Origin of the sequence: Viridibacillus arenosi, assembly GCF_001955655.1 — a bacterium.
Classification (GTDB): Bacteria; Bacillota; Bacilli; order Bacillales_A; family Planococcaceae; genus Viridibacillus; species Viridibacillus arenosi.
The window spans coordinates 576,714-634,384 of the sequence record NZ_MSPW01000001.1; the positions used below are offsets into that span (position 1 = coordinate 576,714).

Sequence of the window (57,671 nt, forward strand, 5' to 3'; positions counted from 1 at the left end):
CAACACGGTCTCCCCAAACTTGAAGTTGATCAATCGCACCTGCACGGAATGTATCACCTGCTGCAAGTATTACTGATTTCCCTTCTTGTTTTAGACGATGCGCCAATTTCCCAATTGTTGTTGTTTTACCAACACCGTTCACACCAACAAAAAGAATAACTGTTAACTCATCATCTTGTATATTTAACTCAATTGACTCTTCATCACTTGATTCGTAAATTTCAACAAGCTTTTCTGAAATAATTGATTGGATACCGCTCGTATCTTTAATATTTTGACGTTGAACTTCAAAGCGTAATTTATCCATTAGCTCCATTACAGTCTCAAAACCAACGTCCGCTTGTAGTAATAAGTCTTCAAGTTCTTCAAAGAAATCTTCATCTACTGTACGGTAACGAGCTACTAAATCATTCACTTTTGATGTAAATGAATCACGTGTTTTCTCTAAGCCCGCTTTGAATTTTTCTGTAATCGAAAATGCTGAGAAGCCCCATTTTGATTTTTTCTCTTCTTGGGGTTCTTCCACTTTTACAACTTCTGTTGTTGATTCTTCAACGACGATTACTTCATTAGTTTGTGATTCTCCTTCTTGAGGAGCTTGATCAGATGCAATAGATTCTTGCTCAATTTCCGGAGTAACTACAGTTGGGACAGCTACTTCTCGGTCTGGAGGGGCTACCACATCGTCAAATGGTTTTTCAACGCTTGTCTCTACCGATTGTACATCAAGTTCTTCAGGCTTCGCGCCCATTAGTTTTTCTTTCATACGCTTTAAAAAGCTCATTGTTATTCGCTCCTTTGTCCTACAAGAACCGGTTCTTCTTGTTCTAATTTCACAGATACTAGTTTCGATACACCTGATTCTTGCATCGTAATACCGTACAATACATCCGCACCTTCCATCGTACCTTTGCGATGCGTGATAACGATGAATTGTGTTTCTTGGCTAAACTTTTTCAAATACTGACTATAGCGAGTAACATTCGATTCATCAAGTGCAGCTTCTACTTCATCTAGTATACAGAACGGTACAGGACGCGTTTTTAAAATAGAAAACAGTAGTGCAATTGCCGTTAAAGCACGTTCTCCACCCGATAGTAAGCTTAAACTTTGCAACTTTTTCCCTGGTGGTTGAGCGACAATTTCAATTCCTGTTTCGAGTATATCGTCAGGCTTAACTAGCTGTAAATCTGCATGACCGCCACCAAATAATTCACGGAAAACAACTTGGAAGTGTTCACGGATTTTCAAGAATGTTTCGTTAAAGCGTGTTGACATTTCTTCATCCATTTCACGAATCGCTTCATGCAATGTTTCTTTCGCTTCCATGAGATCTGATCTTTGATCTGTTAAAAAAGTATGTCGTTCTGAAACGGTTTCGAATTCTTCTATTGCATTTAAGTTTACGGGACCTAGTTCTATAATAGATTGCTTTAATAATTTTACTTTTCTTCTTGATATCTCAACATCTATATCTTCATTTACTTCCCGTCTGGCTTCGTCTAAAGAAAGCTCATAATCTTCAGCAAGTTGGTCTAATAAAGCTTGCTTAGAAAACTCCAGTTGAGAAAGTTTTACATCATAATTACGCAAGCCATCTAATAAGCCTTTATGCACTCGTTGTAATTCCTTCAGTTCCACTTCACAGCTATCCAAAGTAACTTGTAGCTGAGTTCTTTCTTCCTTACTTGTAGCAATGGTCGATATTAAATCAGTTTTTTTCAACTGCCAAGTAGTAATATTTGCTGTTATTTCTTCATCAGACGGTCCATTTTGACTTTCGTCATTCGTCAACCATTTGATTTCTTGACTAATATTATTGACTTCCAACTTCGCCTTGTCATATTGAACGGTTACTTCCTCAGAAGCTTGTTTTAGTTGCGTTACTTGTTCTTGTAGTACGGCAAGCTCTGAGCGCTTTTCTGCATACTGTTCTTTCAATGCATCTTGAGCTGTTTCACTTTGTACTTTAAGAATATTTAATTGTTCTATTGTCGTATTTATCTCAGCAAGCTCTTCCGTTAATTCTTTCAAACGCTTTTTAGCAGAAATTTGACTTTCTTGTAAATTTGAAGAGCGATCGGTAGCATCTTCTTTTTCAGTAGCTACTAAAGTAACACGTAATGCAAGTCGTTTTGTCGTTGCTTCTAATTCACGGTAATGTCCACTCAGTTCAAATTCTTCATCACGTAACACTTCACCTTGCTTACGTAAGTCCTCTAGAAGAACCGTTTTAACAGATACAAAGTTTTTTTGCTCTGCAACAACTTTTTCAGCTTGTTCTATTTTTGTTTGCATTTGCACAAGCTGACCAGTTAAGTCTTCCAGTTCTGCTTTACGAGTAAATAACGATGTTTGTTGTTTTGTAGAACCACCTGTAAGTGAACCGCCGGCATTTACTATGTCACCATCTAACGTTACTACGCGATAACGATAATTGCATGATTTGGCTATTTGTGTTGCACTCTGTAAATCTTTTGCAACTAATACATTACCCAATAAATTTTCTGCAATCGTTTTGAATGTTGGGTCAAATGTTGCTAGCTCATCTGCAGTATTAATAAACGACGGATGAGTTGCAGCCGCTCCAAGTGCATCACGTGATATTTTTCGAGATTTCATAACATTTTTCGGTAAAAACGTTGCACGACCTGCTCGTTTTTCTTTTAGCCATGCAATAGCTTTTTGAGCATCCTGTTGAGTTTCAGTCACAATATGTTGAGAAGCTGCGCCTAATGCTGTTTCAAGTGCTTTTGTATATTCTCCACTAACTTGAATTAACTCTGCAACAGCGCCGTGAATACCAGAGAGTTTTTTATTTTCTCTAGCCACTAAAATTTCTTTTACACCATGGAAAAAGCCTGAGAAGTCCGCTTCAAGTTCCGCTAAAGTTTCTTTCCGAGACTTTAACTGTTGTAAATGTTGATAGCCTTTAAAAAGCATATCTTGTTTGCTTTCAAATTGTTTTGTCGCACTCGCTAGCTCCAATTGACAAGCTGAATAAGCAGCCAATTTTTCTTCTAGCTGTTGCTTCACATCGTTTAATTTACTTTCAACAACCTGCTGTTCTTTCGTCAACTGAGTTAATTCCTCTGCCATTTCTGACGATTGGTTAGTGATTTTGAACGAAGCTTGTTCTTGTTGTTCTAGCTGTTGTGTTATATTTTTGTATTCATTTTTAACTGTTGCTTCTTCATTGAGGCGATCAATATATGTGTTTTTCCAGTTTTCGATATCTTTTTCAATGTCCGTTGATGAACGATTTAAGTTATCTTCTAGCTGTTTCACACTTTTTTTCAATGATTGAAACGTTTTTTGTCTTATTGTTAATTGTTCTTGTTTGTCTACTTGTTGTACGTGCCACTCTCGCTCAGCGATTTGAGCTTTTTCAAGTGATTGCTGTAATTTTTCTAGTTGCGCACTGGCATTATGACGTTTTTCAGCCATTAATACTTTACGACCTTCCCATCGCTCTACTTCTGAACTTGCTTCCACAAGCTGATGTTGCGATAGGTCTAGTAAATTATCTAGTTTAGTAATTTGTTTTCGAATAGAAGCCACTTGTGACTCTTTATTCTCCATATTGTGTATATGTTCTTGCTCAGTCACCGTAAATTGCTTTTTATCACGCATAATTGTTTCAAGTGTTTGTTGCAACACACGTAAATCATGAACGATAACCGCTATATCAATGTCCTTTAATTCTTTGGACATCTTTAAATAATCCGCAGCAGCTGACGCTTGTATTTTCAAAGGCTCGATACGATTGTCTAATTCGTGCAATATATCAAGGACTCGATGCAAATTATCCTCTGTTTCAAATAATTTATGCTCGGCTTTTTTCTTACGTTGCTTATATTTCAATACACCGGCAGCCTCTTCGAAAATAGAGCGTCTATCATCCGGACGACTGTTTAAAATTTCATCTACTCGACCTTGTGAAATAATCGAGAAAGCTTCTTTTCCTAGACCAGAGTCTAAGAACAAATCCGTTATATCTTTTAATCTACATTGTTGTTTATTTAATAGATATTCGCTATCGCCCGAGCGGTATACTCGACGAGTGACACTTACTTCGTTATACGGGATTGGTAATCGTTCATCCTCGTTGTCTAATATCAATGATACTTCTGCAAAGTTAAGCGGTTTGCGCGAGTCACTTCCAGCAAAAATGACATCTTCCATTTTTGCACCACGAAGAGACTTTGCGGATTGTTCTCCGAGTACCCATCGAATTGCATCCGTTACGTTACTTTTTCCACTGCCATTTGGTCCAACGACAGCAGTAACTCCCGGTACAAAGTCAATTCCAATACGATCGGCGAAAGATTTAAAACCAATCACTTCAAGCCGTTTAAGAAACAAAATTATACCTCCTGATTGTCAGCTGACTGTTTTTGCAATTCAATCATTGCACTTTGAGCAGCTCTTTGTTCAGCTTCTTTCTTCGATTTTCCGTGACCAACACCTAATTCGCGCTCATTCAATAAAACATGTGACACGAATGTACGATTATGTGCTGGTCCGTTTTCATTAATAATCTCATATTGAAGCGCACCAGAATTGGCTTGTTGCACCATTTCTTGTAGCTGACTTTTAAAATCCATCACATGCGAAAAAGCACCGATTTCTACTTTTGGATAAACGACACGTTCTAAAAATCCAACGACTGTTTCTAATCCTTGGTCTAAATATAGTGCACCAACAAATGCTTCAAAACAATCTGCAAGAAGAGCTGGGCGTTCTCGACCACCTGTTAATTCTTCACCTTTTCCTAGTAAAACGTATTTCCCAAAGTTTAATTCATTTGCAAAAATGACTAATGACGGTTCGCATACTATTGCTGCACGCAATTTTGTAAGCTCACCTTCACTCATTTTAGGGAATTTAAGGAAAAGAAATTTAGAGACAGATAGTTCTAACACTGCATCTCCTAAAAATTCTAGGCGTTCGTTATCTTCAAATAGTTTACGACGATGCTCATTCACATATGATGAATGCGTAAATGCATTGTAAAGTAAACTTGCATTATCAAAATGCAATCCTAAATTATTTAATAATTCCTCAAATTGGAGGCGTGCTTTCTCGGAAATTGCACCATTTTTTTGTGAGAGTCCCTTTTTTTTCATCATCGTCATCAACCTTCTTATCTTCCTTTTGATACTCCTGTTTAGTTTACCTTTTTCTCTTACAATGTGCAAAAACAAAAAGAGACACTTCCTTCAAAATTATGAAAGAAGTGCCCCTAGCAATGTATAATTAGCCAATTTTGCTTTCGATGAATGATACCGCGTTTCCAACAGTTGCAATTTTCTCTGCATCCTCGTCGTCAATTTGCATATCGAATTCTTCTTCAAGTTCCATTACTAGTTCTACTACATCTAGTGAATCCGCACCTAAATCATCACGGAAAGAAGCTTCTAATTTCACTTCGCTCTCGTCGACACCTAAACGGTCAACAACAACTTTAGTTACACGTTCTATAACAGTTGCCAAATCTGTCACCTCCCCTCAATGATTATACATAAAAAGCCCGTTTGTTCATAGGCATAAATTACATGACCATTCCACCATCTACATGGATTGTTTGTCCTGTAATATAACTTGCATCATCTGACGCTAAAAATAGTACGACTTTTGCAACGTCTTTTGGATCTCCTAGCTTCGCTAATGGAATTTGTCCAAGCATTTGATCTTTTACTTCAGCAGGCAGTTCATCTGTCATTTCTGTCGCAATAAAACCAGGTGCTACAGCATTAACATAAATATTACGCGCTGCTAATTCTTTTGCAGTTGTTTTCGTTAAACCAATAACACCTGCTTTTGCCGCAACATAGTTTGCTTGACCTGCATTACCAGAAACACCAACAATCGATGCAACATTAATAATACGACCAGCACGTTGTTTCATCATTTGGCGTGAGACAGCCTTCGTACATAGGAATACACCTTTTAGGTTAGTATTCATTACGTCATCCCAGTCCTGTTCTTTCATACGCATTAATAGATTATCACGTGTTATCCCAGCATTATTTACAAGAATATCAAGACTACCAAATGTATCTGTTGCAGCCTTCATTAAAGCTGTTACTTCGTCAGCATCAGCTACATTTGCTTGGACTGCGATTGCTTCGCCGCCATTCCCAGTAATTTCTGCTACTACTTCTTCAGCTTTAGATTGGCTACCGCTATAATTGACAACAACCCGCGCACCTTGTTCTGCTAATTCTAATGCAATGGCACGGCCGATACCTCTTGAAGCACCAGTTACAACAGCTGTTTTACCCTCTAGCTTCTTCATGAGACCACTCCTTCGACGCTTCTACAACTTGTTCAAACGTTGCTTCATCATATACACAATACGTTTTCACTTGACGATCTACTTTTTTTACAAGTCCGCTTAATACTTTTCCAGGACCACATTCGATAAATACGTCCACACCCAGGTCGATCATTTTTCGAACAGAATCTTCCCATAATACAGGTGAGTACAATTGTTCTACTAATAGTTGCTGGATTTCATTTTGTTCTGTTACTGGTTTAGCCGTAACATTTGAGATTACTGGAATTTTAGCATCTTGCATTGCTTTTTGCTTTAAATTCTCTTGTAACTTGCCAGCAGCTGGACGCATTAATTCAGAATGGAATGGCCCGCTCACTACTAAAGGAAGTGCACGTTTTGCTCCTGCTTCCTTCGCCTTAACACTCGCCTTGTCTACTCCAGTCTTTGTACCAGAAATCACAATTTGACCTGGGCAATTTAAGTTAGCAAGCTGTACAACTTCTCCTGATGCTGAAACTTCGTCCGTCACAGCTTTCAACGCATCTCGGTCCAAGCCTAAAATAGCAGCCATAGCGCCTTCACCTGCAGGTACTGCTTCGTTCATAAACATTCCTCGACTATGTACGGCTTGTACGCCATCTTGAAATGACATTACCCCTGAAGCCACTAACGCTGTATATTCACCTAAGCTATGTCCCGCAGTGTAATCTGGTGTAATACCTACTTTTGTCAGTTTATCAGCAATCATTGCACTTGTCGTTAACAATGCAGGTTGCGCGTTGTAAGTCAATGTCAAATCTTCAGCTGGACCTTCAAGCATTAACTTTGATAATGAATAACCTAATAATTCATCTGCCTTATTATAGTAGGCTTTGCACTCTTGGTGCTCAGCCACAAATTCGGCTCCCATACCAACTGATTGTGAGCCCTGTCCTGGAAAGATAAAAGCGATTTTCGTCATGATTAGTTCTCCTTTGAAATTGTAGAATCAATCGTTGCACATACGTTGTGTTTAACCATAATATTTGCTTGGCGAATAGCACTAGCAAAAGCATTTGCATTTGATGAGCCATGCGCTTTTACTACCGGTGCTTTTAAACCGAATAAAGCGGCTCCACCATACTCTGTGTAGTCCATTTTAGTTTTAATTTCTTTTAAATTACTCTTCATCATTAACGCTGCAACTTTTGTTTTCCCTGAAGCCATAAATGCTCCTTTTAACATAGAAAAGATGCTATCAGCTGTACCTTCGATTGTTTTTAACACCATATTACCTGTAAACCCATCAGTCACGACAACATCTGCAGCACTATTTAATAATTCACGTGCTTCAACATTACCGATAAAGTTAATTGGTGCTTCTTGCAATAAACCAAAAGCAGCTTTAGTAAGCTCATTTCCTTTTTTATCTTCTGTCCCGATATTCAATAATCCGACTGTTGGATTTTGAATATCTCGTACTTGTTGTGCATAAATGCTAGCCATAATTGCAAATTGAGCCAAGTTTTCTGGTTTTGCATCGGCATTTGATCCAAGATCTAACATATCAAAACCTTTACCATCTAAAGTTGGTAAGGTAGTTGATAATGCAGGACGATCAATACCTTTAATACGACCTACTACAAATAATCCAGCGGCCATTAATGCACCTGTATTCCCTGCTGATACGCAAGCGTCTGCTTCACCATTCTTAACTGCCTCTGCCATTTTCACCATTGATGCATCTTTCTTACGACGTACTGCACGAACTGGTTCGTCGTCACCTTCAATTACTTCTTCACAATTAATCACAGTTAAGCGCTCATGATCTTTTAAATAAGGCTGCATTGCCTGTTTTTGACCAAATAATTGGATTTCGATGTCTGCAGAAGCTTCTAACGCTTTATATACGCCTTCGATAATGGCTTGTGGTGCATTGTCTCCACCCATGCCGTCTATTGCTATTTTCATTTATTTTTCACCTTTTCCTTTCGTACGGTACATTTCGAATTTACCAGCGAAAACAACTTCATTTTCAACAGTAGAGGTTAACTCGATAAATGTTCGACTTTTGCTGTCATCCTTGCCTGTGACAAGTGCTTTTGAAATTACTCTGTCACCTGCTCGTACTGGTTTAACAAAGTGGATTTCTGAATGCACAGTTAGGGCTAAGTCATCATCAATCACTGCTACAGCGAGTGAATTTGCTTGAGCAAATAGATGATGTCCCCTCGCAATGCCATTACGCTGGAAGACATGCTCTTCTTTCACGTCAAAAATGGAAAGGGCTCTTTCGTCTAATTCAATATCTATAATGTCACCAATCACTTCATCAATTGGTAAAGATTTTACATCATTTTCAAAATTATGAGCAGCCACACCTTTAATTCGTTCACGTAATTCTGGTATCGATAACTCCATTCGATCTAATCGAATCGTTTGTACGCTCACATTAAATTGACTGGCTAGCTGTTCATCGGTGACGAATGGATTATCGATTATTGTTTGCTGCAATAATTTTTGTCGTTCTTTTTTAGAGTACTTCATTTTTTTCGCCACCTTTCAAAAATTAGCACTTGGTACTAATATCAGTATATAAATTAAAAAAAGAGAATGCAAGAGTTGTTTTAAACTCTTTTTCGCATTCTCTCCCTTTTCAACAAAAATAATTCATATCAATCGATACGATCACCATTTAATACACCAGACTCCGCTAGCATATTACGTAGCTGCTCACAGTCATCTGCTTGCCAAAATTCTTCAGTTGATAGGAGCTTCTCTGCATCTTGTCTCGCCACTTCTAATGCTCTGTAATCATGGACGAGATCAGCCATTTTAAATTCAGGCAAACCACTTTGTTTTTTACCAAAGAAATCACCTGGACCACGTAATTCTAAATCTTTTTCCGCTAAACGAAAACCGTCATTGGTTTCCGTCATTGAAATCATTCGCTCTTTGCCATCTTCTGATTTTGGATCTGCCAATAATACGCAATAGGATTGATGTTCGCCACGACCCACACGACCTCGCAATTGATGGAGCTGAGCCAAACCAAAACGCTCTGCATCATAGACGATCATAAATGTTGCATTTGGTACATTCACTCCAACTTCTACAACCGTTGTTGAAACAAGCACATGCAACTGCCCTTCACTAAACTCACGCATCACCGCATCTTTTTCTTCTGCAGGTAATCGACCATGCATGAGCCCGACTTTATATTTCTCACCGAATAATGTAGTCAGTTGTGTGTAAACATCTACTGCATTCTGCACATCTAGTTTATCTGATTCTTCTATTAAGGGACAAATAACATATGCTTGTCGGCCCATTGCCAGTTCCTTTGTCATTTGGGATAACACTTGATTAAATTGTTCCTTTTTAGCCCAATTTGTCTGAATTTCTTTTCGTCCAGCAGGTAATTCGTCAATAATTGACACATCCATTTCTCCGAAAGCGGTAATCGACAAAGTTCGAGGGATTGGTGTCGCTGTCATGAATAGTACATCTGGATTTTCCCCTTTATCACGTAAAATACGACGTTGTTCTACACCAAATCGATGTTGTTCATCTGTAATCACTAGACCAAGTTTATAAAATTCCACATCCGGCTGAATTAATGCATGTGTTCCAATTAAAATATCTATCTCACCGTTTTTTAATTGTTCCAGAAGTATACGACGAGCCTTTGTTTTGGTTGAACCCGATAGAAGAGCCACTTCTACTCCTAGTGGCCTTAACCATTCATCAAGTGACTCTCCGTGCTGCTCAGCTAAAATCTCAGTTGGAGCCATTAGAGCACCTTGAAAACCCGCTGTCACAGCAGCGTATAATGCAATGGCCGCTACAACAGTTTTCCCAGAACCAACATCCCCTTGTAACAGGCGATTCATACGATGAGGCTCTAGTAAATCTCGACATATTTCATTGACAACACGTTTTTGCGCATTCGTTAATTCATATGGCAAAGTTAGAAAAAACTTTTTTAGTTTCTCTAAATCATAGTGAATAGATAAACCCTGCTCTTGTTCTTTACGAATTTTACGTAAGGCTTGTATTCGTAATTGAAATCGCAACAACTCTTCGTAAACAAAACGCCTTCTTGCTTGCTTGGCATGATTCGCATCTATCGGAAAATGAACACCTTCTAGCGCATCTGCGACAGGTAACAATTTATAGGCCGTTCTTAAATGACTAGGCAAAGATTCTACAATTGCTGATTTCGATTCATCTAGTACTTGACGCATATAATTACGGAATTTTTTTTGATGCATACCGCTTTTCAAGCTATAAACTGGCTCAAAGTCAGCATGATCTACTTTCGGGCCAAATGTAATTTGGGTGCCATTAATAACTTGACGACCGCGATCCCACTTCCCCGTTACAGTCGCTATAGAACTAGGTATCATTTTATTCTTTAAGTATAATTGGTTGAAGAAAACGACTTTTATTAAATGGCGTCCTACAAGCATTTGCACTTGTAGACGCGATTTATTTTTCCCTAAAAACAGGGCAACTGGTTCACTTTCAATACGCCCTTCAACCGTAACACGTTCATTATGTGGCGTTTCTGCTAAATCCTTTAATCTAAAATCTTCATGTCGATAAGGAAAGGTCCAAAGTAAGTCATTGAAAGTTTCAATGCCCATGCTATGAAGTGCTTCTCCCATCCCTTTTCCGACACCTTTTAAATTCGTGACAGGCTGGAGCAAAAGATCATTCACTTTGCAGCACTGCCCCTCCGAAGATTTTAGCCTCCAATGCTCTACCTGTCGGTGTAGCTGCTAGGCCACCTTGTCCAGTTTCTCTTAGTGCAGAAGGCATTGTACGTCCAATACGATACATAGCATCAATGACTTCATCTGTGGGAATTCTACTCGTCACACCTGCTAAAGCCATATCAGCAGCAACAATTGCATTCGCTGCTCCCATAGCGTTACGTTTTACACATGGCACTTCTACTAATCCAGCTACAGGATCACAAACGAGTCCAAGCATGTTTTTCAATGAAATCGAAAAAGCGTGCGCACTTTGTTGAGGGGTACCTCCTGCCATTTCAACAATTGCAGCAGCAGCCATTGCTGCAGCAGAACCTACTTCAGCTTGACATCCACCTGCTGCACCTGAGATGGATGCATTATTTGCTACAACAAAACCGAATGCCCCTGAAGTGAATAAATAACGAATCATTTGTTCCTTCGTTGGATTTAATTTATTTTTCACCGCAAAAAGTGTACCCGGTACAACACCCGCCGAACCTGCTGTTGGCGTTGCACAGATGGTACCCATCGCTGCATTCACTTCGTTCGTTGCAACAGCTTTACTTACTGCGTCTAATAAAAGGTCTCCTGCTAAAGATTTTCCTGTCGCAATGTAATTCTGAAGTAAGACTGCATCTCCTCCAGTTAAGCCAGTTACAGAATGCACACCTTTTAAACCGCGTTCAACAGCTTCTTCCATAACAGTTAAATTGCGAGTCATTTGAGTCATAATTTCTTCACGTGTACGTTCAGTAATTAACATCTCTTGCTCTATCATAATTTCTGAAATTTGTTTATTTTCACTTTCAGCTAATGCCACTAATTCTCTAACATTATGAAATAATACTTCCATTTTTCTACCTCCTAGTTTTTAATGCGTGTTACTTTAGTAATATTCGGTAGAGTTGACATTTCATCTAAAATGGATTTGTCGATATTTTGGTCAACTTCAATAACCATTAATGCCATATTGCCACGTTCTTTTCGTGAAACTTCCATATGACCAATATTAATATTATAACCTGCTAAACAGTTTGCAACCGCCGCTATACAGCCTGCTCGGTCATCATGCACAACTAGAATTGCCGGCATCCCCCCAGATAACCGAAGCGGGAAACCATTTAATTCTATAATTTCAATACTTCCTCCGCCTATCGAAATACCTACCATCGACATTTCTGTTTCATCGTCTCCAATTACTAGACGCGCTGTATTTGGATGTTCTGTATGCGCTGTTTCTGGAATAAATTCAAATGTTAAGTTAGCTTTTTCTGCATCGGCAAAAGCCGTTTTTATGCGTTCATCAAACGTATCGTAGTCTAGGAGACCTCCGATAATTGCAACATCTGTCCCATGCCCTTTATAAGTTTCTGCAAAAGAGCCATATAGATGTATTTTCGCCCATTTTGGTTGGCCCCCAAACAAGTCACGTGCGACGCGACCAATTCGTGCTGCACCGGCTGTATGTGATGAGGATGGCCCAATCATAACCGGGCCGATAATATCGAATACCGATGTGTATTTCATAAAAAAACTGCCCCCTTGCTTAATCGTTGTTAGTCGTAACACCATTCTACATGATAATTTAAGACTATACCAAGTATTTGATACAGCGCAAAAAAGTAGCACACTCTAATAGCGCGCTACTTTTGAATAACTGTTTAATTTAAATACCACAATTTCCGAAAAAACTTTACGGTACTCTTTATTCAACAGAAAGAATAAATGGATACAATGGTTGTTTACCGTTATGAACTTCCACTTCAACATCTGGATAGTTTTCTTCGATAAAGCTTGTAAATGTATTAACTTCTGATTCATCTGCATCTTGTCCATAAAGAACTGTTACGATTTCCGAATCCTCATCAATCATTGATTGAATTAAAGTTTCTGAAGCTGCTGCTAGTGAAGTTGTTGCTTCCACAATTTTACCTTCAGAAATAGCCATAAAGTCGCCTTTATGAATTTCAACGCCATCAATAGAAGTATCACGAACAGCAAATGTCACTTGTCCAGTTTTCACATGAGCAAATGCCGATGTCATATTTGCTTTATTCTCTTCAACTGAAGCATCAGGATTAAATGCAAGAACTGCTGCCATTCCTTGAGGCACTGATTTTGTTGGTACGACCGCAGCTTCAATGTCTAATACTTCAGCTGCTTGCTCTGCTGCCATTACGATGTTTTTATTATTCGGTAAAATTAGTACGCGTTCTGCCCCTACTGATTTAATAGCGTTAACGATATCCTCAGTTGAAGGATTCATTGTTTGTCCACCCTCGATAACATAAGAAGCGCCAACACTTTCAAGAAGCTCAGCAACACCCGATCCCATTGCCACTGTAACAATTGCATATGGATGTTTTTTCTGTACTTTTTTAGCTGACTCATTAGTATGACCTTCGCCAACGATGTCTGTATGTTGCTGACGCATATTGTCGACTTTCACTTTAATCAAGCTACCAAATTGGTGTCCGTAAGCAATTACTTCACCTGGTTGTTCAGAGTGAATGTGAATTTTCACCACTTCATCATCTGAAATGACAAGTAAAGAATCTCCATAATGACTTAAATCTTCACGGAATTTTGCTTCATCAAAAGGTTTACCACCTAATTTCTCGTCTTCGAAACGAACCATAAACTCAGTACAGTAACCGTACACAATTTCTGATGTATCCATGAAGTCTTGTACTTTATGATGTTCAGCATTTACTAAATCATCCATTGAAGATGCTACAGTTTTTTCTGGAAGTGCTTCACCTTTAAGTGATGCTACAAAACCTTCATAAACAAACACTAAACCTTGTCCACCACTATCTACTACTCCAACTTCTTTCAGTACAGGTAGTAATTCAGGTGTGTTAGCTAGTGATGCTTTCGCTGCTTTGACTAACTCTTCCATCACAACGATAATATCTTGTTCTGTTTTAGCTACTTCCACAGCATGAGCTGCAGCTTCTCTTGCAACCGTTAAAATAGTACCTTCTACAGGTTTCATAACTGCTTTATATGCAGTATCCACGCCGTATTGGAATGCTTGCGCGAATTGGATGGCATCGACTGTAGCTTCTTTTTCGATTGCTTTACCAAAGCCTCGGAATAGTTGCGATAGGATAACACCTGAGTTACCACGCGCTCCCATTAATAATCCTTTTGATAAGGCTTGGGCTGTTTTACCGATATGTTCCACAGCATTTGCTTCAGTTTCCTTTGCACCTGATGTCATCGATAAATTCATATTTGTACCTGTATCGCCATCTGGCACAGGGAATACGTTTAAAGAATCCACATAATCTGCATTTTGGAATAGGTGATGTGATCCCATTTGCACCATTTCGGCAAATTTAATCCCGTCTAATGACTTCATTTGAATGAGTTCCTCCTCTTACACGTTCGCTACGCGAACACCTTGCACATAGATATTGACTGATTTCACTGCCATTCCGAGTGTTTTATCTAGTGTATATTTTACTTTTGATTGGACTTGGTATGCTACTTCAGAGATTTTAGTGCCGTAGCTAACAATTACATACATATCAATATGTAAATCTTCGCCCTGTTGGCGTACAAGAACACCTTTTGCAAAATTCTCTTTGCGTAAAATGTCTGTTAGTCCATCACGAATTTGGTGTTTACTTGCCATACCTACAATGCCGTAACATTCAAGAGCGGCTCCACCGGCCATTTGTGCGACAACATCATTAGAGATATCAATGTTTCCGAATTCGTTTTTTAATTCAACTGACATAAAAATGCCTCCTGACTCCATTTTGACTAACTCTTATTGTACTATACAAAATTCGATTATAAAAGAAAACCTATACATTCGTCTAGTATAGACTGTAAAGGTTTTTTTCTTGAAAGTCTATCGAAATCAGTTGCATTGCATAAAAGTGTATGTTAAATTATTAAAGTATGTGAAATACCGAACTGAAATTATAATCTTTCAGCTTCTTTTTGTGAGGAGGGAATATAAAAATGCCAAAAAAATGCGTAATTACTGGACGTAGAACTCGTTCCGGCAACGCTCGTTCCCACGCAATGAACGCTAACAAGCGTACATGGGGTGCAAACCTACAAAAGGTCCGTATTCTAGTTGACGGTAAACCGAAACGTGTATGGGTTTCTGCACGAGCTTTGAAATCAGGAAAAGTTGAGCGCGTATAATGCACTCATAATAAATGCCAGGTTGACTTATCGTCACCCTGGCATTTTTTCTTTTTTCTTTCTCTGTTTAGATTTAGCTGTAGCAGTTGTTGATGCTGATGCTGATGTTTCTTTTTGAAATGCTTGTAAACAAACCCTCGCAAATCCACTGACGAATTTTGGCAATTGGAACGTGTATACCTTCAACTCTCCACTCCTCGCTAGTCATCTATACTTCTTATCATTAAGCATATGCCTGCTGTGAATGAAATAGACGCGATTCCGTCAGATATTTCATTACTTGTAAAACGAGAGGTTCCTACTTCAATTACTTCATTGGTGGTTTCATATAAAACACCGCGCAACGTCATATTCTCTACAGGGCCTTTGAATGCAAAAAAGGACATATATTTATAATGATCATCCTGTACCATTGTATGTTCACCAGGGAGTAAAAATTGTAGTTCATTTGAACGATTTACTATTTTTATATGTAATTGTGGATACGCTAATTGTAAGCGATATACTGTATGCAAATTTGCCTCGTAATGATCTAAACGACCACCTGTTACTCCAGTAATATATACTGTAGTTGGCTCTAATGATAGCGCTTTAATAATTGCGAGTTCAGTATCTGTCTCATTCTTTTCAGGTGAGTAACGTTCAATATGAGGTACTCGCTCGGAAATTTCTTGCCATTCTTCATTTGTTATCGAATCAAAGTCACCGACAGCCATATCTGGAACAATTCCTCTATTTAATAAATACATCGTCCCATGGTCTGTTCCAATGAAAAAAGCATCAGAAAACGAAAGCAAGAAATCGTTGGACACGATCTCTTGCTCAGGGCCTCCAGCACAAATCACAATAGTTTTCATTGGATTGCTTTTTCTCCAGCTAATTGAATTTCTTGTAACGCTTTTGAACGATCTTCTTTGCCGTAAATCGCTGATCCTGCTACGAATATTGTTGCACCAGCTTTTGCGCAAGGAATGATTGTTTCTGCATTAATCCCGCCATCAATTTCAATTTCCACATTCAAGCCTTTTTCTTTAATAATTGTTGAAAGTTGTTCAACTTTAGGCACTACCGAATGGATGAATTTTTGTCCACCAAAGCCCGGATTTACTGTCATGAATAGCACCATATCAATATCTTCTAAAACATGTTGAATTGTTTCGATTGGTGTATGAGGATTTAATACGACACCTGGTTTCACACCATGTGAACGAATTAATTGGATTGTACGATGTAAATGACGGCATGCTTCTACATGTACTGTAATATAATCTGCACCGGCTTTTGCAAAGTCTTCGATATATTGATCTGGATTTTCAATCATTAAATGTACATCAAGTGGTAGATCTGTTACCGGACGTAGAGCCTCCACTACGATTGGGCCCATTGTAATATTTGGTACAAAATGTCCGTCCATTACATCGATATGAATTAATTTTGCTCCTGCTGCTTCAACTTGTTTTACTTCATCAGCTAATTTTGAAAAATTAGCAGCTAAAATAGATGGTGCGATTTTAATCATCGTTAGTACCTCGGCTTTCTATCAATTATTTCTTGCAAAAACTGCAGGTAATGATCATAGCGATACTGCTTAATTTCCTTGTTCTCTATTGCAGCTTTCACAGCACATTTTGGTTCTTTTAAATGTAAACATCCACGAAATTTACAATCCTCCGATAAACGCTGTAATTCCGGGAAACAAGATGTTAATTCTTCTTTTTCAAGTGTATCGAAATCAAAAGAGCTAAATCCAGGCGTATCAGCAATTAACCCTCCAGCAAGAGGGATTAATTCAACATGTCTTGTCGTATGCTTTCCTCGTCCTAGCGCTTCTGATATAACCCCGGTTTTTAATTCTAATGATGGCATAATTGTATTCAATAAAGTAGATTTCCCAACACCAGATTGTCCTGCCAATACAGTTGTTTTACCATCTAAAACCTGTTCAATTTTCACCAGTATTTCCGGATCACTTTTATAGGTTTGAATCACTTCATAACCTATTTCTTGATAATCTTTAACATACTGTTGGATGCCTTCATTTTCTTCTGAAGTTAATAAATCTGTTTTTGTTAAGCAAATAATTGGGTGGATATGGAAAGATTCTAACGCTACTAAAAATTTATCCAATAAAATTGTATTAAAAGCTGGTTCTTTTGCTGAGAAGACAAGGATTGCTTGGTCAATATTCGCCACTGGCGGGCGTACAAGTTCGTTATGACGCTCATGAACGGCTGTGATTGTACCATCATTATTTCCTTCAACCACAAAGTCCACAAAGTCACCAACAAGTGGTGAAATCCCTCTATTTCGGAATACGCCACGACCGCGGCATTGAATTAGTTCACCGTCTGAGTGAACATAATAAAATCCGCTTAACGCTTTTCGGATCTGACCTTTCTCCATTCAATTCCTCCTTATTGTAATTTTTCCATTTTTTCTAGTTGTTCGAAAGTTATTGTCTCATCAATAATTATTTTATCATCTCGGACAATACGATAAATTGCTTTTTGCCCTTCTTCAACTGCTAAAGGAAGTCGTATTTTTTTTGATTCATAAATTTTAAACTGTTGATCAACATCTGCAATTGAGCGCTTACGATCTTGGACGTAAATACGGATTTCTTGCTCCTCGTCCTCTTCTTCAGGGTCGTATGGAATATCAATTATAGCCTCGTAAAATTTTACTGATTTTTGTAGCGGTCCTTTTGAAATAACCACATTAATTGTAGATCCGATACTTGCCATAGTCCCCGCTTGAGGAGTTTGAGAAATAACTTGTCCTTTTGGAACAGTTTCTGAGTTTTCCTCTTTTGCAATGTGGACGTTAAAACCCGATGATTTTGCATAACTTTTAAGCGCATCCTCATCATATCTTAGTAAACTTCCAACTTGCGCCTGCTCTAGACCCTCACTTACAGTAAAAACAATAATAGTGTCTGCAGGTACGACCTCATCACTTGCATCAGGCGTCTGATCTAAAATAGTACCAGGTTCTTGATCAGAGTGTTTAGTTTTAGTTTCGATGTCTTTAAACTTATACTTTGATAGTAATTTTTTTACTTGTTCTATGTCTCGACCTCTATAATCGATCAATGTTACTTTTTTCTGCCCTGAACTTACCATGATATCAATTTCCGAACCTTTTTTAAGCTCTTTTCCAGCAGCCGGATTCGTCGATATAACATCTCCCTCTTTAATATCTTCAGAAGCTTGTTCAGTTTGTCTACCTATCTCAAAGCCCTTCTCTTCTAGTAAATCAATTACCTTCGCTAACTCTTGTCCAGCAACATCTGGAACTTCCACTTTCTTTTCTTTGAATAGATTAGGGTATAGTACCAGGACTAAGATAAACAATAAAAGGAAAGTTATAATACCACTAACGAGTAGCAATAATTTTCTTTTCTTCGATTTCTTTTTACCGCCCTTTTTTTCCTTATGTTTATTATCTTCTACCACTGGTATTTCCTTTGTTTTTTCAATGTCCACATTTCGAATCATTTGTGCCTTAGTAATGGCTGGCATTGCTTTTGTCTCATCGTGGTCAACAGGAGGCATAAATTTCGATTCTTGACTTCGATTTTCTTCAAGAACTGTCGATAAATCTTCCTGAAGTTCTTCAACAGTAAAATATCGGTGTGCTGGATCTTTAGCAGTTGCCTTAAACACAACATTTTCTAAGCTTTGTGGAATAGAGGGCACAATTGCGCGTACTGATGGCGTTTCAGATTGTAAATGTTTCAGTGCGATTGACACTGCTGATTCACCCATAAACGGTAGCTTGCCTGTTAACAATTCGTAGAGTACAATTCCCAATGCATAAATATCCGATTTCTTTGTTGCTGTTCCTCCACGTGCTTGCTCAGGTGACAAATAGTGGACTGTTCCTAAAACTGAATTCGTTTGTGTAAAGGATGTTGCTGTTAATGCAATCGCAATACCAAAATCCGTAATTTTCACATTACCATCTTGATCCATTAAAATATTTTGTGGCTTAATATCGCGATGAACAATTTGATTTTGGTGAGCATGTGCAATAGCTGAGGTTAGTTGCTCCATTATCATGACACATTTCACTGGTGATAAAGGCGCAAATTCCTGTATGTATTGCTTTAATGTTTTGCCTTCAACGTATTCCATTACTAAATAATGCATATCACCATCTTCACCAACATCATAAATACTCACAATATTAGGGTGTGTAAGGCTTGTGGCAGATAGCGCTTCCCTTTGGAAACGTCGGTGAAGTTCCTCTTCATCGGAAAAGCTATATCTTAGTACTTTAATTGCTACATCTCTATCTAGAATCATATCGTGTGCAAGATAAACATTGGACATACCGCCGCCGCCAATCCATTCAAGAACTTTATAACGGCCACTTAATCTTTTTCCAACAAGCATTCTTACACCTCCTTCATATTATCTGCAAATAAAATAAGCGAGATATTATCTTCACCGCCATGTTCATTTGCCAGTTGTATCAGTTGTTCACCTTTTTCCTGAATAGGTAGTGGCAGATGAATAATCGCTTGCATTTCTTGTTTAGTTAATTTGTTACTTAGGCCATCAGAACAAACTAAAAAATATGAATCAGCAACGAATTGCACCGTATAAAAATCTGGTGCAATCGTCGCTTCTGTTCCTAAAGATTTAATGATGTAGTTTTTCTTAGGATGACTTTCGGCTTCTTCTTCACTAATTTCTCCATTATCGACGAGTACATTCACATAAGAGTGATCTCTTGTAATAAGTTGCAAATTAGTTTTCGTGCTGAAATACACACGACTATCTCCGATATGACAAATAATACATTCGTCAGCATCAATCAGAACGGCTATTAAAGTTGTTCCCATGCCGTGACAATTTTCGTGTGATAAAGAATATTGATAAATCGATTCATTGAGTTCTTGAACAGATGCTAATAGCCATTCTTTTTTCAATTCAGTTGATTGAAATGACTCCGCATCTGCTTGCAAAAATAACTGTTCAAATCCAGAAACCGCCATAGCACTAGCTATATCTCCAGCATTGTGTCCACCCATACCATCAGCGACAATGGCAAGTTTATATGCATCTTCACGTTCAATGAATATAGCCCGGTCCTCATTTACCGTTCTTTTCCTTCCAATATCACTCGCTACTATATATTCCACAGCCAGTCACCCCATTAATTCGTCGTTTCTTGCTTTCTCTCCTTCGCACGTAATTGACCACATGCAGCATCAATATCTGAACCGTGCTCGCGTCGAATCGTTACATTAATACCATTATTTTTTAATGTTTTTTCAAAAGAGAAAATATCATTTTTTGGTGTTCGTACATAGTCACGTTCTGGAACATAGTTTACTGGAATCAAGTTCACGTGACATTTAATACCTTTGATTAATTTCGCTAATTCTTCAGCATGTTCTACTTGGTCATTGACTCCTCCAAATAGGCCATATTCAAAACTAACTCGACGACCTGTTTTCTCAGTGTAATAACGAATTGCTTCAATTAGGTCTGGCAATTTATATGCTTTTGCGATTGGCATCAAACGTAGACGTAATTCTTGATTTGGTGCGTGTAATGACAAGGCAAAGTTGATTTGTAATTGTTCATCTGCAAATTTATAAATTGAAGGAATAATACCACTAGTTGAGACTGTGATATGGCGTGCACCAATGTTTAATCCTTTTTCATGATTGATGACTTTTAAGAAGCTCATCATGGCATCATAGTTATCAAACGGTTCACCGATTCCCATGATCACGACATGACTTACTCGTTCACCAACTTCATCTAAAGCTTTTTGAACGTTGACAACTTGCTCAACAATTTCACCAGCTAATAAATGACGTTTTAGTCCTCCTAAAGTAGATGCACAGAATGAACATCCGATACGACAGCCCACTTGTGTCGTTACACAAACAGAGTTCCCATATTCATGACGCATTAACACAGTTTCAATTGAATAGCCGTCTTGTAATTGGAACAAGAACTTGATGGTACCATCTTTAGATTCTTGTTTGATTAATGTGCTTAATGTACTAAGTTCAAAGTCAGCAGCTAATTTATCACGTAATTCTTTCGATAAATTAGACATTTCATCGAATGTTGTTACACGTTTTATATATAACCAGTCAAAAATTTGGCCTGCACGGAATGGTTTTTCACCGTTGTCTTTTAACCAAGTTTGCATTTCTTCTGGTAATAATGAATAAATCGATTGGCGTAATTGTGGTTTTTCTTTTTTCACTCTTACTGGTTTTTGTATTTCTTGATCCATTAGTTTGTAAATTCTCCTTTTTTTCTAAAAGCAGCAACGAAAAAGCCATCACTGCTAAAGTCTTGTGGAAAGACTTGCATCATTCCGTTTGTTTGAAGCTCTTTGAGTACGTCTGGTACATTTGGTACAGGTTCAAGTTCCATATCCGGATGTTTTTCTAAAAATGCAGAAACAGTTCCATCGTTCTCAATTTTATCAACTGTGCAAGTACTGTAAACCATTTTGCCTTCATTTTTTAATAATTCATAAGCTGAATCCAGTAATTGTAATTGTATTGGTTGTAGTGATGAGAAATCTTCTTCTTTTTTTGTATATTTAATATCCGGTTTACGTCTAATAACTCCTAAGCCACTACACGGTGCATCGACTAAAATACGATCGAATGATTGCTTTTCAAATTGCTCAGTTGCTTTTCGACCATCTAATACTTGTGCGTCAATAATAGTTAGGCCTAGACGTTCTGCATTGCTCTTAATAAGCTTAAGTTTATGAGCATGTAAATCAGTTGCGATTAACTCGCCTTCGTTTTTCATTTTTTCAGCAATGTGTGTCGTTTTACCACCCGGTGCAGCACACATGTCTAAAACTCTCATTCCTGGCTCTACTTGCAAAGCGTAAGCCGGAATCATAGAGCTTTCATCTTGAATGGTAATCAAACCATTTTTATAAGATTCTGTACGCGCAGCTTGACCCGTTAATAAATGCAAGCATTCCGGTAACACTTTACTACGCACAACTTCAAATTTCTCACCCCACAAGCTTTCAAGCGCTTGATCTGTAGTTACCTTTGCTGTATTTACTCGAATTGTTTGTTGTGGAGGTAGATTATTTTCAAACAGCATATCAGATGTTTTTTGAATGCCATAAGCTTCTACATAACGGCGTACTAACCAGCTCGGATGACTCGTTTCAATAGAAAGTCGTTCAATCGGATCTTTAATATCCGTCGTATCTCTAATTCCGTCACGTAAGACCGAACGTAAAATGCCGTTTACTGTTTTAGAGACACCTTGATGGCGTGCTCGGTGTTTAGCAATCTCAACGGCTTCATTTACTGCTGCATGGTCAGGAATTTTAGATAGGTATGCAATTTGATATAATGACAAGCGTAGTAACCATCTCACCCAATCATCCAATTTCCCGCGAACAAAAGGCTCTAAATAATAATCTAAAGTCATTTTGTATTGAAGTGTACCGTAAGTAATTTCCGTTAAAAGAGCACGGTCTTTCGGCTTTATATTATATTTTTCAATTGTTTGATGAAGAAGTAAATTACTGTATGCTTGCTGTTTATCTACTGCAAGAAGAATAGTTAATGCTGCGTCGCGAACATTACCATCCCAAATTTTATCTTTCTTTTTTGTCATTCAAAACGGTCCCCAATCTGTAATTTTGACCCGGTACCTCTTAAGTAATCCATCGCAGTCATACGCTTTTTGCCAGCTGGCTGTAAATCTAAAATATTTATTGCTTCTCCGTTACCTGTAGCCACTGTAAAATATTCTTTATCAATAGCAATAACAGTACCAGGATCTTCACTATGTTTTTTATCCGACTTTTGCGCCCACCAAATTTTAATATTATCGCCATTCAATTTCGTATAAGCTACCGGCCATGGATGTAAACCTCTTACTTGGTTATAAATTTCTGTGTTATTTTGCTGCCAATTGACTAGCTCCTGATCACGTGAAATATTATGAGCAAAAGTCACTTTTGCTTCGTCTTGCGGGATGCGATTATTAGTACCTTCGATAATAGAAGGTAACGTTTCTTTTAGTAGGTCGCGACCGATAATACTTAATTTATCAAATAATAGACCTGTATGATCTTGCTCTTCAATTGTGAGTTCTGCTTGTGAAATAATATCACCTGCATCAAGTTTAACTTCCATATACATTATCGTAACACCTGTCTTTTCTTGCCCATCGATTAAGCATTGATGAATAGGTGCTCCACCTCGATAAGCTGGTAGTAATGAAGCATGAACGTTCACACAACCAAGTCTCGGTGTATCTAATAGTTCCTTCGGTAAAATTTGACCAAAAGCTGCTGTCACAATTAAATCGGGATTTAAAGCTATGATTTCTTGCAACTCTTCAGACCCACGAAGTTTCTCTGGTTGAATTACCGGTAACCCTAAACGAACAGCCTCTTCTTTGACAGGTGGTGGTGTTAAAACACGTTTACGACCAACAGGACGATCCGGTTGTGTTACGACGGCTTTAATATCGTATCCTTCTTCATGTAGCATACGCAAAACCGGCACCGAAAAGGCAGGTGTCCCCATAAAGACAATGGAAATCATTCCTGTTCCTCCTCTGCTTCGGCCATTTCTTCTAATTCTTCAAGCGTATAAACACGCATAATTTTCTTATCAAATAACACACCAAACAAATGGTCAATTTCATGTTGAATCACACGTGCATCAAAACCGGCTGCCTCAACTTCATACCATTCTCCATTACGGTCTTGCGCTTTAATATGGACATAATCAGGACGTTCTACATCTCCATAAAGTTCAGGAAAACTCAAACATCCTTCAATCTCTATAGCTGAACCGTCTGTGGCTAAGATCGTTGGATTAATGATTTCCAGAATGGCTCTTTCCTCGCCCATTTCTACAACTGCCGCTTGAATGCTTTTATTTACTTGAGGTGCTGCTATCCCTACACCATCATGCTCAAGCATTGTATCATACATATCATCAAGTAACTTTGCTAGCTCTGCATCAAATTTAGTAACAGGTGCTGCTTTAGTTTCTAACACTTTTGCTGGATTTTTTACAATATCTAATAATGCCATAATGCCCTCTTTTCTTGCGATTATATCTAAATGGATGAAGGGTCTAAATCAACTGTTAATTGAATACCTTTTTTCACCCAGTCTGTTCGATACATGCGAATTAATTGTTGTAAAGTAGCCGTTAAATTAGGCTCTTTTTTATATTTTATCAAACATTGATAGCGATATCTATTTTGCACACGACTAATTGACGCTGCTGTCGGACCGATAATACCAACATTTTGTGATAGTTGCATACGTAACCAATCCACTGCCTTACCTGCATATTCTGCTGCCATCAGTACATCTTCATGCGTAACTTGAATAAGTACGACAAAATAATACGGTGGATAGGCGAAACGCTGTCTCATTTGCATTTCCTGCATATAAAACGGCTCATAATCTTGTTCTTTTGAAAGTTCGATTGCATAGTGCTCCGGTGTATAAGTTTGGATAAATACTTCACCAGGTTTATCGTGACGTCCGGCACGTCCACTTACTTGGGTAAGTAATTGAAATGTTCGCTCCGCAGCTCTAAAGTCCGGTAAATTTAATGACGTATCAGCGCTCAGAACACCAACCAACGTAATGTTAGGGAAATCAAGCCCTTTCGCAATCATCTGTGTTCCTAGTAAAATATCTGCTTCTCCGCGACCAAAGGCATCTAAGATACGTTCATGAGAACCTTTTTGTCTCGTTGTATCAACATCCATACGAAGTACTCTTGCTTCAGGAAAGAACTTATATATTTCACTTTCAACCTTTTGCGTCCCTGTACCGAAAAATCTAATATGTTCACTTTGACATTCAGGGCACTCATGCGGGACTTGTTCTTCATAGCCACAATAGTGGCATTTCAGTTTTTCTTGAGAGCGGTGATAGGTCATAGAAATATCACAGTTTTTACATTGCACAACCGTACCACAATCTCTGCATAACACAAATGAAGAAAAGCCTCTACGATTAAGGAATAATACCATTTGCTCTTTTTTTTCAAGTCGAATACGAATTGCTTCTGCTAACTCCTCAGAGAACATCGAACGATTCCCGTTTTTCAATTGTTCACGCATATCGATAATTTCAACTGTTGGCAGGGATTGCTGCATTGCACGTTTTTTTAATGTCAATAATGTATATACGTGTTTCTTTGCTCTAGCAAAAGATTCCAAAGAGGGAGTTGCACTACCTAATATGACAGGACATTGATGAAATTCACTACGCCAAATAGCTACTTCCCGTGCATGATAACGCGGTGAGTCCTCTTGCTTATAAGTCGACTCATGCTCTTCATCCAATATGAATAACCCTACATTTGTGAAAGGAGCAAAGACAGCTGATCGAGCGCCTACTACAACCTTTACTTCCCCTCTTTGAATCTTTCGCCATTCATCATATTTTTCGCCTTTCGATAAACCACTATGAAGAACAGCAACTAGTTCTCCAAAACGTGAACGAAAACGCTCCGACATTTGAGGTGTTAAAGAAATTTCAGGGACGAGTACTATTGCTTCTTTTCCTTTTTCAAGAGTACTTTGAATAGCCTGTAAATACACTTCCGTTTTCCCACTCCCTGTAATGCCATGCAGTAAAAACGTTGTCGGTAGTTTATTTTTCATCGCTGTTAATATTTGCTGTAATGCTACTTCTTGTTCATCAGTCAGTGCAAGCGGCTTCGTCTTCACTGCATTTTTAGTAAATGGGTCTCGGTATACTTCTTCTTGAATATACTTGGCAGCCCCTTTTTCAATTAGCGCATTAAGAACAGCAGTTGTAATATTTAAGGTTTGACAAAGTTCTTCTGGTGTAAAAACTTCACCTTTATGATCCACCATCCATTCAGCGACCATAACTTGTTTTTTCGCTCTTTTTGGAATATCAGCAGCAATTTGCTGTAACTTCACTTCATCATCCAAAATTTCCAACTTTCGGACAGCCTTTACTTGACCTTGTTGTTTGACGACTGTTTTTATTTGAACTGTTCCTTGTTCAATACTGTATTTCAATGATTTTAGAAATCCAGCAACTTCTACTTTTTTATATGGAATTGATGATTTATTGCCAAAAAGATTTTGCAATTCAGCTGGCAGGTCAGCTAGTGGGCCTGAGAGATGAATGGTTTTTTCGTATTTCGCCCGTAAAGCAGAGGGTAGCATCACTTGTAATGCATCAATTTCAAAGCATAAAGTATGCCTTGTCATCCACTGGGCAAGCTGTAGCATTTCACCTGTTAAGACAGGTTCAATATCGAGTAACTGTGATAGTGGTTTTAGTTTACCTTGTGGAACATCCGTTTCTTCCTTTAAAGCAGTGATGAAACCAAGCACATTACGAGGGCCGAATGGTACTTTCACACGACATCCGGCTTCTACAAGTGCTTGCCATTCTTCTGGAACAGCGTAGTCAAACGGTCGATCCACTGGATAAGCCGCTACGTCTACGATGACTTGCGCAATCACGTTAAACTTTCTTCCCTTGCTAAAATGGTTTTGAATAACTCAAGTGCCAATTCTTTTTTAGGAAGATGAACGAATGTTTTTTCGAAATCATTAAGCCCAACGAGTGTAACCGTATTTGTATCAGTGCCGAAGCCTGCTCCATCTTGCGTTACATCATTAGCAACAATATAATTTGCATTTTTCTTTTCTAACTTACCTTTTGCATACTTTAATACATCATTGGTTTCTGCTGCAAAACCAATTAGTAATTGATCTTTTTTTCGTTCCCCTAATGTCAGTAAAATATCGGTGGTGCGTTCTAATTCAATAATCGCATCACCTGGTTGCTTTTTCATTTTTTGCAAATGCGCCGTTTTTGGACGATAATCCGCTACCGCAGCTGTTTTTACAACAATATTGGCGTCATCATATTCAGCTAACATAGCTTGAAGCATGTCCTCAGCACTTTCCACATGAACAACCCGTACACCCGCTGGAGGCTCAATTGCAACCGAACCTGATACAAGTACAGTTTCTGCACCTAATTTATGTGCTGCAGCAGCCATAGCATAGCCCATTTTCCCAGTTGAGAAATTGGTTAAATAACGTACGGGATCAATTCTTTCACGCGTTGGTCCTGCAGAAATAACAACTTTCTTACCTTTTAAAAGTCCGTTTTTTGGTTCGAAAAACTGGGCAGCTAATGCTGTAATCTTCTCTGGTTCTTCTAAACGACCTTTACCTACATATCCGCAAGCTAAAAAGCCCTCTGATGGTTCAATAAATTCATAGCCATCCTCAGCTAATTGGGCAATATTTCGTCTAACTGCAAGATTATCATACATATGAACATTCATTGCAGGTGCAATCCACACTTTTGCAGTTGTTGCTAATAATGTAGTTGTTACCATATCATCTGCAATGCCGTTTGCAAGTTTACCAATTACATTTGCAGTTGCCGGAGCTAAGATGATTAAATCCGCCCAATCTGCTAAATCGATATGTGCAATAACACTTGAATCTTTTTCATCAAAAGTGTCTGTATAAACATCATTTTTAGACATTACTTGAAAGCTTAAAGGTGTTACAAAACGTGTTGCAGATTCAGTCATCATTACTTTCACATGTGCACCAGCTTGAGATAATTTACTCACCAATGCTACTGCTTTGTAGACGGCGATTCCGCCTGAAACACAAAGTAAAATGTTTTTATTTGCAAGCATTTTTTTCTTCCTTTCAAAACGACAAGCTCCCAAAGAAATGTTAATTTCCTCGGGAGCCTCACGTTGTCATGTCATTAAACTTCGTCTTCGTAAATAGCTGATTCGTCTTGGGCTACTTGACTTAAAACGCCAGCAGAAACTTCTTCAAGTGCTTTCCCTACATTCTTATGTGATTTATAAGATGAAAGCCTATAGTCACTACCTTCTTGCATTGCACGTGCTCTTTTTGAAGCAAGGCTAACTAATGAATATTTTGAATCGATTTTTTGTTTTAATACGTCAACAGATGGGTATAACATCTAATTATTCTCCTCTCAGCATAGCTAAGTATTGTTTTTCTACTCTTTCACGTCGACAATGTTCCGCAACTACGATTGCATTGACACGATCACAAGCTAATTGTACTTCATCGTTCTCAACGACATAATCGTACAAATTCATCATTTCTAATTCTTGGTTTGCAGCAGCAATACGCGTTGCAATAACATCTTCTGTTTCAGTACCACGCCCAACTAATCGTTGCTGTAATGCTGAAATGCTAGGTGGCGCAAGGAAGATGAATAAACCATCTGGAACCTTGTCACGAATTTGAGCTGCACCTTGTACTTCAATTTCTAAAAATACATCACGTCCAGCATCTAATGTTTTGTTTACATATTCTAGAGGTGTGCCGTAATAGTTTCCTACATACTTCGCATATTCAAGGAGTTGTCCTTGTTCGATTAAACTTTCGAATTCCTCTGTTGATTTAAAGAAGTAATCAACACCATCAACTTCGCCTTCACGTGGTAGACGTGTAGTCATGGAAATAGAATACTCATAATTAGTATCTGGTTGTGAAAAAAGTGCTTTTCGTACAGTACCTTTTCCGACACCTGAAGGGCCAGATAGGACAATTAATAATCCACGTTCTCTTCTCATGCTTTCTCCCTCATCATTACAATATATTAATAGTACATTTAGTAAACACAATTATTCAATATTTTGAACTTGTTCTCGCATTTTCTCAAGAATAGTTTTTGCTTGGACAACAGCAGCTGAAGCTTCAACAGATTGGTTTTTAGAGCCAATTGTATTAATTTCACGATGAATCTCTTGTAATAAGAAATCGAGTTTTCGTCCGATAGAAACGTTTTCTTGAAGCGTTTCATCAAGTTGGACAAAATGACTTGATAAACGGTCTAATTCCTCAGCAATATCTGCTTTTTCAGCAAAAATTGCAACCTCCGCTAATAATCGTTCTTCTAACGCGCTAATGTCTGCAAGCTCTGCAATTCTTGTAACGAGCTTATCGCGATACTTTTGTACGGCTTGATCGGCCACTTTACGAATTAACTCTATTTGCTCTGCTAAATCCGTTTTGAAACCTACTACCGCCTCTTGCAATTCCTGACCTTCTCTTTCGCGCATTTGGATCAGTGCACTTGCAGCTTGTTGTACAGCTTGATCTACAGCTGTTAAAATTTCTTCTTTTGATGTCTCTTGCACTTTGACAGTTAATGCTTGCTCTAAACTCAAAAGTTCTGTCATCGACCACTTCTCGTCGAGCAATATCTGTTTTTGCAATTCTTCTCTTGCTTCTTTATAAGCATTGACTAGAGGCCAATTCACTTGTACAACTTGCTGTTGCTGTGACAATTCTTTCACATGTACGGAAACATCTAACTTACCTCTTGAAACTAATGAGGAAAGCATTTTTTTTGTATGAACTTCTGCTTCCATCCACTCTTTCGGAAAACGTGTCGTAACTTCTAAAAAACGATGATTTACCGATCGAATTTCTACAGTAAGCCGAAATTGTTCCGTTGTTGTGACACCCCTGCCAAATCCAGTCATACTACGCACCAAGGTCAGTCACATCCTTCTTTGCATACTGATTTTTAATTATAACATATGAATACAAGTTTTGCCTTGCAGATTTGCTAGAAGTTCACTTAATAGAATAAAAAAATGATTAATATCGATACTCATTAGTCACGAAGAACTGCATTTTACAAATCCTACACTTACCTATATAAACGAAAAAAATGTTAAGATAGAACAAAACGTTTTGAAAGAGGAATCACTTATGGCTTATGATGGTTTATTTACAATCGCAATGGCGAAAGAGCTACAACAGTTAGTAACAGGCCGAATCGCGAAAGTGCATCAACCGAACACCCAAGAAATTATTTTACATATACGTGCCAATGGTGGAAATCACAAATTATTATTTTCAATCCACCCTTCCTATGCACGTGTTCATATCACAGAACAAACAATTGAAAACCCGCCAGAACCACCTATGTTTTGCTCGTTGCTTCGTAAACATATTGAAGGTGGATTTATTGAATCAATACAACAACAAGGTGCTGACCGCGTCCTCATCTTGAAAATTGCTAGTAAAAATGAAATTGGTGACCCAATCACGAGGGAATTGCACGCGGAAATCATGGGGCGTCATAGCAATTTAATTTTAGTCGACAAAGAAACAGACAAAATCGTAGATAGCTTAAAGCATCTACCACCTGCTATGAATAGTTACCGTACTGTTTTGCCTGGCCAACCTTTTATCGCACCACCAGAACAAGATAAGGAAGACCCTAAAACAGTAAGTAGGGAATCAATACAACTATTCTTTGCTGAAGAAAAAAACACTCAAGAAATAGTACAGAATTTTACAGGCTTTTCTCCCTTACATGCTACTGAATTGTTATACAGAAGTGAAGCTACAGGGCAACCAATTGCTGACCTCTTCTCTTTATTTATTGAAGAATTTAAAATTGGAGGGAATTCACCAACCTACGCTGAAGTAAAAGGGAAAACATATTTTTCACCAGTGAAATTAACACATCTAGAAGGTGAGCATACAAGCTACTCAAACCTTAGCAGTCTACTGGATCGCGTATTCTTTGCAAGAGCTGAGAGAGACCGCGTTAAACAACAAGCTGGTGATTTAGAACGCTGGTTACAAAATGAAATTAGCAAACTTAAATTAAAGTTAAAAAAACTCCAAAAGGATTTGGATCGAGCAAACAATTTAGACCAATTCCAATTATTCGGTGAGTTATTAATGGCCAACTTGTACGCATTTGAAAAAGGGCAAAAGGAAGTTACTGTTGTTAATTATTATAGTGGGGACAGTGAAGAAATCACGATCCCTATTAGCGAACGGAAAACACCTGTTGAAAATGCACAGAGCTACTATACTAAGTACAACAAGGCGAAAAACGCACTTATCATGGTGCAAGAGCAACTCAATAAAACGCAAGGAGATTTAGCCTACTTTGAAATGCTATCGCAACAAGTACAACAAGCTGCTCCAGCTGATATAGAAGAAATTCGTGAAGAGTTAGCTGAACAAGGCTACTTGAAATTACGTGCTTCAAAACGACGTAAAAAACCAACTAAACCAACTCCAGAAAAATTCAAATCTTCCACTGGTATTGACATTTCAGTTGGCAAAAACAATAAACAAAATGATTATTTAACATTTAAAATCGCACGTAAATCTGAAATTTGGTTGCATACAAAGGATATCCCAGGATCACATGTCGTTATTCACTCTTCTGAACCAGATGAACAAACTTTACTAGAAGCGGCAACTTTATCAGCCTATTTCAGTAAAGCACGTGAATCGTCGTCCGTACCTGTCGATTACACAGAGGTACGTCAAGTAAAAAAACCAAATGGTTCTAAACCTGGTTTTGTTATTTACTTCGAGCAAAAGACATTGTATGTAACACCCGATGAAGAATTAATCATGAAATTAAAATAATAAGATTTAAGAACACTTAAAAGGAGTCGCACATTTTTCAAACGCGACTCCTTTTACTATTTACTGCACTGCCTTAATCACTTCTCCATTGTACCAAATCCTATTTTCACATTATCTAATTTAGCTTTTTCAATCGTTGTTTTTACTTATATTTGGATCATTATAAATAACTTTCTATATAAAGGTAGGACTTTGCTACAAGCATTTGGGCATGCGATAAATTTTCTACTAAGTCTAATCATACTTCAATAATTTTAGTAGTGATGTTAAAAAATACAACAACTAAATTTCATTTTGTTACCTTTTATAACGATTCGATTTTTTGTTTTATGCAATTTCAAAAACCATACGATTTCCACTTGGATCTTCTACAACAAACTCATCCCCTAAATCTTGAATTTGTATTTGTTGTTTAATATAATTTTTTGCTGTCTCATAACTTTCTGTTGTTGGTAATTTAAAACGTACTTCTTTCAATCCTGATTCATTTTCAGCTGCCTTTTGAAGTCCTTCACCCGACCATACATTTCCCGCAAGATGGTGATGATAGCCCCCTACTGAAATAAAAAATGCTGTATCAATAATCATCTGTTTTTCAAAACCTAATTTATTTATATAGAAATCTACGGATTCCTCTATATTTGCTATTCGCAAATGAACATGACCAATTATTGTTTCAGCTGGTAATTTCCCATCTGTTTCAAAATCAGCTAATGGAGCTAACTCTTTGAAATTAAGAGGATTACTTCCACCAGGATACTTATCCCAATCTTCACGATGACGATCCGCATATATTTCTATACCATTTCCTTCAATATCATATATATAAAACGCCTCACTATAACCGTGATCACTCGCACTATCTAACCTAGCAATTGGAATATAGCGTTCAAAGTGCGGGAAACGTGAAGATTGCTCTATCGGACTATCTATCGTTTCCTTATTACGTAGAATTTCGAAAAATTTCGTTGCAAACGCTTCTCTACTTGGTAATAAAAAAGCTGTATGGAATAAACCCGTACTTTTAGCGGGTTGTAATTTTTCCGCGGTTTTTTCTAATTCAAAAATAACGTTGTTACTGCCTTTACCACCAAATTTAGCATGTTGTGTACTTTTTTCTAAAACGACAAGACCAACTACATTTTCGTAAAATGCAATTTGACGTTCCAAATCTTTTACTTTTAAAATGACACTTCCAACTTGTGTTGCAGCATCCAATACAAATTTACCTTGTTTCCCATCAATTCTTTGTACCATCTTTATAACCTCTCTCTTTGTTATTTACCAATTATGGAATAAACGACTTCTATTAAAAAACTCTCTTTCTACATCTTCTAGAAAGAGAGTTGAGGGGGGCTAATTCAACTCTTATCTCTCATAATTGCACGCAATCATGTTGAAGTTAGCTCCTTCCTAAAAATTAGGTGTTGCTGAAACTTCAGTGGGCCATTTCCTTCAGTTTCTCAAGTAAAGAAATCCACTTAATATCCCTAGTTAACTTATTGGTTTAATTGATTTTAAAACAATTTCCATAATTAAGCAACATATATACAATTATTTTCTTCATTTAAAATGATTCTTTATAAAGTAGCATTTTGCACAATAAAAAAACTAGCAAGAGATAATTTCTTTTCTCTTGCTAGTTTAAAAGCACCTATATTTGTATTATTATTTTAAGTTCCCGGCTTTTAAATCAGCATGCCATTGTAGTAAACCTGGAATGTCTGATTCATTAATAGCACCTGATTCTTTTGCTGCTTCAACTAATGCTTCAAAGTTTGATAGGCAATAGTAAGGAACACCCACTTCCGCAAAAGCCTGTTCAGCACGTGGTAATTTATATGAATATACTGAAACGACACCAAGTACTTCAGCGCCTTCACGACGAAGTGCTTCTACTGCTGTAATGCTAGAACCACCTGTCGAAATAATATCTTCTACTACAACTACTTTTTGACCTTCAGAAAGCTTTCCTTCTGTTTGGTTACCACGACCATGGTCTTTTGGTTTTGAACGTACATATACCATAGGTAAGTCTAAAATGTCGCTTACCCATGCTGCATGTGGTATTCCCGCTGTTGCTGTACCAGCTACTACATCTGTTTCCGGGAAATTTTCTTTAATAAGCGCTGCAAGGCCGTTTGCGATTGTTGTACGTACTTTTGGAAAAGAAATTGTTAAACGTGTATCACAGTAGATTGGTGATTTAATACCTGATGCCCAAGTAAATGGATCATTCGGACTTAGCTCTACTGCTCCTACTTCTAACATACCTTGTGCTACTTCTTTTTGAATTGTCATTATTGTTGTCCTCCCCATAATTGCTGTACAGCATGGTACGCTTCAACTGGATTTTCTGCTTGTGTAATAGCACGACCTACAACGATTTGCGTCGAGCCTTCTTCGCGTGCAAAATCAGGTGTAGCAACGCGTTTTTGATCATGTGCAACACCACCAACCATACGTATACCTGGTGTTACTTTTAGGAAGCTTTCTCCACATACTTCGCTGATTGCTTTTGCTTCAAGTACAGAGCAGACAACACCATCTAAACCAGCTGATTGTGCAAGTTTGGCATAATGCATTACTGATTGATCTAAAGATAAATTGATTTGTTGCTCGTTTTGCATTTCCTCTTCAGTCGTCGAGGTTAACTGAGTTACTGCAATTAAAACTGGTCGCTTATTACCTTCCTCAGTTCCCTCTTTTAATCCTTCAAGAGCAGCCGCCATCATATTTGAACCGCCTGCAGCATGGACATTGACTAGGTCCACACCAAGTTTTGCTAAGCCCTTCATCGCTGATTTCACCGTATTTGGAATATCATGCAGTTTTAAATCTAAAAAAATGTCGTGACCTTGTGCTTTAATTTTGCGTATAATGTCTGGCCCTGCTTGTAAATAAAGCTCAAGACCCACCTTCACAAATAGTGGCTCATTGAACTGAGAAAGAAATGTCATTACTTTCTGTTCATCTGGAAAATCTAACGCGATAATAGGCTTATTATTCATTTAGCGGTGGCTCCTTCCAATTACATCTGTTAATTTGTTATAACCTAATTCATCTAGCTTTTGTGGTAATGCTTCTATAATATTTGGGCAGACGAATGGATCCACAAAGTTTGCAGTACCTACTGCTACAGCACTTGCCCCTACAGATAGGAAGTCGATAACATCCTCTGCAGTTGCAACTCCTCCCATTCCAATGATCGGAATATTAACGTTTCTGCTTACTTCATGGACCATACGAATTGCTACCGGTTTAACAGCTGGACCTGATAACCCTCCAGTACCGTTAGCAATAATCGGTTTTCCTGTTCTCGGATGCAAACGCATACCGATTAATGTATTAATCATCGTAATACCGTCTGCTCCGCCTGCTTCTACAGCTTTTGCGATTTCAGAAATATTCGTTACATTTGGTGATAATTTTACATATACAGGTACATCTGATACCGCTTTTACTGCTGCCGTTAAGTCACTTGCTGATTTCGGATCTGTACCGAATTGAATACCACCACATTTAACATTTGGACATGAAATATTCAACTCTAATGCATGTACATTTGGTGCTTTTGAAATAGCCTCTGCTACTGCTACATAATCGGCAGTTTCTGTTCCAGCCACATTAGCAATAATCGGCACATCATATTTTTCTAACCATGGAAGTTCATGTGATAAAACATGCTCTAAACCTGGATTTTGTAAGCCAATGGCATTTAACATACCCGCCGCTGTTTCAGCAACACGTGGCGTTGGGTTACCTGAGCGTGTTTCTAATGTTGTAGCTTTTATCATTATTGCACCTAGCTTTGATAGATCATAAAGCTGTGCATATTCTTGTCCAAATCCGAAGCAGCCCGAAGCTGGGATAATTGGATTTTTTAATGATAAGCCTGGTAATTCGACTTGTAATCTATTCATAGCTTCACAACTCCTCTTGGGAAGACTGGACCGTCAGAACAGATCTTCAAGTATTCTTTTTCTGTTGCATCTGTTGTATTACATACGCAAGCATAGCAAGCTCCGATGCCGCAGCCCATACGTTCTTCAAAGGAAAGGAATCCTTTTTTATCAGGATAAGTTTGCTCTAATGCCCCTAGCATCGGAGTTGGTCCACAGCTATAAAAAACATCAAATTTAGGTGCTGTTTCTTTTAATAAGTCTGTGACAAATCCTTTTGTTCCTTGACTACCATCTACTGTTACGATGTATGTGTCGTCTAAATTAGAAAATTCCTTTTCGTAAAAGACGTTGTTTTCAGATTGGAATCCTAATACGTGAATCGTACGTACTCCCTTTGCATGCAATTCTTTTGATAGCTGATACAAAGGAGGAACTCCAATACCACCACCAACTAATAGTGCTGTTTGCCCTGGTTCTACTTCTTCTACAGGGAAACCGTGTCCTAGCGGGCCAAGTACATCCACTTCTTCACCTGGTCGTTTTGCCGATAAGATTGTAGTACCACGACCTTCTGCTCGGTAAATCATTGTGAACTGCAATAGTTCATGATCAATTGATGCGATGCTAATCGGTCTTCTTAGTAAAGGTTCAAATGTATCCGTTACACGTACATGGACGAATTGACCCGGTTGTTTCATATCTAGGACAAGCTGACCTGTTAAAGTCAGCTCAAAAATATCCTCAGCAATTTGCTGTTGGCGTACAACTTGCATACGTTCTTGGTGAATCATCCTCGCACCTCCTGCTTAGGCATTTCTTCAGCTGTAAAGGTCATAGATTCGATTACTCGAAGCATCGCCTCTGCAGTATCAAGAGATGTTAAGCATGGAACCCCATTTTCTACTGATTCACGGCGGATACGGAAACCGTCACGTGCAGGTTGTTTTCCTTTTGTTAGTGTATTGACGATTAATTGAGCACCGCCATTTTGGATAACGTCTAGTAAAGTAGGACCATTTGATCCGATTTTATCAACAACACTCGCTTTTATACCTGCTTCTTCAATTGCTTTTGCAGTACCTGGTGTTGCTAAAATACTATAGCCGATATTCGTAAAGCGTCTAGCTAAAGCAATTGCTTCGTCTTTATCTTTGTCCGCTACTGTCATTAAGACTGAACCGTGATCCTTAATATCCATTCCAGCTGCTACTAGACCTTTATATAGCGCTTTTTCTAGTGTACTATCTTTCCCCATTACTTCACCTGTTGATTTCATTTCAGGTCCTAATGTAATGTCAACCCGACGCAATTTAGCAAAGCTGAATACTGGTACTTTCACGTAAACACCTTTTTGAATCGGTGCCAAACCAGTTTGGTAACCTTGTTCCACAATTGATTGACCCAGTATCGCTTTTGTTGCAATATTCGCCATCGGTAAGTTCGTAATTTTACTTAAGAACGGTACTGTGCGTGATGCACGTGGGTTTACTTCGATAACATATACTTCGTCATCAGAAATTACATACTGGATGTTCATTAAACCTTTGATTTCCAAACCTTTGGCTAAACGAGTTGTATAGTCTGTTAATGTATCAATATGTTTTTGAGACAGTTGTTGAGGTGGATATACTGCAATCGAGTCACCTGAGTGAACACCTGCACGTTCGATATGCTCCATAATACCTGGGATCAAGACGTTTTCGCCGTCACAAATCGCATCTACTTCAATTTCTGTACCAGTTAAGTATCTATCAACTAATACTGGGTGCTCTGGGCTAGCTTCAACCGCATGCTCCATGTAATACTGTAGTTCTTCTTCGTTATAAACGATTTCCATTGCGCGTCCACCTAGTACATATGATGGTCTCACTAAAACTGGGAATCCGATTCTCTTAGCAATAACAATCGCTTCTTCTGCAGAAGTAGCCGTTTTCCCCATCGGTTGTGGGATACCGATTTCGTGTAGTGCTTCCTCGAAACGGTCGCGTGATTCAGCACGGTCAATTGCATCTAGTGATGTTCCTAAAATTTTCACGCCTCTTGCTTCCAATTTATCTGCTAGGTTAATAGCTGTTTGGCCACCAAATTGTACGACAACACCTTTTGGTTGTTCAAGATCAATGATGTGCATAACATCTTCGATTGTTAATGGCTCGAAGTAAAGCTTATCAGAGATTGAGAAGTCAGTTGAAACTGTTTCTGGGTTTGAGTTAATAATGATTGCCTCGTACCCTGCTTCTTTAATCGCCCAAACAGAGTGTACTGTTGCGTAGTCAAATTCTACCCCTTGTCCGATACGAATTGGACCTGATCCAAGCACGATTACAGATTCACGATCTGACTTGATTGATTCATTTTCATCTTCGTATGTACCGTAGAAGTATGGTGTTTCTGATTCAAATTCAGCAGCACATGTATCTACCATTTTGTAAACTGGTACGATGCCATTTTCTTTACGGAAGTCATAAATCGCTGACTCTGTTGTATTCCAAAGTTTCGCAACGGTTTCATCTGCAAAACCAATACGTTTCGCTTGGCGCAATACGGCTTTGTCATGCGGATTATCTTTTAATACAGTTTCATAATCAACAATGTTTTTAAATTTATTTAAGAAGAATAGATCGATTTGGCTCCATTCATGGATTGTTTCGATAGTCACACCTCGACGCAACGCTTCTCCCAGGAAGAATAGACGCTCATCTCCTGCTTTACGGATACGTTTTTCAATCCATTGATCTGACAGCTCTTCAGGATTTTTCATTTCAATATGTTTATGGCCAGTTTCAAGTGAACGAACTGCTTTTAGCATAGCTTCCTCGAAATTACGGCCGATTGCCATTACTTCACCAGTTGCTTTCATTTGAGTACCTAAGTTACGTTTTGCATTTTCGAATTTATCGAAAGGCCAGCGTGGAATTTTCGCCACAACATAGTCTAGTGCTGGTTCGAAGCAAGCATAAGTTTTGCCCGTAACAGGGTTCATCATTTCATCTAATGTTAAACCGACTGCGATTTTCGCTGCAAGCTTCGCAATTGGGTAACCAGTTGCTTTTGAAGCAAGTGCTGATGAACGTGATACACGTGGATTCACTTCAATAATGTAGTAGTTGAAGCTGTGTGGATCAAGGGCAAGTTGAACGTTACAACCACCTTCGATTTTAAGTGCACGAATGATTTTAAGCGATACATTACGTAGCATGTGATACTCACGGTCTGATAAAGTTTGAGATGGTGCAACTACAATTGAATCTCCTGTATGAATCCCAACTGGATCCACATTTTCCATGTTACAAACTACGATTGCATTGTCTATAGAGTCACGCATTACTTCATATTCTATTTCTTTGAAACCTGCGATTGATTTTTCTAGTAAACATTGTGTTACCGGGCTATATTTTAGACCAGATGTCACGATTTCGTTTAAATCTTGATCGTTATAACAAATACCACCGCCAGTTCCGCCAAGCGTGAATGCAGGACGAACGATAACTGGATAACCAATTTTTCCAACAAAAGCATGTGCTTCTTCTAAGTTGTGAATAATGTCTGATTCTGGTACAGGAACCCCTAATTCATACATTAAGTTACGGAACAAATCTCGGTCCTCTGCTTTATTGATGGCATCAAGTTTTGTACCAAGGATTTCAATGTTTAGTTCATCTAAAATACCTGATTCATGTAATTCAATAGCCATGTTTAAACCCGTTTGACCACCTAAAGTTGGTAGGACTGCATCTGGGCGTTCTTTACGGATTATACGTGATACAAACTCCAATGTAATTGGTTCGATGTACACTTTATCTGCAATTTGAGTATCCGTCATAATTGTTGCTGGGTTTGAGTTAATTAAAATGACGCGGTAGCCCTCTTCTTTTAATGATAGACATGCTTGTGTTCCGGCATAGTCGAATTCTGCAGCTTGTCCGATTACGATTGGGCCTGAGCCGATTACTAAAATGGTTTTGATATCTTGACGTTTAGGCATGGTGTTGCTCCTTTCTAGTATCTACATTCATTAACTCGATAAATTCATCAAATAAGTGGTTTGAATCTTCTGGTCCTGGTGATGCTTCTGGGTGATATTGTACTGTGAATACTGGGTATTTTTTATGTTTTAAACCTTCGATTGTTCCGTCATTTAATGCAAGGTGAGTAACTTCTAAACTAGTTCCTTCTAGTGAAGCTGGGTCGATTGCATAGCCATGGTTTTGAGAAGTTAGTTCAGTACGTCCAGTTTTTAGTTCTTTTACTGGATGATTAGCACCACGGTGCCCAAATTTAAGTTTGAATGAATCTGCGCCACAAGCTAGTGCGAAAAGTTGATGTCCTAAGCAAATACCGAACATTGGCACTTTTCCGATTAGATTTTTAATTGTTTCAATTGCTACTGGCACATCTTTTGGATCTCCAGGTCCATTTGATAACATTATACCGTCTGGATATAAAGCTAAAATTTCTTCTGCTGGCATATTGTATGGTACTACAACGACGTCACAGTCACGTTTGTTTAACTCGCGCAAAATACCATGCTTCATACCGAAGTCCATTAATACAACTTTTTTACCTCGACCCGGGCTTGGATATGGTGTTTTGGTAGAAACTTGCTCTACTTGGTTTGTTGGGAATGTAGTTGATTTTAATTTTGCTACAACCTCTTCAACAACTACTTCTTCTCCTGCTGCTGTTAAAGTAGCTTTAATCGAACCCATTTCGCGAATCAAACGAGTTAACTTTCTTGTATCAATCCCTTCAATACCAGGGATTTTTTTCATTTTGAAGAATTCATCTAATGTTGTGTCACAACGGAAATTTGATGGTGTTTGTGCTAATTCGCGTACAACGAATCCTTTTATTGCAGGGTCAATTGTTTCAAAATCGTCACGATTAATACCATAGTTACCGATTAATGGATATGTCATTGTCACAATTTGTCCTGCAAATGATGGGTCAGACAATGTTTCTTGATAGCCTGTCATTCCTGTTGTAAATACAACTTCTCCGTCTGATGCTAAGTCACTACCGAAGGCTTGTCCTTCAAATACGATACCATTTTCTAAAATTAACTTTCTGTTTGTCATTGTGCTTCCTCCCATACGATGTTACCTTCAAAGATTGTCATAACTGGCCAGCCTTTTGCTGTCCATCCATTGAATGGTGTGTTTCTACCTTTTGATACGAAACCTTCAGCATCAATTGTTTGTTCTTTATTTAGATCAAGTAAGATCAAATCTGCCGATACCCCAACTTCGATTTTGCCATATGGTAAGTTGAATAACTCAGCTGGTTTTGCAGCCATCCAATCGATTAATTGTTTTAATGTCCATTTACCTGTTTCAACAAATTTTGTATACAGTAGTGGGAACGCTGTTTCAAAACCGACAATGCCGAATGGTGCACCTACCATACCACAGCATTTTTCTTCAACTGTGTGTGGTGCGTGGTCTGTTGCGATACAGTCAATGGTGCCATCAAGTAATGCTTCATGTAATGCTTGTAAGTCATCATTCGCACGTAAAGGTGGATTCATTTTCCAGTTTGCATCATCTGATGGAATGTCCATTTCTTCTAATAGAAGGTGGTGCGGACAAACCTCTGCAGTAACTTTAATGCCGGCTGCTTTTGCATCACGTACTACGCGTACCGATTCTTTTGTTGATACGTGACATACATGGTAATGTGCACCTGCTGCTTCAGCTAGTAAAACGTCACGGGCGATTTGCACTGATTCACAAACAGATGGTATCCCCGGTAAACCTAGCTCATGATTGCGAGTGCCTTCGTGCATCACGCCATCGTAAATCAATGAATTATCTTCGCAGTGCGCAACGACCGTCATGCCAATTTTCGCTGCATCTTTCATTTGCTCAAACATAGTTGCTGCTTCTTGTACACCAACACCATCATCAGAGAATGCAACTGCACCATGTGCTTTTAAATCTGTTAAGTTTGTGCGTTTGTCGCCAGATTGTGCGACTGTTAAAGACCCATAAGGTAAAACGCGAATGACTGCACTATCTTCAATCAAACTATTTATGTAGTCAAGATTTTCAATTGAATCTGGTACTGGCTTAGTGTTAGGCATTGCACAAATTGTTGTGAAGCCACCTTTAGCTGCAGAAGCTGTACCAGTTGCAATCGTTTCTTTATGTTCGAAACCTGGCTCACGAAGATGAGTATGTACATCTACAAATCCTGGGGCTACTACAAGACCTTTACCGTCGATTACTTCAGTAGCCTCAGCCGAGATTGAAGCACCGATTTCTTTAATGTTTCCACCATCTATCAGGATGTCTGTTGATTGAAACTTGCCTTGTTCATTTAACATTTGAACATTTTTCAGTAATTTTGTCATATTAGCCTCGCCCCTTTAAAATATGTTCTAATATTGCCATGCGGATGAATAGTCCGTTTCGCATTTGAGAGAAGATTCTTGAACGCTCACATTCTACTAATGATGAATCAATTTCTACACCACGGTTAATCGGTGCCGGATGCATGATAATTGCTTTATCTTTCATCATTTTTTCACGTTCCTCAGTTAAGCCATATCTTTCTCTGTAAGATTCAACTGTGAATCCATCATATGCTGCTTCACGTTCATGTTGTACACGAAGTAGCATAATGACATCACTCTTTTCGATTAGTTGATCCCAATCTTGATGCGCCTCATACTCACCTTGCCACTCTGGTGGACAAACAAAGTTGACGTTTGCTCCTAAAGTAGTAAGTGCTGTTGCATCTGATTTTGCAACACGACTATGAGAAACATCACCTGCAATTGTAACATTGACCCCTTCAAATTTCCCGAACTCTTTGAATATTGTGTATAAATCTAGTAAAGATTGAGAAGGATGCTGCCCGGCACCATCACCTGCATTGATAATTGATACGTCCAAACCTTCTAAAAGCTCTTCGTAGTATGCATCTTGTTTATGACGAATAACGACTGCATCGATACCACTTTGTTGAATCGTTTTTACTGTGTCGTACAATGTTTCACCCTTTAGCACGCTTGAGAATCCTGCATCGAATGGAATCACTGTAGCACCTATTTTTCTTTCAGCTGATTCAAATGATGTTTTTGTTCTTGTACTTGGCTCAAAAAATAGGTTTGCGATAAAGTATTCTTTCTCTAGTTGTGGTTTCGCACCTGATTCAAATTCCGCAGCGCGTTTTAATATCAGCATAATTTCTTCTTTTGATACTTCATCCATTGACAGTAAGTTTTTCATCATGAGCCTCCTAGTTTATAAATAAAGCCTCCCTAGATTAGTAGGGAGGCTGAGGAAGGATATGACAGGATAAGCATAGCGCTTTTGCACTTGCTTTCGAATCTATATAACCCTTCTTTGCCTCTCTGGGCAATCTGTTAAAAGGTACAGTATTTATATGTTATTCATCCAAATCAGCGACGTCTTTATCGCGACCTGGTAGTACTAAGTTTAAAATGACACCGACGATGGCTGCTAAGGCCATACCTTCAATTGCAAATGTGTCAGAAACTTGCGGTATTTTCAACGTTGCGCCACCGATTCCAAAGATCAGGATAACTGATGCAATGACTAGATTACGTTTATCATCGAAGTCAACTTTATTTTCAACTAGCATTCGTAGACCACTAGATGCGATGATTCCGAATAATAGAATAGACACACCGCCCAACACTGAAGTTGGAATTGTTTCGATAACTGCCATCGCTTTTGAAAAGAATGCCATCACTATCGCTAAAATTGCTGCGCCACCGATAACATATACACTATATACTCTTGTTAATACTAGGACACCGATATTTTCACCGTAAGTTGTTTTCGGTGGTCCACCGATGAAAGCGCTCATTAGTGTTCCTAAACCATCACCTAATAGTGAACGATGTAAACCTGGCTCTTTAATGTAGTTTCGATTCACAACTTTACCCAATACTAATTGGTGGCCAATATGTTCTGAAATTGTGACAATCACGATTGGTACCATCGCTAGAAGCAATGTGCTTGTCACCTTGAATTCATAATCTATTCCTGGTATTAAAAAGTCAGGAAGTGCGAACCATTTCGCTTGTCCAATTGCAGTATAGTCAACAATACCGATTGCTGCTGAGTATATATATCCTACAACTAAACCAATTAAAATTGGCATTGTGCTAATGATATTTTTGAAGAAGATTGTACAAATAATGGCTGCAGCTAACGTAACTAGTGCTGCAGAGAAGTCTGGGAAACTATATATCTTCCCACCATTACCATCTGAAATATTCATCGCCATATCAACTGCGACTGTTGCAAGTCCAAGACCGATAACCATAATAACCGGCGCTACAACGATTGGCGGTAGTAATTTCATAATCCATTTATAACCCGTTTTCCAAATGAGTAGTGAGACTAAGCCGTAAGTTAAACCGACGAACATTGATCCAATCATCGCACTTCCAACACCACCCGAGTGAGAAACAAAGATAATTGGTGTGATAAAAGCGAATGAAGATCCTAAGTAAGCTGGGACTTGAAATCTTGTTACTAATAAGAATATCAGTGTTGCGATACCGCTTGTTAAAAGAGCCATCGCTGGGCTCAAGCCAGTAAGTTTAGGTACTAATATTGTTGAGCCGAACATCGCAAACATATGTTGAGCACTAAGGGTAATAAGTTGGAGTGCTTTTGGTTTTTCATCTATATCTAATACTGTGTTTGCCATATCCTTTTATCCTCACATTCTTTACCTTGCTTATTCGTGAATTGTGACGCAATCCGTAGCATCAACTTCAACCATGTTAACTACGATTCTTTCATTTCCTGATGTCGGAATGTTCTTCCCTACATAATCAGCACGAATAGGTAGTTCTCTATGACCACGATCGACTAATACGGCTAGCTGGATTTGAGAAGGTCTTCCTAAGTCCATGACCGCATCCATCGCTGATCTTACTGTTCGTCCTGTGTATAGTACATCATCTACAAGAATGATTTTTTGCTCTGATACGTTGTCCGTAATATCAACTTGCTGTACTAGTGGCTCTTCGTTGTCTGTTTTTGTTGATAAATCATCACGATATAGTGTGATATCAAGTTCTCCGGTACGGATTTCCTTACCTTCAATTCTATTGATTTTTTGCGCTAACCTTCTTGCTAAATAAGCGCCTCTCGTTTTAATACCGACTAAAATGCACTCATCAATTCCTTCATTACGTTCAATAATTTCATGAGCGATTCGAGTCAATGCTCGATTCATAGCTGGTTCATCAAGTAATACTGCCTTCATTGTCATTATTTTTCCTCCTTTCGTTATGGGCATAAAAAAACCTCTTGAGCAATGAGCCCAAGAGGATATAGGTGTACTTAAGATATGTCGAAAAAAACTTGCATCACAAGGATTTTCCACATTTCACGCATACCTTCTCAGCCTCTCTGGACTGTCTTTAAAGGTGAATATTTTGTTTTTCACTACGACAAGTATATTACGCTAGGACTTAAAATGTCAATAGTTACTTTTCAATTCTTTTAATAACTCTTCATAATCAGCTGGTAATGGCGCCTCAAATTCTAAATATTCACCAGTTGAAGGATGAATAAAGCCTAATACACCGGCGTGTAGAACTTGTCCACCAAAGTCGAGTGTTTTTCTCGGCCCGTATTTTGGATCACCGGCTAATGGATAACCAATATAGTTCATATGGACACGGATTTGATGTGTACGTCCTGTTTCTAGTCTACATTGTACAAGAGTGTAATCCACTCCTAAACGGTCGATTACAGTAAAATGCGTAATCGCATGCTTTCCATTATCAACAACACCCATTTTTTGACGATCGCGTGAATCACGACCTATCGGAGCATCAATTGTTCCTTTATCGTGCGGAATATGACCGTGAACAAGCGCCGTATAACGACGAGTTACTGTCTTATCTACAAGTTGCTGTACTAATGATTCATGTGCTTTATCATTTTTGGCAACCATTAATAAACCAGAAGTATCTTTATCAATACGATGTACGATTCCAGGACGCGCTACACCATTAATGCCTGATAAATCTTGGCAATGATACATTAGACCATTTACAAGAGTACCAGTTGCATGACCTGGTGCTGGGTGTACAACCATGCCTTTTGGCTTGTTAACTACAATAACGTCGCTATCTTCATAGACGATTTCTAAATTTAAATCTTCTGCAACGATTTCAAGTGGTTCTGTTTCTGGTGGGGTTACTGAAATAACGTCCCCTTCTTTGACTTTATATTTTGTTTTAACAGGCTCATCATTTACCATAACGATTCCATCTTTTAACCAAGTTTGAATTTGAGAACGAGACCAGTCTTGTTGCATTGCTGCAAATGCTTTATCAATACGCTCACCATTCAATTCTTGCATTACTGTATAACTTACTGCTGTCATTGTTTCACCTTTTTCTGATTGAGTTTCTCTTCAAAGAGCATATAAATAATTAACATCACAACACCAATTGTTAGCGCTGCATCTGCAATATTAAAAATCGGGAAATCATAATTAATAACTGGGATTAGTACATTTACAAAATCCACTACTTCACCGCGAAATACACGATCAATAAAATTACCAATCGCTCCACCTAATAAGAACATAAGGCTCACTTGAAATAATGGCTTTCCTTTTGCTTCTTTATGAAAATAATAAAGAATACCGATTATTACAGCTACCGTAACAATTGCAAATAACCAAAATTGTCCCTGCAACATTCCCCATGCTGCTCCGCGATTACGATGCGAAAGAAGTCCAAAATAAGGATCCCATAGCATAATACTTTCACCAAGTTGCATGTTTTTAACGATACTCCATTTTGTTAGTTGATCGATAATTACTACAAAAGCTGCTAGCCCATAATATTTATACACCGCAATATCCTCCGTTTACTCTATATCTTAACCATTTTAACATAACAGAGCTATGAATGAAAAAAACTACTCATAAAATACTTCTTTTTGCAACAAAAAAGCCCCTTTCTATGAATAATCGTTGAAAAAGGCAGTCTCTTAAACAAAAATATATTTTTATATTGTTTCTGATATCTTTGAATGTACATTTTTCATATAAAAATGAGCAGTCCGATTAGTTATCGACTGCTCATTTTTTCAATTATGCTTCAGGATAGTATTTTTCTACAACATCCGCACAGTGTGCACATAATGTTGGGTGTGATTCACTTTGACCAACTGTTTCAGAAATTGACCAGCAACGTTCACATTTTTCACCTGTAGCTTTTTCTACAAGAACAGCTACGTTATCTACTACTACTGCTTCTGCCGGAGCTTGTGTAGTTTCGCCGCCTACCACGAATTCTGAAACGATATTCAATTGAGCAAAATTAATATCTTGATCTGCAAGTAAAGATGTAGTTGCTTCATCTGCAAAGACTGTCACTTTTGCTTCTAATGATTTACCGATTATTTTCGCGTTACGCGCTTCTTCTAAAGCTTTTAAAATTGCATTACGAACAGTGATGATTTGAGCCCATTTCGTGCGTAATGCTTCAAAATCTTCTTGTTCAACAGCTTCTGGCATATCAGTTAATTGAACGCTTACTGCCTCTGTGTTATCTAAATACGACCACATTTCATCTGTTGTATGTGGAATGATTGGAGTTAATAATTTTAATAATGCTTGTAATGTATCATACATAACCGATTGCATTGCACGACGGTCTGCATTATCTTGACCTTCGATATACACAACGTCTTTTGCAATATCTAAGTAGAATGAGCTTAACTCAGTTGCTACGAAGTTGTTGATTGTGTGATATACGCTTGCAAATTCATAGTTATCATAATGTGTGCGTACCGCTTTAATCACATCTTGTAATTTCATGTACATATAGCGATCCACTTCACGAAGATCTGCATATGCTACGCGATCTGTTTTAGGATTGAAGTCGCTCACATTACCATGTAGGAAACGAAGCGTATTACGGATTTTACGGTAGACTTCAGAAACTTGCTTCATGATGTCCATCGAAATACGAACGTCAGCTGTGTAGTCTACTGATGCTACCCATAAACGTAGAATATCGCCACCATATTGGTTCATTACTTTGATAGGAGCGATAATATTCCCAATAGATTTACTCATTTTGCGCCCTTCGCCATCTAATACGAAACCGTGAGAAAGTAAACCTTTATACGGCGCATGCCCATGTATAGCAACACTTGTAATAAGTGAAGAGTTGAACCATCCACGGTATTGGTCAGAGCCTTCTAAATAAAGATCTGCAGGGTAGCGTAATTCTGGGCGTTCATCTAATACACCTTGGTGTGTAGAACCTGAGTCAAACCAAACATCCATAATGTCGGTTTCTTTAGTAAATTCGCCATTTGGACTACCTGGATGAGTGAAGCCTGCTGGTAATAAATCTTTTGCTTCACGTTCGAACCAAATGTTTGAACCGTGTTCTTTAAATAGATTTGCAACGTGTTCGATTGTTTCTTCAGTAATGATTGGTTCATCATTCTCAGCATAAAACACTGGAATTGGAACACCCCAAGCACGTTGACGAGAAATACACCAGTCCCCGCGATCACGAATCATATTGAATAGACGTGTTTCACCCCAAGAAGGTGTAAAGTTTGTATCACGAATTGCTTGTAACAATTCTGGACGGAATGCTTCAATTGAAGCAAACCACTGTGCAGTTGCACGATAAATAACTGGTTTTTTGGTACGCCAGTCATGTGGATATGAGTGTGAGAAGAATGAAAGCTTTAGTAACGCTCCTTTTTCTTCTAATGCTTTTGTAATTTCTTTATTGGCATCATTATAGAACAATCCTTCAAAACCAGGAGCCTCTTCAGTTAATACACCACGGTTATTAACTGGGCTTAAAATACCGATATCGTATTTTTTACCGATGTTAAAGTCGTCTTCACCATGTCCAGGGGCTGTATGAACGCAACCAGTACCTGCGTCAAGTGTAACGTGGTCACCACACATAATCAATGCATCACGGCCATATAAAGGATGAGCTGCTACAACGTATTCTAAATCTTGTCCAGCAATTTCACGATCAATTTCGTAGTTTTCCCATTCTAAAGTTTCTGCTACTTTTTCAAGTAAACCTTTAGCTATGATAAATTTCTTATCAGCCACTTTTACTACCGCATATGTGAATTCTGGATTCACGGAAATACCTAAGTTAGCAGGAATTGTCCATGGCGTTGTTGTCCAGATGATAAAGTTTTCATCAGTATTAACTACACCTTTACCGTCTTTTACAGCAAATGCAACATAGATAGATGGTGATTTGATATCTTGGTATTCAATTTCTGCTTCAGCTAATGCTGATTCACTTGATGGAGACCAGTAAACTGGTTTTAAACCTTTATAGATATAACCTTTTTTAGCCATTTCACCAAAGACTTTAATTTGACGCGCTTCGAATTTAGGTTGTAATGTGATATATGGATTATCCCAGTCACCACGAACACCGATACGTTTAAATTGAGTTCGTTGACGATCAACTTGCTCGTAAGCATACTCTTCACAAAGTTTACGGAATTCCGCAGTAGTCATTTCTTTGCGTTTTACACCTTTGTTAGTTAGTGCTTGCTCGATTGGTAGACCATGCGTATCCCAACCTGGTACATAAGGAACGAAGTAACCAGTCATTGAACGGTGACGATTAACCATATCTTTTAATACTTTGTTTAATGCATGTCCCATATGAAGATCGCCATTTGCGTATGGAGGGCCATCATGTAAGATGAATGCTGGGCGATCTTTTGTACGCTCTAACACCAACGCGTTGATGTCCATTTCTTCCCATTTTTCTTGAATTTTCGGTTCATTAGCCGGTAAATTTCCACGCATCGGGAAATCTGTTTTCGGCATTAATAACGTATCTTTGTATTCCATATAAAATCCTCCTCTTTTTTAAGCAAATAAAAAACTCCCCATCCCAAAAAAGGGACGAGGAGGAATTATCTCGCGGTACCACCCTAATTGCGTATAATAATTTAATACGCCTCTTAGACACCTTAACGTGGTGTGAGCCGAGATTACTTACTGTTTTTGTTCAGTAATCTAGTTCCAGAGTGATTTTCTTCCTTGAATGTATAGTCTGAGCTTACACCGTCCTCAGATCGCTTTTACATCACTCAAAAAATACTGTCTCCATCATAACTTTTTCTTTGATATGTTGACATTATAGAAAACAGAAAGCATTCAGTCAAGTATCGTTTACTCTACAGGTGTATCTAAGCGCTCTAATTCTGTTGAATCAATTTCATACTCCAATAAATGATCCCAATCATCGGATTCAATCAAATCTAATTGGGCTTCAACAATCATTTTGAAGCGATTACGGAATACTTTAGATTGTTTTTTCAACTCTTCAATTTCTAGTGCAATACGACGTGCTTTTGATAGAGCTTCGTTAACAATACGATCAGCATTCTTCTCAGCTTCTTTAACGATCAATTTTGCTTCTTTAGTAGAATTACGTCGCACTTCTTCAGCAGCTTCTTGTGCAATGACAATTGATTTTTGAAGTGTTGATTCAATTGAATTATAGTGACCAATTTGCTCATTCGAAGTTAGTAATTTGCTTTCTAGCTCTTTTTTCTCTTTTAAAACAACTTCATAGTCTTTTATGATTTGCATTAAAAACTCATTGACTTCATCTTCATTGTAACCTCTGAAACCACGAGTAAACTCTTTATTATGTATATCAACAGGCGATAACGGCATTTTCTACACTCTCCCTTATAGCATAATATATATTGTAAACTATTATACAGGTCATTAATGGTAAGTACATCGAAAAAACAACAAATTTAATGAAATTGTTATGTTTTTCTTTCCATACGACCTATATTAATGCGAATTTTATCTTTTTTTGTTCTTCCTTCAATAGCTCTTATCATAAATCTCCCGAAACCTCGAATCGATAGTAAATCGAGTTCATGCAACTCAAAAGAAATATTTTCACGGATAGTAAAGTTAACCTTCACTTTTCCACTATTAATAAGTGCTGCTGATTTCTGACGAGATATATTAAATACAGAAGCGATAACTGTATCTAAACGCATCGAACTTACTGTCATCATTTCATCCGTCCAAACTTCTTCATTTGATAGTAACATTTCAGTTGAATTTAGCTCTTCTACATATACTTTTACCTTACCAATTGAAGTGAGATTAGCTCGGACATAATCTTCTATTTCTGAAGCAATAGCGAATTGGGCTGTAGAGTTGTCTAATCTTATATCCCCAAATTTCTCTCTTCCTAAACCAAGTGATAGTAACGCCCCTAAAACATCTGGATGCTCAAGCTGAACAAACTTAGTAGGATAGCGCAGATGGAATACCGTGATTTGATAATCCTCTTCTACTGGTACAAAATAGGACGGGTATATAAGAATCCTTCTGCGCTCAGCTTCATCAAATGCACCAAAATTCGCCATTTCAATATCGCCTTGATGTCCAATAATTGACTGTGCTATAAAACGTTGACGCGGATCTAGAAAGTCCGTTAACTTTGGCGCATATCGATTTTCTACTTCCATACGCCAGCCACTAACTTGATCAATAAATTCACGCTCTTCTGGTCGGAAATGCTGAAATATCTCTTCCATAATACCCCTCCTTTCTTAATAAAAAAACCCCACATTCATATTGTGGGGAAGAGTGACATTGACTAAAAACTAGAGTAAAAATCCATTAAACAAACTTATTACTCCTTGATTTGCCAAATTCAATACAAATAACGCGACGATTGGCGAAATATCAATCATACCTAGCGGTGGAATAAAACGTCTAAATAACTCTAAATACGGCTCGCAAATTTTACCTAAAATTTGTCCGAATTTAGACTCATAAGCTGCTGGAACCCACGACATCAAAATATAAATGATAAGCGCAATTGAATAATAGAAAATTAATTTTGAAATTATACTACCTACTATAAACATAAATTATTAAACTCCTCAGTTTGATCAGTCTTCATAATAATATTCAGAAATATTACCGTCAACTTCTACATTATCTGGTGTGCATAAAAATATGTCCGTACCAATACGTTTTATATCTCCACCCAGTGCACATATTGTACCACTTAAGAAGTCAATAATACGAATACCTTGCTCTTTATCTATACGCTGTAGATTTACAACGACTGCACGCTTGCTTTTTAGATGTTCAGCAATATCTTGAGCTTCTGCATAGACACGAGGTTCCGCTAAGACAACCTTAGAAGATTTTTGTGTAATACTTACTAGATTAGGTGTATTTGTATGTTCAGTTGCCACACTCCGTCGCTCCTTGTTGCTTACTTTTTTAACTGCAGGTTGACTTACTGCAGCTTGATGAACTGGTTGTGACATGACTCTTTGTTGGCGTTGCTCTTGCTGTTGATGTTGCTGTTGTGGTTGCGATTGCTGTGATTGCTCATAATAGTCTTCATCATCTTCTTCTAGTAAAAAAAAGTTCTTAATTTTATCCTTCATGCTCATTAAGAATCCCTTCTTTCGTTGCCAACTAGAGCCGTACCAATTCGAACATACGTTGCACCCTCTTCGACAGCGATTTCATAGTCATTTGACATTCCCATCGATAAATCGTGACATGGTGCATGAGCATATCCGTTATTTTCGACTTCCAATTGTAGTTTTTTGAGATTTTTAAAAATGTTGCGAACTACTTCTAAATCTTCTGTATTTGGGGCCATTGTCATTAAACCCACTACGCGTATACGAGAATATTGCGATAGTTGCTCTATAAACGGTATGACTTCTTCTGGTTGCAGACCATGCTTTGATTCTTCACCTGAAACATTTACTTGTACAAAACAATTAACAATACGTGTTGCTCGTTTTTCAATTTCGTCTGCTAAACTAATACGATCTAAAGAATGTAGATAATCAATTTTATCGATGACTTGTTTAACTTTACGAGTTTGCATCGAGCCGATATAATGCCATACAGCACCCTCGGTAATTGTTTCTCTTTTTTCTAACAAGCCTTCTGGACGATTTTCGCCTAATTGATTTAATCCTGCATCAAGCGCTTCAATAGCTCGTTCAGTAGACACTTGCTTTGTAACTGCGATTATTGATACATCTGCTACTTGTCTATCTACCCTGTTTGCTGCTTTTTTAATCTTTAGCTGAATTTCTTCTAAGTTATTTATAATAAACGTCATTTTATTCCCATCTTTTCAAAGATACTTGTTAACTTATTGTACCAAGCCACGGATTAATTATCAATGAATTGTCATACATTTCACTATCGTGCTTTCACTAATATGACATCCTTCCCAACTACTAGAATATCTTCTATACGAATTTTCATTGTATCATTATCACTTTGTGAAAATTGAAAGAATCTTTTTGGTTCAGATACAACAAATGCTTCAATCAAGCCCGTTTCCTCCGACAAAACTGCATCTAGGACAAACCCTAAAAATCGGCCATTACCAGCTTCAATAATTTCTTTTCTTTGGATATCAGAAAATCTCATCTACATCCCTCCTAACTCAGTCTATGAAGGGAAATAGCAAAAAACGCATCAACTTTTAGAGTTTGATACGTCTTTGCCATAGTTATTAATTATCGTATTGTGATATTTGCTTTTGAATTGTTTTGATTGCACTTTTTTCCAGCCTTGAAATTTGAGCTTGCGAAATTCCTAATTCGTTTGCTATCTCAGTCTGAGTTTCACCATAGTAAAAACGTTTTGCTAAGATTTTTTGTTGTCGTTCATCTAGCTTCATAACATTTTCTTTCATGGTTACATAAGTCAACCATCGTTCTTCTGAAACTGCATTATCTTTCAATTGATCCATCATATAAACTGGATCACCACCATCTGAATAGATCGGCTCATGCAATGACATTGGTTCTTGAATCGCATCTAAAGCAAATAATATATCCTCTTGCGGCAAGCCTGTCATACGCGCTAAATCAGATAACGTTGGTTCACGTAATTGCTCATTGATAAACTGCTCTTTAGCCTGCATTGCCTTATAGGCAATATCACGCAATGAACGAGCAACACGCAGTGGGTGATGGTCCCGCAAATGCCTGCGAATTTCCCCAATAATCATTGGCACTGCATAGGTTGAAAATCTCACATTATGAGACAAATCAAAATGATCAATTGATTTTAACAAACCAATACAACCGACTTGAAACAGGTCATCAGCCTGTTCACCACGATATGCAAAACGCCCTACAATACTGAGTACTAAACGTAGATTGCCCATAACGAGCTGATCTCTTACTTCCTCTTGGCCACTTTGCAATTGGATAAATAACTGACGCATTTCCTCATGCTTTAATACAGGTAACTTTGCAGTATCTACACCGCATAAATCCACTTTTGTTCGCATAGTCATTTCCTCCGGACGCTTCTTTCTTTGTTGTAAGTTCAGTTTGTCCGTTAAGTGACAGAATATGCGATGGAAAAATGACCAATTTCAACCATTACATTGTTGGTTGATTTAAATTTTCACGTAATTCATGAATAATTTTCTTCTCTAAACGAGAAATATAAGATTGTGAAATACCAAGATGATCTGCTACTTCCTTCTGTGTCATCTCTTCTCTACCATTTAGTCCGAAACGACATTCCATAATATAACGCTCGCGCTCTTCCAAGATATGAATCGCTTGAAACATATGTTGGCGTTCGATTTTTTTTTCAACATTATCCGTAATAATATGCTCGTCCGTTCCTAAAATATCCGAAAGTAATAGTTCATTACCATCTGCATCTGAATTGAGTGGTTCATCAAGTGAAACTTCACCTTTAGTTCGACTTGTTTTGCGTAAATGCATTAAAATTTCATTTTCGATACATCTAGAAGCGTATGTAGCGAGTTTGATATTTTTTTCAGTATTAAAAGTTTCAATTGCTTTTATTAATCCAATCGATCCAATACTGATTAAATCTTCAATTGGTGTATTTGAATTATCAAAACGCCTAGCAATATAAACTACTAAACGCAAATTACGTTCGATTAACGTATCTCTAGCACTCATATCTCCCCGCATAAACGCCGCAATAACTTCCTTCTCCTCCTCTTTTTTCAATGGTACAGGCAGCGATTCATGACTTCCTATATAAAAAGTACCCTTCGTTCTCCAAGTAATGAACTTCTGCTGTAGCCAATGCCAAAATTTTCGAATCATGTAAAAACCCCTTCCATCATTATTGACAAAGCGTTGAGACATTCAGAATGACATTTACCTGCTGTGGGAAATGATCTGATTCCCTTGTAAGTACGAAAAACCCTGGTGCGATAAAGAAACTATCTTCCCCGTGTACCTCCCAGTGATCAAAACGGAAAGCGATTCCATAAACTGCTTTTTCTTGTACAGTTGAGAATCGAATAACCGTCAACTTACTTTGTAACTCTTTCGGGAACATTGATAATTTGTAAGGATTAGTTGATTGCCAGCTATCTAGTGCATTTTTTAGCCCAACATCCATATGATCTTCTAACGCACTCCAAGCAATAAAATGAACAGCCCTACCAGTTAATGGTTCGATACAACTATTTCCTGTATCGATAAAGCCGCTTAACTGCCAGCTCTTACCTTGAAACGTCATTGTCGTATCTAATACAAGTCCACGCTCAAGAGATTGCTGTTTACTAACGGTCCATCTATTTTGCAAAAGAACAAGACCCGCCACAGCGATGATACTGCTTGTCGACGCAAAATAGACAGTAGGCATTTTAAAAAATAGTGGCTCAAGTGCAGTTAATAGACCACCTGCAAATAATGCGGCCACAATGCAAATAACAGCACTTTTGAGCCATTTCATAAAATGAAAACCAAAAGCACAAATTGTCATCACGACAAAAGCAAAAATCATTGGTATAACAGATTGACCAATAAAGACAACGACACATGCACCTATTAGAGCACTAAACAACAATCTTTTTCTCGACACTTGTAATGCACCAATCTTACTTGTAAAGGTCAAGACAATGTAATTAAAAATTGTATTGAGCGCTAAAATAACTTCTCCGTACATGAGACCGCCTCCCTACTGAAAGGTTATCATCCTCCAACTTCAAAAAATGTCAAACTGTGAAGTGATTACGCAAAAAATTTGCGACAGAAAAAAGTGTATACTGACATTTTTTTGCAGAAATTTTTCGCAAAATAAAAAGCCCACACAATAAATTGTGTGAGCTAGTTGGATTTATAAATTAACGTCTTTTTTGGCGATTACGTAAGAATGTTGGAATATCTAAAGCATCATCTTGAGATTGTGACGTATGTGTTTGACGCACAGGCTCTTGATGTGCCTTTACTTCTTCTTGTCTTACTTCACGAACAGCTTGTTGAGGAGCCGCAGTAACAGCTGGACGGCTAGCACCGATTCCACCACGACCAGATGAACGCGGATCTATAGGCATATCATCATCTGAGAATCCAGTTGCAATAACTGTAACGATGATTTCATCTTTCAAGTTATCATTAATAACCGCACCGAAGATAATATTCACATCTTCATCAGATGCTGCAGATACAATATCAGCGGCATCCCCTACTTCATAAAGACCAAGGTTTGAACCACCAGTCATATTCATTAGGACACCTTTTGCACCATGAATCGATGTTTCTAGCAATGGACTTGAAATCGCCTTTTTGGCAGCTTCTATTGCACGATTTTCACCAGATGCTATACCGATACCCATTAATGCAGAACCTTTATCTGACATAATAGATTTTACATCTGCAAAGTCTAAGTTAATAAGACCTGGTGTTGCAATTAAATCCGAGATACCTTGTACACCTTGACGAAGAACATTATCAGCTTCACGGAATGCTTCTAGCATTGGCGTGTTTTTATCAACTATTTCAAGCAAACGATCATTTGGAATAACAATTAATGTATCAACTGCTTCTTTCATAGCAGTTGTACCGCCATATCCTTGTGATTGACGTTTTCGTCCTTCAAAAGTGAATGGACGTGTTACAACACCAACTGTTAACGCACCTAAATCGTGAGCAATTTGAGCAATAACAGGTGCAGCACCTGTACCAGTACCGCCACCCATACCAGCAGTAACGAATACCATATCTGCTCCGCTTAGCGCTTCTTCTAACTGTTCTTTACTTTCTTCAGCAGCTTTTTTCCCTACTTCAGGGTTTGCTCCTGCACCTAATCCACGTGTTAATTTACTACCAATCTGTAATTTTACATCTGCTTTTGATAGTTTTAATGCTTGTGAGTCTGTATTCACGGCAATGAATTCTACACCTTGTACACCATGTTCAATCATACGATTGACTGCATTATTACCGCCGCCGCCAACGCCGATCACTTTAATAATTGCTAGTTGTTCGACATCTGTATCAAATTCTAACATCTCTATTCCTCCTATTTTAGCTCATTGTGTGTAGAGAAAGCCGCATATATTATTCTAAAAATTTGGTTAAGAAACTACGAACCTTACCAACTACGCCTTCTTTTTGCTCTTGTGTATCATAAGCAGTTGGCACTTTTGTATTTGACTCTGTATTTTGAATTGGTCCTAGCGGTTTGTCATCGCTATAATCTCCGAGAAACTCGGATTCCATATATGCATAACGGATTAAGTTTACTGCTGATGTATATTCAGGTTCTCTTACACCGATATATTCAGGCGTGTAAACTCTTACTCTCGTTTGTAACACATGGCGAGCTAGTTGAGAAATACCTTCTAATTTGGCAACGCCACCAGTTAATACGACGCCACCTGGTAAATCTTGAATACCCATCCGATACAACTCATCGATTATCAATTCGAATAGTTCTTCCAATCGAACACCGATTATTTCGGATATGTACCTTTGACTAAATTGTTCCTTTGTATCTCCATCAATAACTGGCACTTCAAATAGTTCATCCTCTGAAGCATCGTCGTAAAATGCATGTCCATAGTCAATTTTAATCTTCTCAGCTTGTTCTGTAGGTGTTTTTAATACAATCGATAAATCTTTCGTAATATGTTCTCCACCTACTGGAATAACAGCTGTGTGAGTGAAATGCTCATCTTTGAAAACAGCAATTGTTGTTGAACCACCGCCAATATCAATAAATGCAGTGCCTCGGTTCTTTTCATCTTCTGTTAATGCAAATTCACCTGCAGCAAGTGACTGTAAGT

55 protein-coding genes, 1 riboswitch and 1 other annotated feature (2 of these 57 cut by a window edge) are annotated in these 57,671 nt (G+C 38.1%); of the genes, 2 read left to right on the forward strand and 53 right to left on the reverse strand.

The genetic code is table 11. The annotated features are described in order from the left end of the window. The 13 genes from ftsY to BK137_RS02895 all read right to left on the reverse strand — a co-directional run. Positions 1 to 784, reverse strand: partial view of a signal recognition particle-docking protein FtsY gene (gene ftsY / locus BK137_RS02835; RefSeq protein WP_038184002.1) — the 5' portion only. It extends 491 nt beyond the left edge of the window; the window shows 784 of its 1,275 coding nt (coding positions 1–784); the start codon lies at positions 782 to 784; its stop codon lies beyond the left edge, outside the window. Positions 785 to 786: 2 nt separating this feature from the next. After that, on the reverse strand, positions 787 to 4,365 hold the full coding sequence (smc, locus tag BK137_RS02840) for a chromosome segregation protein SMC (RefSeq protein ID WP_038183999.1): 3,579 nt from the start codon (positions 4,363 to 4,365) through the stop codon (positions 787 to 789). A 2-nt stretch (positions 4,366 to 4,367) separates the two neighbouring features. After that, positions 4,368 to 5,129, reverse strand: a complete 762-nt coding sequence (rnc, locus tag BK137_RS02845) for a ribonuclease III (RefSeq protein ID WP_412104688.1) — start codon at positions 5,127 to 5,129, stop codon at positions 4,368 to 4,370. A 130-nt stretch (positions 5,130 to 5,259) separates the two neighbouring features. After that, the gene (locus tag BK137_RS02850) at positions 5,260 to 5,496 is read right to left on the reverse strand and encodes an acyl carrier protein (protein WP_038183995.1); all 237 of its coding nucleotides are present in this window, start codon (positions 5,494 to 5,496) and stop codon (positions 5,260 to 5,262) included. 58 nt (positions 5,497 to 5,554) lie between these two features. Further along, on the reverse strand, positions 5,555 to 6,301 hold the full coding sequence (gene fabG, locus BK137_RS02855; RefSeq protein ID WP_038183993.1) for a 3-oxoacyl-[acyl-carrier-protein] reductase: 747 nt from the start codon (positions 6,299 to 6,301) through the stop codon (positions 5,555 to 5,557). Then, positions 6,282 to 7,244, reverse strand: coding sequence for an ACP S-malonyltransferase (gene fabD / locus BK137_RS02860; RefSeq protein ID WP_038183991.1), 963 nt, complete (start codon positions 7,242 to 7,244; stop codon positions 6,282 to 6,284). The genes fabG and fabD overlap by 20 nt, the downstream gene beginning before the upstream one ends. Positions 7,245 to 7,246: 2 nt before the next feature. After that, a complete protein-coding gene (gene plsX, locus BK137_RS02865) occupies positions 7,247 to 8,233 on the reverse strand; it encodes a phosphate acyltransferase PlsX (RefSeq protein WP_038183989.1) in 987 nt (328 codons plus the stop codon). Next, a complete protein-coding gene (gene fapR, locus BK137_RS02870) occupies positions 8,234 to 8,809 on the reverse strand; it encodes a transcription factor FapR (protein ID WP_038183987.1) in 576 nt (191 codons plus the stop codon). A gap of 128 nt (positions 8,810 to 8,937) precedes the next feature. Then, positions 8,938 to 10,986 carry an ATP-dependent DNA helicase RecG gene (gene recG, locus BK137_RS02875; protein ID WP_038183985.1) on the reverse strand — a complete coding sequence of 683 codons (2,049 nt, stop codon included), beginning with the start codon at positions 10,984 to 10,986 and terminating at the stop codon, positions 8,938 to 8,940. Next, the gene (sdaAA, locus tag BK137_RS02880; RefSeq protein WP_038183983.1) at positions 10,979 to 11,875 is read right to left on the reverse strand and encodes an L-serine ammonia-lyase, iron-sulfur-dependent, subunit alpha; all 897 of its coding nucleotides are present in this window, start codon (positions 11,873 to 11,875) and stop codon (positions 10,979 to 10,981) included. The genes recG and sdaAA overlap by 8 nt, the downstream gene beginning before the upstream one ends. A gap of 11 nt (positions 11,876 to 11,886) precedes the next feature. Continuing rightward, complete coding sequence (gene sdaAB / locus BK137_RS02885) at positions 11,887 to 12,549, reverse strand: L-serine ammonia-lyase, iron-sulfur-dependent subunit beta (protein WP_038183982.1); 663 nt, start codon at positions 12,547 to 12,549, stop codon at positions 11,887 to 11,889. Between the two features lie 178 nt (positions 12,550 to 12,727). Next, positions 12,728 to 14,389: a DAK2 domain-containing protein gene (locus tag BK137_RS02890; RefSeq protein ID WP_038183981.1), complete on the reverse strand. Its 1,662-nt coding sequence runs from the start codon at positions 14,387 to 14,389 to the stop codon at positions 12,728 to 12,730. An 18-nt stretch (positions 14,390 to 14,407) separates the two neighbouring features. After that, on the reverse strand, positions 14,408 to 14,770 hold the full coding sequence (locus tag BK137_RS02895; protein ID WP_038183979.1) for an Asp23/Gls24 family envelope stress response protein: 363 nt from the start codon (positions 14,768 to 14,770) through the stop codon (positions 14,408 to 14,410). 230 nt (positions 14,771 to 15,000) lie between these two features. Here BK137_RS02895 and rpmB point away from each other — a divergent pair, with 230 nt between their 5' ends. After that, positions 15,001 to 15,189 carry a 50S ribosomal protein L28 gene (rpmB, locus tag BK137_RS02900; protein ID WP_038183978.1) on the forward strand — a complete coding sequence of 63 codons (189 nt, stop codon included), beginning with the start codon at positions 15,001 to 15,003 and terminating at the stop codon, positions 15,187 to 15,189. 33 nt (positions 15,190 to 15,222) lie between these two features. On the opposite strand, the gene spoVM is transcribed toward rpmB, so the two are convergent. From spoVM to BK137_RS02975, 15 genes are all read right to left on the reverse strand, one after another. After that, on the reverse strand, positions 15,223 to 15,375 hold the full coding sequence (gene spoVM / locus BK137_RS21695; protein WP_081730071.1) for a stage V sporulation protein SpoVM: 153 nt from the start codon (positions 15,373 to 15,375) through the stop codon (positions 15,223 to 15,225). A 14-nt stretch (positions 15,376 to 15,389) separates the two neighbouring features. Next, positions 15,390 to 16,046: a thiamine diphosphokinase gene (locus BK137_RS02910; protein ID WP_038183976.1), complete on the reverse strand. Its 657-nt coding sequence runs from the start codon at positions 16,044 to 16,046 to the stop codon at positions 15,390 to 15,392. Then, a complete protein-coding gene (gene rpe, locus BK137_RS02915) occupies positions 16,043 to 16,708 on the reverse strand; it encodes a ribulose-phosphate 3-epimerase (protein ID WP_038183974.1) in 666 nt (221 codons plus the stop codon). The genes BK137_RS02910 and rpe overlap by 4 nt, the downstream gene beginning before the upstream one ends. 2 nt (positions 16,709 to 16,710) lie before the next feature. Next, positions 16,711 to 17,592: a ribosome small subunit-dependent GTPase A gene (rsgA, locus tag BK137_RS02920; RefSeq protein WP_038183972.1), complete on the reverse strand. Its 882-nt coding sequence runs from the start codon at positions 17,590 to 17,592 to the stop codon at positions 16,711 to 16,713. 11 nt (positions 17,593 to 17,603) lie between these two features. Next, the gene (gene pknB, locus BK137_RS02925; RefSeq protein ID WP_038183970.1) at positions 17,604 to 19,586 is read right to left on the reverse strand and encodes a Stk1 family PASTA domain-containing Ser/Thr kinase; all 1,983 of its coding nucleotides are present in this window, start codon (positions 19,584 to 19,586) and stop codon (positions 17,604 to 17,606) included. Positions 19,587 to 19,588: 2 nt separating this feature from the next. Beyond that, positions 19,589 to 20,338, reverse strand: coding sequence for a Stp1/IreP family PP2C-type Ser/Thr phosphatase (locus BK137_RS02930; RefSeq protein ID WP_038183967.1), 750 nt, complete (start codon positions 20,336 to 20,338; stop codon positions 19,589 to 19,591). Positions 20,339 to 20,352: 14 nt separating this feature from the next. Further along, entirely contained in the window at positions 20,353 to 21,453 is a 1,101-nt protein-coding gene (gene rlmN, locus BK137_RS02935; protein ID WP_038183964.1) for a dual-specificity RNA methyltransferase RlmN, read from the reverse strand. Continuing rightward, positions 21,453 to 22,820 (reverse strand): 16S rRNA (cytosine(967)-C(5))-methyltransferase RsmB, encoded by a 1,368-nt coding sequence (gene rsmB, locus BK137_RS02940; protein ID WP_038183961.1) that lies wholly within the window; start codon positions 22,818 to 22,820, stop codon positions 21,453 to 21,455. Before rsmB ends, rlmN begins: the two co-directional genes overlap by 1 nt. Further along, on the reverse strand, positions 22,817 to 23,758 hold the full coding sequence (fmt, locus tag BK137_RS02945; protein ID WP_038183958.1) for a methionyl-tRNA formyltransferase: 942 nt from the start codon (positions 23,756 to 23,758) through the stop codon (positions 22,817 to 22,819). Before fmt ends, rsmB begins: the two co-directional genes overlap by 4 nt. Further along, positions 23,755 to 24,255 (reverse strand): peptide deformylase, encoded by a 501-nt coding sequence (gene def / locus BK137_RS02950; protein WP_038183955.1) that lies wholly within the window; start codon positions 24,253 to 24,255, stop codon positions 23,755 to 23,757. Before def ends, fmt begins: the two co-directional genes overlap by 4 nt. A gap of 26 nt (positions 24,256 to 24,281) precedes the next feature. Beyond that, a complete protein-coding gene (gene priA / locus BK137_RS02955; protein WP_038183952.1) occupies positions 24,282 to 26,690 on the reverse strand; it encodes a primosomal protein N' in 2,409 nt (802 codons plus the stop codon). Further along, positions 26,687 to 27,892 (reverse strand): bifunctional phosphopantothenoylcysteine decarboxylase/phosphopantothenate--cysteine ligase CoaBC, encoded by a 1,206-nt coding sequence (gene coaBC, locus BK137_RS02960; RefSeq protein WP_038183949.1) that lies wholly within the window; start codon positions 27,890 to 27,892, stop codon positions 26,687 to 26,689. Before coaBC ends, priA begins: the two co-directional genes overlap by 4 nt. A gap of 74 nt (positions 27,893 to 27,966) precedes the next feature. Then, a complete protein-coding gene (gene rpoZ, locus BK137_RS02965) occupies positions 27,967 to 28,191 on the reverse strand; it encodes a DNA-directed RNA polymerase subunit omega (RefSeq protein WP_038183947.1) in 225 nt (74 codons plus the stop codon). Between the two features lie 4 nt (positions 28,192 to 28,195). After that, positions 28,196 to 28,813: a guanylate kinase gene (gene gmk, locus BK137_RS02970; protein ID WP_038183944.1), complete on the reverse strand. Its 618-nt coding sequence runs from the start codon at positions 28,811 to 28,813 to the stop codon at positions 28,196 to 28,198. Between the two features lie 51 nt (positions 28,814 to 28,864). Next, positions 28,865 to 29,740: a YicC/YloC family endoribonuclease gene (locus tag BK137_RS02975; RefSeq protein WP_038183941.1), complete on the reverse strand. Its 876-nt coding sequence runs from the start codon at positions 29,738 to 29,740 to the stop codon at positions 28,865 to 28,867. A gap of 220 nt (positions 29,741 to 29,960) precedes the next feature. On the opposite strand from BK137_RS02975, the gene BK137_RS02980 reads away from it, so the two are divergent. Beyond that, positions 29,961 to 31,649: an Rqc2 family fibronectin-binding protein gene (locus tag BK137_RS02980; RefSeq protein ID WP_038183938.1), complete on the forward strand. Its 1,689-nt coding sequence runs from the start codon at positions 29,961 to 29,963 to the stop codon at positions 31,647 to 31,649. A 327-nt stretch (positions 31,650 to 31,976) separates the two neighbouring features. Here BK137_RS02980 and BK137_RS02985 read toward each other — a convergent pair whose 3' ends face one another. The 25 genes from BK137_RS02985 to ftsA all read right to left on the reverse strand — a co-directional run. Then, positions 31,977 to 32,906, reverse strand: coding sequence for a VOC family protein (locus BK137_RS02985; protein ID WP_051448682.1), 930 nt, complete (start codon positions 32,904 to 32,906; stop codon positions 31,977 to 31,979). Positions 32,907 to 33,014: 108 nt separating this feature from the next. Continuing rightward, a riboswitch (SAM riboswitch) is annotated at positions 33,015 to 33,124 on the reverse strand. Positions 33,125 to 33,317: 193 nt separating this feature from the next. Further along, a complete protein-coding gene (gene pyrE / locus BK137_RS02990; RefSeq protein WP_038183935.1) occupies positions 33,318 to 33,950 on the reverse strand; it encodes an orotate phosphoribosyltransferase in 633 nt (210 codons plus the stop codon). Beyond that, the gene (gene pyrF / locus BK137_RS02995) at positions 33,950 to 34,660 is read right to left on the reverse strand and encodes an orotidine-5'-phosphate decarboxylase (protein WP_038183933.1); all 711 of its coding nucleotides are present in this window, start codon (positions 34,658 to 34,660) and stop codon (positions 33,950 to 33,952) included. The genes pyrE and pyrF overlap by 1 nt, the downstream gene beginning before the upstream one ends. Beyond that, the gene (locus BK137_RS03000; RefSeq protein ID WP_038183930.1) at positions 34,661 to 35,572 is read right to left on the reverse strand and encodes a dihydroorotate dehydrogenase; all 912 of its coding nucleotides are present in this window, start codon (positions 35,570 to 35,572) and stop codon (positions 34,661 to 34,663) included. Further along, on the reverse strand, positions 35,569 to 36,345 hold the full coding sequence (locus BK137_RS03005) for a dihydroorotate dehydrogenase electron transfer subunit (RefSeq protein WP_038183927.1): 777 nt from the start codon (positions 36,343 to 36,345) through the stop codon (positions 35,569 to 35,571). Before BK137_RS03005 ends, BK137_RS03000 begins: the two co-directional genes overlap by 4 nt. Next, positions 36,342 to 39,539 carry a carbamoyl-phosphate synthase large subunit gene (carB, locus tag BK137_RS03010; protein ID WP_038183924.1) on the reverse strand — a complete coding sequence of 1,066 codons (3,198 nt, stop codon included), beginning with the start codon at positions 39,537 to 39,539 and terminating at the stop codon, positions 36,342 to 36,344. The genes BK137_RS03005 and carB overlap by 4 nt, the downstream gene beginning before the upstream one ends. Continuing rightward, positions 39,532 to 40,632 carry a carbamoyl phosphate synthase small subunit gene (locus tag BK137_RS03015; protein ID WP_038183921.1) on the reverse strand — a complete coding sequence of 367 codons (1,101 nt, stop codon included), beginning with the start codon at positions 40,630 to 40,632 and terminating at the stop codon, positions 39,532 to 39,534. The genes carB and BK137_RS03015 overlap by 8 nt, the downstream gene beginning before the upstream one ends. Beyond that, positions 40,629 to 41,906 (reverse strand): dihydroorotase, encoded by a 1,278-nt coding sequence (locus tag BK137_RS03020; RefSeq protein ID WP_038183918.1) that lies wholly within the window; start codon positions 41,904 to 41,906, stop codon positions 40,629 to 40,631. The genes BK137_RS03015 and BK137_RS03020 overlap by 4 nt, the downstream gene beginning before the upstream one ends. A 1-nt stretch (position 41,907) precedes the next feature. After that, on the reverse strand, positions 41,908 to 42,786 hold the full coding sequence (locus BK137_RS03025; RefSeq protein ID WP_038183914.1) for an aspartate carbamoyltransferase catalytic subunit: 879 nt from the start codon (positions 42,784 to 42,786) through the stop codon (positions 41,908 to 41,910). Between the two features lie 160 nt (positions 42,787 to 42,946). Continuing rightward, entirely contained in the window at positions 42,947 to 44,242 is a 1,296-nt protein-coding gene (locus tag BK137_RS03030; protein ID WP_038183911.1) for a uracil-xanthine permease family protein, read from the reverse strand. Positions 44,243 to 44,272: 30 nt separating this feature from the next. Then, entirely contained in the window at positions 44,273 to 44,812 is a 540-nt protein-coding gene (pyrR, locus tag BK137_RS03035; RefSeq protein ID WP_038183909.1) for a bifunctional pyr operon transcriptional regulator/uracil phosphoribosyltransferase PyrR, read from the reverse strand. 210 nt (positions 44,813 to 45,022) lie between these two features. Continuing rightward, a complete protein-coding gene (locus BK137_RS03040; RefSeq protein ID WP_038183906.1) occupies positions 45,023 to 45,937 on the reverse strand; it encodes an RluA family pseudouridine synthase in 915 nt (304 codons plus the stop codon). Then, entirely contained in the window at positions 45,934 to 46,413 is a 480-nt protein-coding gene (gene lspA / locus BK137_RS03045; protein WP_038183904.1) for a signal peptidase II, read from the reverse strand. The genes BK137_RS03040 and lspA overlap by 4 nt, the downstream gene beginning before the upstream one ends. Before the next feature lie 241 nt (positions 46,414 to 46,654). Next, the gene (gene ileS / locus BK137_RS03050) at positions 46,655 to 49,423 is read right to left on the reverse strand and encodes an isoleucine--tRNA ligase (RefSeq protein WP_038183901.1); all 2,769 of its coding nucleotides are present in this window, start codon (positions 49,421 to 49,423) and stop codon (positions 46,655 to 46,657) included. Positions 49,424 to 49,470: 47 nt separating this feature from the next. Next, positions 49,471 to 49,697, reverse strand: a binding site (T-box leader). Positions 49,698 to 49,747: 50 nt separating this feature from the next. After that, a complete protein-coding gene (locus BK137_RS03055) occupies positions 49,748 to 50,257 on the reverse strand; it encodes a DivIVA domain-containing protein (RefSeq protein WP_038183899.1) in 510 nt (169 codons plus the stop codon). Between the two features lie 98 nt (positions 50,258 to 50,355). After that, on the reverse strand, positions 50,356 to 51,144 hold the full coding sequence (locus tag BK137_RS03060) for a YlmH family RNA-binding protein (RefSeq protein WP_038183889.1): 789 nt from the start codon (positions 51,142 to 51,144) through the stop codon (positions 50,356 to 50,358). A gap of 69 nt (positions 51,145 to 51,213) precedes the next feature. Continuing rightward, positions 51,214 to 51,480, reverse strand: coding sequence for a YggT family protein (locus tag BK137_RS03065; RefSeq protein ID WP_038183886.1), 267 nt, complete (start codon positions 51,478 to 51,480; stop codon positions 51,214 to 51,216). Between the two features lie 24 nt (positions 51,481 to 51,504). Beyond that, positions 51,505 to 52,020: a cell division protein SepF gene (locus tag BK137_RS03070; RefSeq protein ID WP_038183884.1), complete on the reverse strand. Its 516-nt coding sequence runs from the start codon at positions 52,018 to 52,020 to the stop codon at positions 51,505 to 51,507. Then, positions 52,020 to 52,709 (reverse strand): YggS family pyridoxal phosphate-dependent enzyme, encoded by a 690-nt coding sequence (locus BK137_RS03075; protein ID WP_038183882.1) that lies wholly within the window; start codon positions 52,707 to 52,709, stop codon positions 52,020 to 52,022. Before BK137_RS03075 ends, BK137_RS03070 begins: the two co-directional genes overlap by 1 nt. Positions 52,710 to 52,792: 83 nt before the next feature. Beyond that, complete coding sequence (locus BK137_RS03080) at positions 52,793 to 53,026, reverse strand: PRC-barrel domain-containing protein (protein WP_038183879.1); 234 nt, start codon at positions 53,024 to 53,026, stop codon at positions 52,793 to 52,795. Between the two features lie 85 nt (positions 53,027 to 53,111). Further along, positions 53,112 to 53,897 carry an RNA polymerase sporulation sigma factor SigG gene (sigG, locus tag BK137_RS03085; protein WP_038183877.1) on the reverse strand — a complete coding sequence of 262 codons (786 nt, stop codon included), beginning with the start codon at positions 53,895 to 53,897 and terminating at the stop codon, positions 53,112 to 53,114. Between the two features lie 94 nt (positions 53,898 to 53,991). Further along, positions 53,992 to 54,699 carry an RNA polymerase sporulation sigma factor SigE gene (sigE, locus tag BK137_RS03090; protein ID WP_038183874.1) on the reverse strand — a complete coding sequence of 236 codons (708 nt, stop codon included), beginning with the start codon at positions 54,697 to 54,699 and terminating at the stop codon, positions 53,992 to 53,994. Positions 54,700 to 54,718: 19 nt separating this feature from the next. Further along, complete coding sequence (locus BK137_RS03095; RefSeq protein ID WP_038183869.1) at positions 54,719 to 55,549, reverse strand: sigma-E processing peptidase SpoIIGA; 831 nt, start codon at positions 55,547 to 55,549, stop codon at positions 54,719 to 54,721. Between the two features lie 178 nt (positions 55,550 to 55,727). Further along, positions 55,728 to 56,894, reverse strand: coding sequence for a cell division protein FtsZ (ftsZ, locus tag BK137_RS03100; protein ID WP_038183866.1), 1,167 nt, complete (start codon positions 56,892 to 56,894; stop codon positions 55,728 to 55,730). A gap of 49 nt (positions 56,895 to 56,943) precedes the next feature. Beyond that, positions 56,944 to 57,671 carry the 3' portion of a cell division protein FtsA gene (ftsA, locus tag BK137_RS03105; protein WP_038183863.1) on the reverse strand. The gene runs 550 nt beyond the window's last position, so only the last 728 of its 1,278 coding nucleotides appear in the window; its start codon lies beyond the right edge, outside the window — the gene reads right to left on this strand; the stop codon is at positions 56,944 to 56,946.

Coding starts and splice junctions, on each gene's coding strand:
- rnc (WP_412104688.1), bottom strand. CDS start 5,129: ATGAAAAAAAAGGGACTCTCACAAAAAAATGGTGCAATTTCCGAGAAA.
- fabG (WP_038183993.1), bottom strand. CDS start 6,301: ATGAAGAAGCTAGAGGGTAAAACAGCTGTTGTAACTGGTGCTTCAAGA.
- fabD (WP_038183991.1), bottom strand. CDS start 7,244: ATGACGAAAATCGCTTTTATCTTTCCAGGACAGGGCTCACAATCAGTT.
- plsX (WP_038183989.1), bottom strand. CDS start 8,233: ATGAAAATAGCAATAGACGGCATGGGTGGAGACAATGCACCACAAGCC.
- fapR (WP_038183987.1), bottom strand. CDS start 8,809: ATGAAGTACTCTAAAAAAGAACGACAAAAATTATTGCAGCAAACAATA.
- sdaAA (WP_038183983.1), bottom strand. CDS start 11,875: ATGGAAGTATTATTTCATAATGTTAGAGAATTAGTGGCATTAGCTGAA.
- sdaAB (WP_038183982.1), bottom strand. CDS start 12,549: ATGAAATACACATCGGTATTCGATATTATCGGCCCGGTTATGATTGGG.
- BK137_RS02890 (WP_038183981.1), bottom strand. CDS start 14,389: ATGAAGTCATTAGACGGGATTAAATTTGCCGAAATGGTGCAAATGGGA.
- BK137_RS02895 (WP_038183979.1), bottom strand. CDS start 14,770: ATGTCAGTTGAATTAAAAAACGAATTCGGAAACATTGATATCTCTAAT.
- rpmB (WP_038183978.1), top strand. CDS start 15,001: ATGCCAAAAAAATGCGTAATTACTGGACGTAGAACTCGTTCCGGCAAC.
- BK137_RS02910 (WP_038183976.1), bottom strand. CDS start 16,046: ATGAAAACTATTGTGATTTGTGCTGGAGGCCCTGAGCAAGAGATCGTG.
- rpe (WP_038183974.1), bottom strand. CDS start 16,708: ATGATTAAAATCGCACCATCTATTTTAGCTGCTAATTTTTCAAAATTA.
- rsgA (WP_038183972.1), bottom strand. CDS start 17,592: ATGGAGAAAGGTCAGATCCGAAAAGCGTTAAGCGGATTTTATTATGTT.
- pknB (WP_038183970.1), bottom strand. CDS start 19,586: ATGCTTGTTGGAAAAAGATTAAGTGGCCGTTATAAAGTTCTTGAATGG.
- rlmN (WP_038183964.1), bottom strand. CDS start 21,453: ATGGATCAAGAAATACAAAAACCAGTAAGAGTGAAAAAAGAAAAACCA.
- rsmB (WP_038183961.1), bottom strand. CDS start 22,820: ATGACAAAAAAGAAAGATAAAATTTGGGATGGTAATGTTCGCGACGCA.
- fmt (WP_038183958.1), bottom strand. CDS start 23,758: ATGATTTCCATTGTCTTTATGGGGACACCTGCCTTTTCGGTGCCGGTT.
- def (WP_038183955.1), bottom strand. CDS start 24,255: ATGGCATTATTAGATATTGTAAAAAATCCAGCAAAAGTGTTAGAAACT.
- coaBC (WP_038183949.1), bottom strand. CDS start 27,892: ATGCTTGCAAATAAAAACATTTTACTTTGTGTTTCAGGCGGAATCGCC.
- rpoZ (WP_038183947.1), bottom strand. CDS start 28,191: ATGTTATACCCATCTGTTGACGTATTAAAACAAAAAATCGATTCAAAA.
- gmk (WP_038183944.1), bottom strand. CDS start 28,813: ATGAGAAGAGAACGTGGATTATTAATTGTCCTATCTGGCCCTTCAGGT.
- BK137_RS02980 (WP_038183938.1), top strand. CDS start 29,961: ATGGCTTATGATGGTTTATTTACAATCGCAATGGCGAAAGAGCTACAA.
- BK137_RS02985 (WP_051448682.1), bottom strand. CDS start 32,906: ATGGTACAAAGAATTGATGGGAAACAAGGTAAATTTGTATTGGATGCT.
- pyrE (WP_038183935.1), bottom strand. CDS start 33,950: ATGACAATTCAAAAAGAAGTAGCACAAGGTATGTTAGAAGTAGGAGCA.
- pyrF (WP_038183933.1), bottom strand. CDS start 34,660: ATGAATAATAAGCCTATTATCGCGTTAGATTTTCCAGATGAACAGAAA.
- BK137_RS03000 (WP_038183930.1), bottom strand. CDS start 35,572: ATGAATAGATTACAAGTCGAATTACCAGGCTTATCATTAAAAAATCCA.
- BK137_RS03005 (WP_038183927.1), bottom strand. CDS start 36,345: ATGATTCACCAAGAACGTATGCAAGTTGTACGCCAACAGCAAATTGCT.
- carB (WP_038183924.1), bottom strand. CDS start 39,539: ATGCCTAAACGTCAAGATATCAAAACCATTTTAGTAATCGGCTCAGGC.
- BK137_RS03015 (WP_038183921.1), bottom strand. CDS start 40,632: ATGACAAACAGAAAGTTAATTTTAGAAAATGGTATCGTATTTGAAGGA.
- BK137_RS03020 (WP_038183918.1), bottom strand. CDS start 41,906: ATGACAAAATTACTGAAAAATGTTCAAATGTTAAATGAACAAGGCAAG.
- BK137_RS03025 (WP_038183914.1), bottom strand. CDS start 42,786: ATGAAAAACTTACTGTCAATGGATGAAGTATCAAAAGAAGAAATTATG.
- BK137_RS03030 (WP_038183911.1), bottom strand. CDS start 44,242: ATGGCAAACACAGTATTAGATATAGATGAAAAACCAAAAGCACTCCAA.
- pyrR (WP_038183909.1), bottom strand. CDS start 44,812: ATGACAATGAAGGCAGTATTACTTGATGAACCAGCTATGAATCGAGCA.
- BK137_RS03040 (WP_038183906.1), bottom strand. CDS start 45,937: ATGACAGCAGTAAGTTATACAGTAATGCAAGAATTGAATGGTGAGCGT.
- ileS (WP_038183901.1), bottom strand. CDS start 49,423: ATGGAATACAAAGATACGTTATTAATGCCGAAAACAGATTTCCCGATG.
- BK137_RS03055 (WP_038183899.1), bottom strand. CDS start 50,257: ATGCCGTTATCGCCTGTTGATATACATAATAAAGAGTTTACTCGTGGT.
- BK137_RS03060 (WP_038183889.1), bottom strand. CDS start 51,144: ATGGAAGAGATATTTCAGCATTTCCGACCAGAAGAGCGTGAATTTATT.
- BK137_RS03065 (WP_038183886.1), bottom strand. CDS start 51,480: ATGTTTATAGTAGGTAGTATAATTTCAAAATTAATTTTCTATTATTCA.
- BK137_RS03070 (WP_038183884.1), bottom strand. CDS start 52,020: ATGAGCATGAAGGATAAAATTAAGAACTTTTTTTTACTAGAAGAAGAT.
- BK137_RS03075 (WP_038183882.1), bottom strand. CDS start 52,709: ATGACGTTTATTATAAATAACTTAGAAGAAATTCAGCTAAAGATTAAA.
- BK137_RS03080 (WP_038183879.1), bottom strand. CDS start 53,026: ATGAGATTTTCTGATATCCAAAGAAAAGAAATTATTGAAGCTGGTAAT.
- sigG (WP_038183877.1), bottom strand. CDS start 53,897: ATGCGAACAAAAGTGGATTTATGCGGTGTAGATACTGCAAAGTTACCT.
- sigE (WP_038183874.1), bottom strand. CDS start 54,699: ATGATTCGAAAATTTTGGCATTGGCTACAGCAGAAGTTCATTACTTGG.
- BK137_RS03095 (WP_038183869.1), bottom strand. CDS start 55,549: ATGTACGGAGAAGTTATTTTAGCGCTCAATACAATTTTTAATTACATT.
- ftsZ (WP_038183866.1), bottom strand. CDS start 56,894: ATGTTAGAATTTGATACAGATGTCGAACAACTAGCAATTATTAAAGTG.